The organism is Isoptericola sp. NPDC056578 (genome assembly GCF_042793275.1).
In the GTDB taxonomy this organism is placed as follows: Bacteria; Actinomycetota; Actinomycetes; order Actinomycetales; family Cellulomonadaceae; genus Isoptericola.
Genome location: NZ_JBHTVC010000001.1, coordinates 57,672 through 111,565 on the forward strand (window position 1 = coordinate 57,672; position 53,894 = coordinate 111,565).

The 53,894-nt window shown below is 73.9% G+C and carries 61 protein-coding genes (2 of these 61 cut by a window edge); 27 read left to right on the forward strand and 34 right to left on the reverse strand.

Annotation, left to right across the window (positions count from 1 at the left end):
* Positions 1–35, forward strand: partial view of an SDR family NAD(P)-dependent oxidoreductase gene (locus ACFQ80_RS00225; RefSeq protein WP_430562109.1) — the 3' portion only. The gene continues 724 nt to the left of window position 1, outside the view; 35 of the gene's 759 nt are visible here — the last part of the coding sequence; the start codon falls outside the window, past its left edge; the stop codon is at positions 33–35.
* 253 nt (positions 36–288) lie between these two features.
* A complete protein-coding gene (locus ACFQ80_RS00230) occupies positions 289–993 on the forward strand; it encodes a DUF6518 family protein (protein WP_430562110.1) in 705 nt (234 codons plus the stop codon).
* 98 nt (positions 994–1,091) lie between these two features.
* Here ACFQ80_RS00230 and ACFQ80_RS00235 read toward each other — a convergent pair whose 3' ends face one another.
* The 3 genes from ACFQ80_RS00235 to ACFQ80_RS00245 all read right to left on the reverse strand — a co-directional run bounded on the left by ACFQ80_RS00235 (position 1,092) and on the right by ACFQ80_RS00245 (position 3,265).
* Positions 1,092–1,229: a hypothetical protein gene (locus tag ACFQ80_RS00235; RefSeq protein ID WP_430562111.1), complete on the reverse strand. Its 138-nt coding sequence runs from the start codon at positions 1,227–1,229 to the stop codon at positions 1,092–1,094.
* A gap of 240 nt (positions 1,230–1,469) precedes the next feature.
* Positions 1,470–2,573: a Gfo/Idh/MocA family protein gene (locus tag ACFQ80_RS00240; RefSeq protein WP_430562112.1), complete on the reverse strand. Its 1,104-nt coding sequence runs from the start codon at positions 2,571–2,573 to the stop codon at positions 1,470–1,472.
* On the reverse strand, positions 2,558–3,265 hold the full coding sequence (locus tag ACFQ80_RS00245) for a ThuA domain-containing protein (protein ID WP_430562113.1): 708 nt from the start codon (positions 3,263–3,265) through the stop codon (positions 2,558–2,560). Before ACFQ80_RS00245 ends, ACFQ80_RS00240 begins: the two co-directional genes overlap by 16 nt.
* A gap of 151 nt (positions 3,266–3,416) precedes the next feature.
* On the opposite strand from ACFQ80_RS00245, the gene ACFQ80_RS00250 reads away from it, so the two are divergent.
* Positions 3,417–4,454: a LacI family DNA-binding transcriptional regulator gene (locus tag ACFQ80_RS00250; RefSeq protein ID WP_430562114.1), complete on the forward strand. Its 1,038-nt coding sequence runs from the start codon at positions 3,417–3,419 to the stop codon at positions 4,452–4,454.
* A 1-nt stretch (position 4,455) separates the two neighbouring features.
* Here ACFQ80_RS00250 and ACFQ80_RS00255 read toward each other — a convergent pair whose 3' ends face one another.
* The 8 genes from ACFQ80_RS00255 to ACFQ80_RS00290 all read right to left on the reverse strand — a co-directional run bounded on the left by ACFQ80_RS00255 (position 4,456) and on the right by ACFQ80_RS00290 (position 13,085).
* On the reverse strand, positions 4,456–5,310 hold the full coding sequence (locus ACFQ80_RS00255) for a sugar phosphate isomerase/epimerase family protein (RefSeq protein ID WP_430562115.1): 855 nt from the start codon (positions 5,308–5,310) through the stop codon (positions 4,456–4,458).
* Positions 5,307–6,212, reverse strand: a complete 906-nt coding sequence (locus ACFQ80_RS00260) for a hypothetical protein (RefSeq protein ID WP_430562116.1) — start codon at positions 6,210–6,212, stop codon at positions 5,307–5,309. The genes ACFQ80_RS00255 and ACFQ80_RS00260 overlap by 4 nt, the downstream gene beginning before the upstream one ends.
* Positions 6,213–6,232: 20 nt before the next feature.
* Positions 6,233–7,525: an ROK family protein gene (locus ACFQ80_RS00265; RefSeq protein ID WP_430562117.1), complete on the reverse strand. Its 1,293-nt coding sequence runs from the start codon at positions 7,523–7,525 to the stop codon at positions 6,233–6,235.
* On the reverse strand, positions 7,522–8,790 hold the full coding sequence (locus ACFQ80_RS00270; RefSeq protein WP_430562118.1) for an enolase C-terminal domain-like protein: 1,269 nt from the start codon (positions 8,788–8,790) through the stop codon (positions 7,522–7,524). Before ACFQ80_RS00270 ends, ACFQ80_RS00265 begins: the two co-directional genes overlap by 4 nt.
* Before the next feature lie 8 nt (positions 8,791–8,798).
* Positions 8,799–9,719: an NAD-dependent epimerase/dehydratase family protein gene (locus ACFQ80_RS00275; RefSeq protein ID WP_430562119.1), complete on the reverse strand. Its 921-nt coding sequence runs from the start codon at positions 9,717–9,719 to the stop codon at positions 8,799–8,801.
* Positions 9,716–10,705, reverse strand: a complete 990-nt coding sequence (locus tag ACFQ80_RS00280; RefSeq protein WP_430562120.1) for a carbohydrate ABC transporter permease — start codon at positions 10,703–10,705, stop codon at positions 9,716–9,718. Before ACFQ80_RS00280 ends, ACFQ80_RS00275 begins: the two co-directional genes overlap by 4 nt.
* Positions 10,702–11,637 carry a carbohydrate ABC transporter permease gene (locus tag ACFQ80_RS00285; RefSeq protein ID WP_430549373.1) on the reverse strand — a complete coding sequence of 312 codons (936 nt, stop codon included), beginning with the start codon at positions 11,635–11,637 and terminating at the stop codon, positions 10,702–10,704. The genes ACFQ80_RS00280 and ACFQ80_RS00285 overlap by 4 nt, the downstream gene beginning before the upstream one ends.
* Positions 11,638–11,699: 62 nt before the next feature.
* Positions 11,700–13,085, reverse strand: a complete 1,386-nt coding sequence (locus ACFQ80_RS00290; RefSeq protein ID WP_430549372.1) for an extracellular solute-binding protein — start codon at positions 13,083–13,085, stop codon at positions 11,700–11,702.
* A gap of 124 nt (positions 13,086–13,209) precedes the next feature.
* Here ACFQ80_RS00290 and ACFQ80_RS00295 point away from each other — a divergent pair, with 124 nt between their 5' ends.
* The 4 genes from ACFQ80_RS00295 to ACFQ80_RS00310 all read left to right on the forward strand — a co-directional run bounded on the left by ACFQ80_RS00295 (position 13,210) and on the right by ACFQ80_RS00310 (position 16,003).
* Positions 13,210–14,373, forward strand: coding sequence for a Gfo/Idh/MocA family protein (locus tag ACFQ80_RS00295; RefSeq protein WP_430562121.1), 1,164 nt, complete (start codon positions 13,210–13,212; stop codon positions 14,371–14,373).
* A gap of 133 nt (positions 14,374–14,506) precedes the next feature.
* On the forward strand, positions 14,507–14,818 hold the full coding sequence (locus tag ACFQ80_RS00300) for a dihydrofolate reductase family protein (protein WP_430562122.1): 312 nt from the start codon (positions 14,507–14,509) through the stop codon (positions 14,816–14,818).
* A 53-nt stretch (positions 14,819–14,871) separates the two neighbouring features.
* Complete coding sequence (locus ACFQ80_RS00305) at positions 14,872–15,204, forward strand: hypothetical protein (RefSeq protein WP_430549369.1); 333 nt, start codon at positions 14,872–14,874, stop codon at positions 15,202–15,204.
* A gap of 52 nt (positions 15,205–15,256) precedes the next feature.
* The gene (locus tag ACFQ80_RS00310) at positions 15,257–16,003 is read left to right on the forward strand and encodes a sulfite exporter TauE/SafE family protein (RefSeq protein WP_430549368.1); all 747 of its coding nucleotides are present in this window, start codon (positions 15,257–15,259) and stop codon (positions 16,001–16,003) included.
* A 12-nt stretch (positions 16,004–16,015) separates the two neighbouring features.
* On the opposite strand, the gene ACFQ80_RS00315 is transcribed toward ACFQ80_RS00310, so the two are convergent.
* The 6 genes from ACFQ80_RS00315 to ACFQ80_RS00340 form a co-directional block, all read right to left on the reverse strand.
* Complete coding sequence (locus tag ACFQ80_RS00315; RefSeq protein ID WP_430562123.1) at positions 16,016–17,383, reverse strand: threonine/serine exporter ThrE family protein; 1,368 nt, start codon at positions 17,381–17,383, stop codon at positions 16,016–16,018.
* Positions 17,384–17,478: 95 nt separating this feature from the next.
* Positions 17,479–17,601, reverse strand: a complete 123-nt coding sequence (locus tag ACFQ80_RS00320) for a hypothetical protein (protein WP_430549366.1) — start codon at positions 17,599–17,601, stop codon at positions 17,479–17,481.
* Positions 17,598–18,620: an alpha/beta hydrolase gene (locus ACFQ80_RS00325; protein ID WP_430562124.1), complete on the reverse strand. Its 1,023-nt coding sequence runs from the start codon at positions 18,618–18,620 to the stop codon at positions 17,598–17,600. The genes ACFQ80_RS00320 and ACFQ80_RS00325 overlap by 4 nt, the downstream gene beginning before the upstream one ends.
* A 5-nt stretch (positions 18,621–18,625) precedes the next feature.
* On the reverse strand, positions 18,626–19,081 hold the full coding sequence (locus ACFQ80_RS00330; RefSeq protein ID WP_430562125.1) for a nitroreductase/quinone reductase family protein: 456 nt from the start codon (positions 19,079–19,081) through the stop codon (positions 18,626–18,628).
* A complete protein-coding gene (locus ACFQ80_RS00335) occupies positions 19,078–20,523 on the reverse strand; it encodes an MATE family efflux transporter (protein ID WP_430562126.1) in 1,446 nt (481 codons plus the stop codon). Before ACFQ80_RS00335 ends, ACFQ80_RS00330 begins: the two co-directional genes overlap by 4 nt.
* A gap of 2 nt (positions 20,524–20,525) precedes the next feature.
* Positions 20,526–21,512, reverse strand: a complete 987-nt coding sequence (locus ACFQ80_RS00340; RefSeq protein WP_430562127.1) for a phosphotransferase family protein — start codon at positions 21,510–21,512, stop codon at positions 20,526–20,528.
* A 155-nt stretch (positions 21,513–21,667) separates the two neighbouring features.
* Between ACFQ80_RS00340 and ACFQ80_RS00345 the strand changes: the two genes are divergently transcribed.
* Both ACFQ80_RS00345 and ACFQ80_RS00350 read left to right on the forward strand, forming a co-directional pair.
* A complete protein-coding gene (locus ACFQ80_RS00345) occupies positions 21,668–22,918 on the forward strand; it encodes an MFS transporter (protein ID WP_430562128.1) in 1,251 nt (416 codons plus the stop codon).
* The gene (locus ACFQ80_RS00350; RefSeq protein ID WP_430549360.1) at positions 22,915–23,499 is read left to right on the forward strand and encodes a TetR/AcrR family transcriptional regulator; all 585 of its coding nucleotides are present in this window, start codon (positions 22,915–22,917) and stop codon (positions 23,497–23,499) included. Before ACFQ80_RS00345 ends, ACFQ80_RS00350 begins: the two co-directional genes overlap by 4 nt.
* Here ACFQ80_RS00350 and ACFQ80_RS00355 read toward each other — a convergent pair.
* The 3 genes from ACFQ80_RS00355 to ACFQ80_RS00365 all read right to left on the reverse strand — a co-directional run bounded on the left by ACFQ80_RS00355 (position 23,493) and on the right by ACFQ80_RS00365 (position 26,039).
* The gene (locus ACFQ80_RS00355) at positions 23,493–24,665 is read right to left on the reverse strand and encodes a D-alanyl-D-alanine carboxypeptidase family protein (RefSeq protein ID WP_430562129.1); all 1,173 of its coding nucleotides are present in this window, start codon (positions 24,663–24,665) and stop codon (positions 23,493–23,495) included. The two genes, ACFQ80_RS00350 and ACFQ80_RS00355, sit on opposite strands and share 7 nt — an antisense overlap.
* A 208-nt stretch (positions 24,666–24,873) precedes the next feature.
* A complete protein-coding gene (locus tag ACFQ80_RS00360; protein ID WP_430562130.1) occupies positions 24,874–25,518 on the reverse strand; it encodes a DUF305 domain-containing protein in 645 nt (214 codons plus the stop codon).
* An 80-nt stretch (positions 25,519–25,598) separates the two neighbouring features.
* Positions 25,599–26,039 carry a hypothetical protein gene (locus tag ACFQ80_RS00365; protein ID WP_430562131.1) on the reverse strand — a complete coding sequence of 147 codons (441 nt, stop codon included), beginning with the start codon at positions 26,037–26,039 and terminating at the stop codon, positions 25,599–25,601.
* Between the two features lie 115 nt (positions 26,040–26,154).
* On the opposite strand from ACFQ80_RS00365, the gene ACFQ80_RS00370 reads away from it, so the two are divergent.
* Entirely contained in the window at positions 26,155–26,472 is a 318-nt protein-coding gene (locus tag ACFQ80_RS00370) for a DUF4235 domain-containing protein (RefSeq protein WP_430549356.1), read from the forward strand.
* A 4-nt stretch (positions 26,473–26,476) separates the two neighbouring features.
* Positions 26,477–27,394, forward strand: coding sequence for a hypothetical protein (locus ACFQ80_RS00375; RefSeq protein WP_430562132.1), 918 nt, complete (start codon positions 26,477–26,479; stop codon positions 27,392–27,394).
* Between the two features lie 19 nt (positions 27,395–27,413).
* On the opposite strand, the gene ACFQ80_RS00380 is transcribed toward ACFQ80_RS00375, so the two are convergent.
* Both ACFQ80_RS00380 and ACFQ80_RS00385 read right to left on the reverse strand, forming a co-directional pair.
* Positions 27,414–27,707, reverse strand: coding sequence for a DUF4287 domain-containing protein (locus tag ACFQ80_RS00380; RefSeq protein ID WP_430562133.1), 294 nt, complete (start codon positions 27,705–27,707; stop codon positions 27,414–27,416).
* Complete coding sequence (locus tag ACFQ80_RS00385; RefSeq protein WP_430562134.1) at positions 27,707–28,057, reverse strand: cupin domain-containing protein; 351 nt, start codon at positions 28,055–28,057, stop codon at positions 27,707–27,709. The genes ACFQ80_RS00380 and ACFQ80_RS00385 overlap by 1 nt, the downstream gene beginning before the upstream one ends.
* A gap of 188 nt (positions 28,058–28,245) precedes the next feature.
* Between ACFQ80_RS00385 and ACFQ80_RS00390 the strand changes: the two genes are divergently transcribed.
* From ACFQ80_RS00390 to ACFQ80_RS00415, 6 genes are all read left to right on the forward strand, one after another.
* A complete protein-coding gene (locus tag ACFQ80_RS00390) occupies positions 28,246–29,421 on the forward strand; it encodes an ROK family protein (protein WP_430562135.1) in 1,176 nt (391 codons plus the stop codon).
* 25 nt (positions 29,422–29,446) lie between these two features.
* Positions 29,447–30,694: a Gfo/Idh/MocA family protein gene (locus tag ACFQ80_RS00395; RefSeq protein ID WP_430549351.1), complete on the forward strand. Its 1,248-nt coding sequence runs from the start codon at positions 29,447–29,449 to the stop codon at positions 30,692–30,694.
* A 101-nt stretch (positions 30,695–30,795) separates the two neighbouring features.
* Positions 30,796–31,716 (forward strand): carbohydrate ABC transporter permease, encoded by a 921-nt coding sequence (locus ACFQ80_RS00400; protein WP_430549350.1) that lies wholly within the window; start codon positions 30,796–30,798, stop codon positions 31,714–31,716.
* Positions 31,717–31,728: 12 nt separating this feature from the next.
* Complete coding sequence (locus ACFQ80_RS00405) at positions 31,729–32,688, forward strand: carbohydrate ABC transporter permease (protein ID WP_430549349.1); 960 nt, start codon at positions 31,729–31,731, stop codon at positions 32,686–32,688.
* Between the two features lie 11 nt (positions 32,689–32,699).
* Positions 32,700–34,055: an ABC transporter substrate-binding protein gene (locus ACFQ80_RS00410; RefSeq protein WP_430562136.1), complete on the forward strand. Its 1,356-nt coding sequence runs from the start codon at positions 32,700–32,702 to the stop codon at positions 34,053–34,055.
* Positions 34,056–34,087: 32 nt separating this feature from the next.
* Entirely contained in the window at positions 34,088–35,080 is a 993-nt protein-coding gene (locus tag ACFQ80_RS00415; protein ID WP_430562137.1) for a DUF5937 family protein, read from the forward strand.
* A 12-nt stretch (positions 35,081–35,092) separates the two neighbouring features.
* Here the strand turns inward: ACFQ80_RS00415 and ACFQ80_RS00420 are convergent, their stop codons facing one another.
* Both ACFQ80_RS00420 and vapB read right to left on the reverse strand, forming a co-directional pair.
* A complete protein-coding gene (locus ACFQ80_RS00420; protein ID WP_430562138.1) occupies positions 35,093–35,506 on the reverse strand; it encodes a type II toxin-antitoxin system VapC family toxin in 414 nt (137 codons plus the stop codon).
* Positions 35,503–35,733 carry a type II toxin-antitoxin system VapB family antitoxin gene (gene vapB, locus ACFQ80_RS00425; RefSeq protein WP_430549345.1) on the reverse strand — a complete coding sequence of 77 codons (231 nt, stop codon included), beginning with the start codon at positions 35,731–35,733 and terminating at the stop codon, positions 35,503–35,505. Before vapB ends, ACFQ80_RS00420 begins: the two co-directional genes overlap by 4 nt.
* A 64-nt stretch (positions 35,734–35,797) precedes the next feature.
* Between vapB and ACFQ80_RS00430 the strand changes: the two genes are divergently transcribed.
* The 7 genes from ACFQ80_RS00430 (at position 35,798) to manD (ending at position 42,784) form a co-directional block, all read left to right on the forward strand.
* The gene (locus ACFQ80_RS00430; RefSeq protein ID WP_430562139.1) at positions 35,798–36,985 is read left to right on the forward strand and encodes an MFS transporter; all 1,188 of its coding nucleotides are present in this window, start codon (positions 35,798–35,800) and stop codon (positions 36,983–36,985) included.
* A 63-nt stretch (positions 36,986–37,048) separates the two neighbouring features.
* Positions 37,049–37,393 carry a DUF5808 domain-containing protein gene (locus tag ACFQ80_RS00435; protein ID WP_430562140.1) on the forward strand — a complete coding sequence of 115 codons (345 nt, stop codon included), beginning with the start codon at positions 37,049–37,051 and terminating at the stop codon, positions 37,391–37,393.
* Between the two features lie 41 nt (positions 37,394–37,434).
* Positions 37,435–38,232, forward strand: coding sequence for a FadR/GntR family transcriptional regulator (locus ACFQ80_RS00440; protein WP_430549342.1), 798 nt, complete (start codon positions 37,435–37,437; stop codon positions 38,230–38,232).
* 246 nt (positions 38,233–38,478) lie between these two features.
* A complete protein-coding gene (locus ACFQ80_RS00445) occupies positions 38,479–39,651 on the forward strand; it encodes an ABC transporter substrate-binding protein (RefSeq protein WP_430562141.1) in 1,173 nt (390 codons plus the stop codon).
* Positions 39,651–40,628, forward strand: a complete 978-nt coding sequence (locus tag ACFQ80_RS00450; protein WP_430549340.1) for a carbohydrate ABC transporter permease — start codon at positions 39,651–39,653, stop codon at positions 40,626–40,628. Before ACFQ80_RS00445 ends, ACFQ80_RS00450 begins: the two co-directional genes overlap by 1 nt.
* Positions 40,625–41,506, forward strand: coding sequence for a carbohydrate ABC transporter permease (locus ACFQ80_RS00455; RefSeq protein ID WP_430549339.1), 882 nt, complete (start codon positions 40,625–40,627; stop codon positions 41,504–41,506). Before ACFQ80_RS00450 ends, ACFQ80_RS00455 begins: the two co-directional genes overlap by 4 nt.
* Before the next feature lie 51 nt (positions 41,507–41,557).
* The gene (gene manD / locus ACFQ80_RS00460; RefSeq protein ID WP_430562142.1) at positions 41,558–42,784 is read left to right on the forward strand and encodes a D-mannonate dehydratase ManD; all 1,227 of its coding nucleotides are present in this window, start codon (positions 41,558–41,560) and stop codon (positions 42,782–42,784) included.
* Between the two features lie 46 nt (positions 42,785–42,830).
* Here the strand turns inward: manD and ACFQ80_RS00465 are convergent, their stop codons facing one another.
* The 3 genes from ACFQ80_RS00465 to ACFQ80_RS00475 all read right to left on the reverse strand — a co-directional run bounded on the left by ACFQ80_RS00465 (position 42,831) and on the right by ACFQ80_RS00475 (position 45,312).
* Positions 42,831–43,610, reverse strand: coding sequence for a thioesterase family protein (locus ACFQ80_RS00465; protein WP_430562143.1), 780 nt, complete (start codon positions 43,608–43,610; stop codon positions 42,831–42,833).
* A 62-nt stretch (positions 43,611–43,672) separates the two neighbouring features.
* Positions 43,673–44,371 carry a hypothetical protein gene (locus ACFQ80_RS00470; protein ID WP_430562144.1) on the reverse strand — a complete coding sequence of 233 codons (699 nt, stop codon included), beginning with the start codon at positions 44,369–44,371 and terminating at the stop codon, positions 43,673–43,675.
* A 53-nt stretch (positions 44,372–44,424) separates the two neighbouring features.
* Positions 44,425–45,312 carry a helix-turn-helix domain-containing protein gene (locus tag ACFQ80_RS00475; RefSeq protein ID WP_430562145.1) on the reverse strand — a complete coding sequence of 296 codons (888 nt, stop codon included), beginning with the start codon at positions 45,310–45,312 and terminating at the stop codon, positions 44,425–44,427.
* 113 nt (positions 45,313–45,425) lie between these two features.
* Between ACFQ80_RS00475 and ACFQ80_RS00480 the strand changes: the two genes are divergently transcribed.
* The gene (locus ACFQ80_RS00480; protein WP_430562146.1) at positions 45,426–46,655 is read left to right on the forward strand and encodes a multidrug effflux MFS transporter; all 1,230 of its coding nucleotides are present in this window, start codon (positions 45,426–45,428) and stop codon (positions 46,653–46,655) included.
* Between the two features lie 25 nt (positions 46,656–46,680).
* Entirely contained in the window at positions 46,681–47,700 is a 1,020-nt protein-coding gene (locus tag ACFQ80_RS00485) for a zinc-dependent alcohol dehydrogenase family protein (protein WP_430562147.1), read from the forward strand.
* A gap of 12 nt (positions 47,701–47,712) precedes the next feature.
* Here ACFQ80_RS00485 and ACFQ80_RS00490 read toward each other — a convergent pair whose 3' ends face one another.
* From ACFQ80_RS00490 to ACFQ80_RS00515, 6 genes are all read right to left on the reverse strand, one after another.
* Positions 47,713–48,354 (reverse strand): LysE family translocator, encoded by a 642-nt coding sequence (locus ACFQ80_RS00490; protein WP_430562148.1) that lies wholly within the window; start codon positions 48,352–48,354, stop codon positions 47,713–47,715.
* Between the two features lie 62 nt (positions 48,355–48,416).
* On the reverse strand, positions 48,417–49,187 hold the full coding sequence (locus ACFQ80_RS00495) for a hypothetical protein (RefSeq protein WP_430562149.1): 771 nt from the start codon (positions 49,185–49,187) through the stop codon (positions 48,417–48,419).
* Positions 49,188–49,228: 41 nt separating this feature from the next.
* The gene (locus ACFQ80_RS00500) at positions 49,229–50,404 is read right to left on the reverse strand and encodes an FAD-dependent oxidoreductase (RefSeq protein ID WP_430562150.1); all 1,176 of its coding nucleotides are present in this window, start codon (positions 50,402–50,404) and stop codon (positions 49,229–49,231) included.
* Complete coding sequence (locus tag ACFQ80_RS00505; protein ID WP_430549329.1) at positions 50,394–50,627, reverse strand: helix-turn-helix domain-containing protein; 234 nt, start codon at positions 50,625–50,627, stop codon at positions 50,394–50,396. Before ACFQ80_RS00505 ends, ACFQ80_RS00500 begins: the two co-directional genes overlap by 11 nt.
* Positions 50,627–51,106 (reverse strand): DUF2975 domain-containing protein, encoded by a 480-nt coding sequence (locus ACFQ80_RS00510; RefSeq protein WP_430562151.1) that lies wholly within the window; start codon positions 51,104–51,106, stop codon positions 50,627–50,629. The genes ACFQ80_RS00505 and ACFQ80_RS00510 overlap by 1 nt, the downstream gene beginning before the upstream one ends.
* Before the next feature lie 86 nt (positions 51,107–51,192).
* On the reverse strand, positions 51,193–51,855 hold the full coding sequence (locus ACFQ80_RS00515; protein WP_430562152.1) for a hypothetical protein: 663 nt from the start codon (positions 51,853–51,855) through the stop codon (positions 51,193–51,195).
* A 57-nt stretch (positions 51,856–51,912) separates the two neighbouring features.
* On the opposite strand from ACFQ80_RS00515, the gene ACFQ80_RS00520 reads away from it, so the two are divergent.
* Positions 51,913–53,145, forward strand: a complete 1,233-nt coding sequence (locus ACFQ80_RS00520; protein WP_430562153.1) for a low temperature requirement protein A — start codon at positions 51,913–51,915, stop codon at positions 53,143–53,145.
* On the opposite strand, the gene ACFQ80_RS00525 is transcribed toward ACFQ80_RS00520, so the two are convergent.
* Positions 53,084–53,894: the 3' portion of an alpha/beta fold hydrolase gene (locus tag ACFQ80_RS00525; protein WP_430562154.1), read on the reverse strand. 38 nt of this gene lie beyond the right edge of the window; only the last 811 of its 849 coding nucleotides appear in the window; its start codon lies beyond the right edge, outside the window; it ends in the stop codon at positions 53,084–53,086. The two genes, ACFQ80_RS00520 and ACFQ80_RS00525, sit on opposite strands and share 62 nt — an antisense overlap.

Here is a 53,894-nt window from a genome sequence, read left to right on the forward strand (position 1 = left end):
GCGCCGACGGAGGCGTCCTCACGACGACGCTCTGACGGACCGCTCGGTCCGCCGGGGCTGCGGTCGGCTCCCGCACGACCAGCCGGGTGGCGAGCTGGACGGGGTGAGAGTCCGGCCGTTCCCCGCGCGCCTGCTGCAGCACGGTGCGCAGGCGACGTGCACCGTCGCGGGGACGTCGGCGGCACTCCGGCCTTCGGACCGTCGTCGTGCCGGAGGGGGACGACCGGCGCACGGGCGTCCGACCACGGGCGGACGCCCGTGCCTCGGCACCACCCCTAGGTTCAGGACGTGCCCGACACGACACCGTCCCGCGACCGTGCGGTCGCCCCGTCGTCACCCCGCCCCGCCGGCCCTGCGTCGACGCCTGCGTCGACGCCTGCGCCGTGGGGACGGCCGTGGACGCGCGGCGCCGTCGTGCTCGTGGCGAGCCTGCTCCTCGGCGGCCTGACGTCGTTCGCGCAGGGCGTCCTGCCGGCTGCGGTCGTCCCGGTCGCGAACTCGGCGAGCGGCTGGACCCTGGTCTCCGCGGCCCTGGTCTTCTGGTGGGCGGCGGCGACGGGGGCCCGCACGTGGCAGGCCGCGGTCCTGGGGGCCGCGAGCTTCGTCCTCCTCGTCCTGGGCTACACGTTCGCGGCGGACCTGCGCGGCCTCGTGTACCGGCCGTTGCTGTTCAGCGTGGTGGGGGTGGTCGTCGGCCCGTTCGTCGGGGTCGCCGCCGCATGGCTCCGCCGCCCGGGGACCCGCGCCGCGCTCGGCACGGCGCTGCTCGCGGGCGTCGGCGTCGGCGACGGGGTCTACGGCCTCACCACCGTCGCGGACACGACGGGCGCGACGTACTGGGTGGCGATCGGTGTCGTCGCGGTCGTCCTGCTCGCGAGCATGCTCGCGCGCAGCCTCCGCGGCGCGCTCGCCGTCGCGACGGCCGTCGCCGGCACCGCCGTGGTCGCGGCGCTGTTCGTCGTCGCCTTCCGCGCGCTCGGTGGGGCCGCCTGAGCCGCGACGGCTCCGGAAGCGGACTCTGCGCCCATGACACCGTGGCGGAGGCGGCGAGTCCCGACCGGGCGAACTCCGCAGGGGCGCCGTCGCCCCGCCTACTCCTGCCAGGAGTTGCCCGTCTGGACCACGGCGAACGTCTCCGGGGAGTCGTTGCGGAGCGGGACCTGGCCGGCACGCAGCCCGTCGAGGCGGGTGCGGGTGATCCGGGCGGTCCCGGCGACCTCGCTCCGCACGGTGACGCCGTCGCCCGCGGGTCCCTCGATGGTGTTGCCGCGGAAGGTCAGGTCGTGGTGGTACCGGTCGACGAGGACGCCGGGCCCGAGCGAGCCGATCTGCCCCCCGGCCCGGGAGCCGTTCCACCCGGCCCCGCCGGTGTTGAGAGGTCGCCCAGAGGGTGTCCCACGAGGTGGACGCCGCCCGGGGCGGGCGTGAGGACCCGGTCCCGGGCGGCGTCCGTGCTGGTCGGGCGTCCGTCAGGTGCGCGGGGCGTCGGACAGGGGCACGGCCGCGGGTCGCTCGCAGACGCTGGCGACGGAGACGGACGTCCCCTTCTCGACGGCGGTGAGCAGCGACGTCATGACGTCGAGCACGTGGTACGCCAGGTCGCCGTTCGCCCGGGCGGTGGCGCCGGGCGGGGTGGCGGCCAGGTCGGCCAGGCCGTAGCCGCGGCCGGCGTCGCGGTACCCGGCGCTCACGGGGAGGTCCTCCCACGCGCCGCCGAGCCGGTGCAGCTCGACGGTGCCGTCGAAGCCGTTGGGGTCCGGCACGACGAGCGAGCCCTGGTCCCCGTGCACCTCGATGCGCGACGCGTGCGTCGCGACGGCGTCGAAGCTCATGACGAGCGTCGACAGCGCGCCGGACTCGTGGCGCAGCACGCCGGAGACGTGGGTGTCGACGTCGACGGGCACCTGCTCGCCCGCGCGCGGCCCGGAGCCGATGGTGCGGGTCGCCCGCGCGCGGCCGGCGCTGCCGACCACGGACTCCACCGGGCCGAGGAGCGTGACCAGCGCGGTCACGTAGTACGGGCCCATGTCCAGCAGCGGGCCGCCGCCGGGCTGGTAGTAGAAGTCCGGGTTCGGGTGCCAGCGCTCGTGGCCGGGGGTCACCATCGTTGCCGTCGCGGCGACGGGCGTGCCGACCAGGCCGTCGTCGACCGCCTTGCGCGCCGTCTGCACCCCCGTGCCCAGCACGGTGTCCGGCGCGCAGCCCACGCGCACGCCGGCGGCGCGGGCGGCGTCGACGATGGCGCGCGCGTCGTCGGTCGTGGCGGCGAGCGGCTTCTCGCCGTACACGTCCTTGCCCGCCGCGATCGCCTTGAGGGCGACCTCGGCGTGCGCGGCGGGGATCGTCAGGTTGAGCACGGCGTCGACCTCGGGGTCGGTGACGAGCTCGTCGACGGTGAGGGCCCGCACGCCCTGTTCGGCGGCGACGGCGGCCGCGCGATCGGCGTCGAGGTCCGCGACGGCGACGAGCCGCACCGCCCCGCTCCCCAGCGTCCCGAGCCGCTCGAACGTGCTCAGGTACTGGCCGGAGATCGCCCCGACGCCCACGATGCCGATCCTCAGCGGCTGGCCCACAGGATGCCCCTCTCGATGATGGTGCGGACGTTCGGGTCGTTCACGACGTCCAGGTTGTGCCCGGGCGTCGAGACGAAGACTCGGCCGTCGCCCCACTGCCGGGTCCACACGGCCGGGCAGGTCACGGGCCGGTGCCACGGGTGGTAGTCGGGCGCGGCGATCGTGGTGGTCGCCAGGACGTCGTTGTACTCGTCGCTGAGCACCCAGTACTGCTCGGTGGTGAGCTCGAAGTCGGCGATCCCGGCGACGATCGGGTGGTCGGCCTTCTCCGGCACGACGTCGACCGTGTACCGCACGAAGCAGTCCGTGCCGTCGCCCGGCAGCTCCTCGCGCGGTGCCTTGGCCGGGTGGGTGGCGAACTGCCCGCCGATCAGGTGCAGGTAGTCCGAGCTGTTGCGGTACGAGTCGGCGATCCCGCCGTGCCAGCCCGCGAGGCCGGTGCCCGCCCGGACCGCGGCGGTGAGGCCGCGCAGCTCGTCGTCGGCGATCGTGCTCATCGTGACGGTCTGCACCACGACGTCCACACCGGCCATGTAGTCGGCGTCGGCATAGACGGTGGTCTCGTCCTCGACGTGCACCTCGTAGCCCTGCCCGGTGAGGAACGGGACGAACGAGTCGGTGGTCTCCACCGGCTGGTGCCCGTCCCACCCGCCCCTCACGACCAGCGCTCGTCGCTGTCTGCGGTCTGTCATCTGCAACTCCCGTTGTTGCGCAACTACATGGTGGCTCTCGACTGTGCCCGACGAGTCTTCCATGGGAGAAGTTCGCCCTTCAAGGGGTGAGAGACGATCCATCTGGGCCAAATAGTTGCGCAACTTCTGTGGGCGTCGCTAGAGTCCGGACGTGCCCGCCGACCGCCCCACCACGCTCGCCGACGTCGCCGCCGCCGCCGGGACCACCGTCCCCACGGTCTCCAAGGTGCTGCGCGGCCGCTCCGACGTCTCCGCCGCGACGCGCGCCCGCGTGATGGCCGCGGTCGACGACCTCGGCTACCGGGGCCGGGCGGGCCGGGGCGTCGCTCCGCGGGGGGAGCGGCCGCCGCTGGTGGACCTCGTGCTCAGCGGCGTCGACGGGACCTGGGCCAACCGTGCCCTGAGCGGCGTGGAGCAGGCGGCCACCGCGGCCGGCCTCGACATCGTCGTCTCGGTGGCCCGACCTCCGGACGACGCGTGGCTCACGCGGCTGCTCGCGCGGCACTCGCGCGGTGCCGTCGTCGCGCTCGTCGACACGACGCGCGAGCAGCTGGCCACGCTCACCGCGGCGCGCGTCCCCGTCGTCCTGCTCGACCCGGTGACCCAGCCGCCGCGGACCGTCGCGAGCGTCGGCGCCACCAACTGGGCCGGCGGCCGGGCGGCCGCCGAGCACCTGCTGGGCCTGGGCCACCGGCGGCTCGCGGTCCTCGCGGGCCGTCGCCGGCACCTGTACAGCCAGGCCCGCGTGGACGGCTTCCGCTCCGCGGCCGCCGAGGCGGGCGCCGAGCTGCCCGACGACCGCGTCGTGCACGGCGACTGGACGCGGGCCGGCAGCGCTGCGCTCGCGGGCGGGTTGCTCGCCGGCCGCGGCCGCCCGACCGCCGTCTTCGCCTGCTCGGACACGATGGCGCTCGGGGTGTACGACGCCGCGTCCGCCGCCGGTCTCCGGGTGCCGGAGGACCTCGCCGTCGTCGGCTTCGACGACCTGCCCGAGGGGGAGTGGGTCCACCCCGGCCTGACGACCGTGCGCCAGCCCATCGCGCAGATGGGCGCCGCCGCGCTGCGGATGCTGCTGCGCCTCGGCGACGAGCCCTCCGCGCAGCCGACGACGGACGCGCCGCGCGAGGAGCTCGCCACCACGCTCGTCGTACGCGGCTCGACGTCGACCCCGGACCGGTCGGCCGGGTAGGTCAGAACAGGCCGCCGTACCCCATCGCGACGAGGTTGTCGTGGGAGGTGCGCAGGCACTCCAGCGCGGTGCGGCCGTAGAACTCGTCCTGCTCCACGAGCAGGTACTCGGCCCCGACGTCCAGGCCCGTCTCGACGATCGACGGGAAGTCGAGGTTCCCCTCGCCCACCTCGGCGAACTGCACGATCTGCCGCAGCTCCTCCTGCCACGGGCCCTGGTCGCCGGCGTCGATCGCCTCGTACACGGCGGGGGAGAGGTGCCCGATCCGGTAGTCCTTGAGGTGCACCATCGCGATCCGGCCCGCGTACCGGCGCAGCGTGCGCACAGGGTCCAGGCCGCCGCGCTGCACCCAGTGCACGTCGATCTCGAAGCCGACGAGCGGCGAGCGCTCGGCGACGACGTCGAGCAGGTGCCGCCCGTCGTACCTCGCGAAGTCGACGTGGTGGTTGTGGTAGTAGAGCCGGATGCCGTGCTCGGCCAGCGCGGCCGCGACGTCGTTGCACCGGTCGGCGAACTCCTCGACCCGCGCCGTCGTCGCCATCGCCGCAGCGGGGAGCATGCCGATGCGGATCATCCGGGCGCCGAGCATCTGCGCGTCGGCCACGAACGTGTCGAGGTCCCTGCTCAGAGACGGCGCGCCCGGCGGGGCCGTGAGCCCGCCGGAGATCGACGCGATCTCCACGCCGAGGTCGTCGCGGACCTTGGCGAGCTCGGCGACGTTCTGCGGGCTCATCTCGACCGCGGAGATCTCCGCGGCCCGGTACCCGAGGTCGCGCACCTCGCGGAAGGTCTCGAGGATGCCGCGCTTCGCGAACTCGTCGCGCAGCATCATCGTCTGGACGCCGATCCTGGTCACCGGGGCTCCTTCGCCATGGGGTGGGGGGTGGGGTGGGGGGTGGGGTGGGTGCCGCGCACCGTGGCCGCGATCTCGAACCGGGCGGCGAGCTCTGCGCCGCCCGCGAGCACGAGCGGCCCGAGCGCGTCGTCGTCGGGGTCGTAGGGGCGGCACGCGGGCTCGAGCGCGACGGCGTCGACCGCGCCCCACCAGGGGAAGCCGGCGGTTGCGCGGTGCTCCTGCCACACGTGCACGTGGGGGAACAGGTCGGGGTCGAAGCGGAGCACGACGGCGACCCCGGCGGCGTCGTTGCGCAGCTCGACGTCGCCGCGCCCCTTGGCCCGCAGGGACTGGAAGCCGCCCGAGGGCTCACCGTCGCGCGGGAACGCGGCCTCGACCGGGTCGCCGCCGAGGGTCACGGTCGAGCCGGGCCCCGCGAGGGCGCCGCCGAACGCCGGGTGCTCCGTCCAGGTGAAGGCGACGGGCCGAGGCGCGTGGTTGGCGACGCGCTGCTCCACCTCGAGGCCGGCCGCGGTGGCGCGCACCGTGCGCCGCACGGTCAGCGGGACGGTGCGCAGCACGACCTCGAGCGTGCAGGAGCCGGCGTCGTGCGCCAGCACCCGCCACCGCCGCCACGCGGCCTCGCCGTGGAACGGGTGCTGCACCCCGTCGACGGTGCGGGCGTCGCCCGCGTGCGGCACGAGCGTGTGCCAACCGCCCGCGTACCGGCGGTGCCACTCCTCGTTCGAGCTCGCCGACGGGAACGCGCCCGACCAGTCCTCGTCCTCCCAGGGCAGCCGCAGCAGCAGCTCCGTGCCGGTGGGCGTGTGCACGAGGGACGCGACGCGCGCCCCGGTCGGGTCGACCTCGACGGCGTGCTCGCCGCCGGGGGAGCGCAGCCGCAGGCGTCCCGCTGACGTCATGGCAGTCGTGGCGGCCGCCGTCACGAGATCGAGTACTGCCGCGTGCGCCGCACGGAAGGCGCGAACGAGGCGTGGAAGATCGTCGAGGCGGCGCCCACGGCGCCCGCCTCGTCCTGGACGAGGGACCGCTCGACGACGACGTGCCGCGCGTGGTGCGCCGTCGGGAGGCTGTTCACGGCGCGGTCGATGGTGTCCACGAGGAACGGCTGCAGCTCGGGCGCGAACGCCGGGCCGCCCACCACCAGCAGCGGCAGGTCGAGCAGGTCGATGAGCGCCACGGCGCCGAGGGCGATGACGTCCGCGATCTGCTGCGCGGCCGCGACGGCGGCGGGGTCGCCCGCGCCGACCTCCGCGCACATCTCCCGGAAGCTGCGCGCCGTGCCCGCGTACCCGAGCTCGCGGGCGATCTCGGGCAGCGCGACGGTCGGGTTGCACTCCCGGACGAGCTGCGGGCCGCCGTCCTCGTCGACGAGCCCGAGCCGGATCGCGCACAGCTGGCCGAACTCGCCGGCGTTCGCGCTGCCGCCCCGATAGGTCTCGCCGTTGAGGACGAGACCCGAGCCCATGCCGGTGCCCACGTAGAGGTAGACGAAGTCGCCGGCGCGCTCCGTCCGGCCGATCCACCGCTCGCCCACGGCGGCCGCCGCGCCGTCCTTCTCGAGGACGACGGGGCAGTCGAGCCGCTCCGCGAGCATGCTGCGCAGCGGCACGTTGCGCCAGGCGTGCGACAGGGGCAGGTCGAGCAGCTGGCCGTCGATCGTGATCGGCCCGGGCGCGGCGACGCCGACACCGAGGAACGTCGCGGCGTCGATCCCGGACGCGACCACGACGTCGTCGACGGCGTCCGCGACGATCTCCACGAGCGCCTCGGGCGCGACCTCGGCGTCCAACGGGACCGTGCGACGCTCGAGCACCGCCCCGTCCAGGTCGGTCAGCACGACCGACACCAGCTCCGGGTCGACGAGCACGCCCGCCGCGTGCGCTGCCTCGGCCCGCAGCCGCACGGGGGTGCGCGGCTTGCCGAGCCGCTCGGTCCGCTCGGCGGCGCCCTCGGCGAGCAGGCCGCGCTCCAGCAGCCCGCGCAGGATCCGGGACACGGACTGCTGCGTGAGGCCGGTCTGCTGCGCGATCTCCGTCCGCGAGATGGTGCCCGCGATCCGGATGGTCTCGATGATCGTCGCCTCGTTGAAGGACCCGAGGTCGTACTGGTTGGCGCCCGGCTGGCTCCGGTCGCCCGCCGGCCGCGGGCGGCGCGAGGCGTAGGGCCGGACGTCGCCCTGGCGCTGCCTCGAACGGTCGGTCAGCTCGGTCACGGCGCCTCCAGCGCTCCGTCGGGTCGGCGGACGCCCGCGGCCCAGGCGTCGTGTCCGGAGAGCTCGGCGGGAAAACGGGCCGCCGCCTCCTCGTCGACGTCGATTCCCCAGCCCGGCGCGTCGTTCGGGACCAGCCAGCCGTCCTGGATACGCAGGGTCCCCGGGAAGACCTCGTGGGTCGCCTCATTGTAGAGGTGGCCCTCCTGGATGCCGAAGGCCGCGGAGGTCACGTCGAGGGCCACGTTGGCGGCCGCGCCGATCGGCGACGTGTCGCCCGGGCCGTGCCACGCCGTCTTCACCCCGCAGAGCTCGGCGAGGTCCGCGAGCTTGCGCGCCGGCGTCAGGCCGCCGATGTCGGAGACGTGCGAGCGGATGAAGTCCACCCCGCCGTCGCGCACGAGCCTGACGGCGTCCGGCAGGGACGTCGTGAGCTCGCCGACCGCGATCGGCACCGGGCTGGCGGCCCGCACCTCGGGCAGCCGGTCCCAGTGCTCGGGCGGCAGCACGTCCTCGAGGAAGTACGGGCGGAACGGCTCGACGGCGCGCGCCAGCCAGACGGCGTCCTTCGGGGTGAGGCGCGAGTGCACGTCGTGCAGCAGCTCGACGCGGTCGGGCAGAGCCTCGCGCACCGCCTCGAACAGGCCGGGCACGCGCCGCAGGTAGTCCCGCGCGCTCCAGCCGTTCGGGTACGGGGCGTCCGGGTACTCGGTCGGCACCGCGGGCGCGCCGTACCCGCCACCGCCCGGCGTCGAGAGCTGGATGCGCACGTGCCGCCACCCGGCCTCCACGAAGCCCTGCGCCTGCTCGACGACCTCCGCCGCCGTGCGCCCCGCCGCGTGGATGTAGGTGTCGGCCGCCGCGCGGACCTTCCCGCCCAGCAGCTCGTGCACCGGCATGCCCGCCCGCTTGCCGGCGATGTCCCACAGGGCCTGGTCGACGCCGGAGATCGCGTTGTTCGTCACCGGGCCGCCGCGCCAGTAGCCGGAGAACGCGGCGAGCCGGGTGAGGTCGCCGATGTCGCCGGGGTAGCGGCCCACGAGCAGCCGCGCCAGGTGCTCGTCGACGAACGTGCGCACCGCCTTCCAGCGCTGCGTGAACGTGGCGCAACCCAGGCCGTACAGGCCGGGCACGTTCGTGTCGATCCGCACCACGACCAGCGCCGTGCCCTCGGGGGCGGTCGTGATGGCGCGGACGGACGTGATCCGGATGTCCTCCCGGGGCGGCCAGGGGTTGGCGAAGGTGTCGAGCGGCAGGTCGTGCGGCATGGCGGGGATCAGTGCTCCTTGCTGGCGATGGTGCCGGAGGTCGTGCGAGGGGCGGTGCCGGGCAGGTCGAGCGTGGGGAGGTCGATCTCCTGCTCCGCGCGGAAGCCGATGAGCTCGCGAGCAGGGGTGAGGTCGATCGGCACCTCGCGCCCGACGAACCGGCGGGTGCGGGGGACCTGGGGCGCGTACGCGTCGAGCAGGTCCTCCGTCCGGTACGGCGCGAGGGTGCGGTTGGCGGCGAGGAAGAACGCGTGCGCGCCGGTGGTGGCCGCCGTGAGGGACAGCTCGACCGCGCGCGCGGCGTCGTCGGTGGTGAGGTACGACCAGCCCTCGAGCACGCCGGGGCGCGGGTCGTCGGTGAGCTGGCGGGCCTGGGCGCGAAGCGCCTCCGCGGAGTTCACGTGCGGGAAGCGCAGCGTGACGACGTCGATGCCCCAGTGCCGCCACGCCATCCGGGCCGTGCTCTCGTCCTGGTGCTTGGACAGCGAGTACCAGTCGGCGATGTCGACGGGCAGGTGGGTGTCGTACGGGACGTACGCCGGCCACACCTCGTGCACGTTCTGCGGCAGCCCGCACGCGTTGATGCTGCCGGCGACGACGGCCCGGGAGATACCGAGCGCCCCCGCCTGGGCGAGCACGTTGAACGTGGAGACCACGTTCGTCGAGTAGACGTCGTACGGCGGGGCGATGTCCCGGTGCGCGAGGGCGGCGAGGTGCACCACCGCGGAGACGCCGTCGAGCGCGTCTGCGACGTCGTCCTGCGACGTGGTGTCGCCGACCAGGACCCGGTCCGCCTCGAGCGACGGCGCGTCGTCGATGGACAGCGCCGTCACCCACGCCCCGGCGGCCCGCAGCCGCCGGGTGACGACGCTGCCGATCCGCCCCGACGCACCGGTGACGAGGATCTTCGTGCCTTCGACCGTGCTCATCCCTTGATCCCTCCAGCCGTGCCGACCCCGCGCAGGAACTGCTTCTGGAAGATCACGAACAGCACGACGGGGATGATGATCGTGAGGAAGACGGCCGCCATCTGCACCGACAGGGGCGCCGTCCCGGCGGCCAGCTTCGGCAGCATCACCGACACCGGCTGCAGGTCGGGGTTGGACAGCACCAGCATCGGCCACAGGAACTCCTTCCACGCGCCGACGACGGACAGCAGCGCGACCACGCCGATGATCGGCCGCGACAGCGGCAGGATGACCATGGACAGGATCCGCAGCGGTCCGGCGCCGTCGATCTTGGCGGCCTCGAGGTACTCCCGGGGGATCGAGTCGAAGAACCGCTTGAGCACGATGACGTTGAAGGCGCTCGCGGCGGACGGCAGCCACACGGCCCAGAACGTGTCCTGGAGCCGGATGTGCAGCAGCGGCATGTCGAGCACGGTGAGGTACAGCGGCACGAGCGAGATGACGCCGGGCAGGAACAGCGTGGCCAGGATGGCGCCGGTGAGCCACGGGCCCCACTTCGGTCGCAGCACGCTGAGCAGGAACGCGGCCGCGACGCTGACGACCAGGGTCGCGACGGTCGAGCCCACCGCGAGCATCACGGTGTTGCCGAGGGACTGCCCGATCTGGGCGCCCTTCCAGGCGAGGGCGAGGTTGCCCCACTCGTTCGGCGTGAACCAGATCCCCATCGGGTCGGACACGATCGCCTGGCTGCTGGAGACGGACGCCTTGGCGGACCACAGGAGGGGGCCGAGGCAGGCGACGATCAGGCCGACCAGCAGCACGCCCTGGATGAGCGTGAGCCAGAACCGGACGCTGCGGCGCTTGCGGTCGCCGGCAGAGATGAGGCCGCGGGTCTTGGGCTCCTCCGAGGCGCGCCGTCGGCGGCGGGATGCCCGGGGCGGGGGCGCGGCCGCGGGATCGGGGGCGGGCACGGTGGTCGTGGCCCGCGAGGCGTCGACGACGCTCATGACTGGCTCCACCTCTTGGTCGCGTAGTAGTAGACGACGGAGAGCAGGCCGAGGAAGGCGGCCAGGAGCACGCTCAGGGCCGTCGCGGCGCCGAAGTCCCCGTTGACGAAGGCGTAGTTGTAGATCTTCAGCAGGATGGTCTGGGTGGCGTTGTTGGGTCCCCCGCCGGTGAACAGGAACGGCTCCGTGAAGATCTGGAAGGTGCCGATGAGCTGCAGCAGGAGCATCACGAGGATGACGCCGCGCAGCTGGGGGATCGTGATGTGCCAGACGCGGCGCCAGATACCGGCACCGTCGATCTCGGCGGCCTCGTACAGCTCGGTCTGCACGGTGGCCAGCGCGGCGATGTAGATGATCGCCGTCGAGCCGGCGCCCGCCCAGGTGGCGTAGAGGACGATCGACGGCATGGCCATCGCCTCGGAGTTCAGCCAGGGGTACGGGCCCAGTCCGATCCACCCGAGCATGGTGTTGAACATGCCGGCGGACGACGGGTCGAAGAAGAACTTCCACAGCAGGATCGCGGCCACGGGCGGCACGATGGCGGGCAGATATGCCAGCGCGTTGTACAGGCCGTCGTGCTTGCGCAGCTCGTTGATCATCACGGCGAGAAAGATCGGGATCGGGAAGCCGATCACCATCGCGAGCAGCGCGAAGTAGGCCGTGTTGAGCGCGGCCTGCGCCAACCCGGGGTCGGACAGCACGTACTCGAAGTTGCTGAGCCCCACCCACTGGGCGGGGGCGATGAGGTTGGTCTTCTGCAGGCTCAGCACCAGGCCCTGGATGACCGGGCCCCAGCTGAAGTACGCGAAGACGAGGACGACAGGGATCGCGAACAGCACGGCGTGCAGACCGCCGCCCCGGTACCAGCGGGTGATGCCGGGGCGCGGTCGCACGCGCGGCACGGCGGCCGGCGCCGCGAGGGTCTTGGACAAGGCGATGCCTCCCTTCGGGGGACCGGCCGGGCGCGTCGCGCGCCCGGCCGGTCGACGTTCGGCTAGCGCGCGGCCTGCGCGATGATGCCGTCGACGGTCTTGTTCGCCTCGTCGACGGTGGAGCCGATGTCGGCGTTCTTGTCGGTGAGCACCTTCTGCACGACCGGGTCGAGCGCGGCGTACGTCTGCTGGGTGCCCGTCGGCGGCTCGGGGACGAGCTGGAGCCCGGAGTCGGTGTAGCCCGAGAAGTTCTCCAGCGGCACGTTGATGTAGGGCTCGATCCAGCCGAGATACCGGTCGTAGACCTCCTGGGACACGGGCGGCAGCCCGGGCAGGCCGACGGGCTTGTCCTCGCCGGCGTTGGTCTTGGCCTCGTCGACGGCGACGTCCTCGTCGTAGTACTTGTCGAACTCGTAGTACTTGACCCACTTGGCGGCGGCGAGCAGCTCGTTCGGGGTGGCCTTGGCGTTGAACAGCTTGAGGGAGCCGCCGGTGAGCGTGCCGTGGTCGCCGCCGGTCTGCGGCAGCGCCGTGATGCCGAAGGCCTCGGGGTCGAAGCCGTACGTCTTCACGACCGTGTCGTACGCGTCCGGCGCCTGGAGCACCATGCCGATCTTCCCGGCCGCGAACGCCTGGCGGACGGACTCCTGGTCGTAGAGGAACTCCTTGCCCATCGAGTCGTCCTCCCAGCGCATGTCGTGCAGCGCCTGGAGCGAGTCGGCGGTGGCGTCGCCCATGGTGGCCTTCGTGCCGCCGGCGTCCTGGACCTCGCCGCCCTTGCTGTAGGTCATCGTGGTGAGCATCCAGCCGCCGGTGTTGTTGGTCGTCATCTGGGCGTAGCCGGCGACCCCGGGCACCTTCTCGGCGATGGTCTTGGCGTACTCGCGCACCTCGTCCCAGTCGGCCGGCGGCTTGTCGGGGTCGAGGCCCGCCTGCTCGAAGACGTCGCGGTTGTAGGCCAGGCCCACGGAGAACAGGCCGGTGGGGATCGTGTAGATGTGCCCCTCGTCGTCCTTGACCTTGTCGAGCGCGAGCGGGTTCAGGTCGTCGACCATGTCGAGCTCTTCGAGGTACGGAGTCATGTCGGGCAGCTGCCCGTTCGCGATCAGCTCGTGGCTGTAGGTGAGCGAGACACCCATCACGGTGGGCAGCGTCCCACCCGCGAGCTTGGCCTGGAACGTCTGCGCGTCCCACACCTCCGTGGTGGGCTCGATGGTGATGTTCGGGTTCTCCGACTCGAACTCGTCGATCCGCTTCTGGAAGGCGGCCTGCTCCTCGGGCTTGTCCGCCGTGGGCTGGTCCCCCACGGAGATGGTCACGTCGGCCTCGGGGTCGAGCGCGGCGTCCTGGCCACCGGCGGTTCCGCCGCCGTTGGAGCACGCCGTCAGCGCGACGAGGGCTCCGGTCGTTCCGACTGCGACGGCGAGCCGCAGCGACAGTTTCCTCATTGAAACTCCTCGGGTCGGGGCTCGGGTGGTGGGACCGAGCCTGCGGTCGAGACATTAAAACCATGAGTGTTAATTAGTCAAGACCCCTGTTCACCTGGGCGATCACGTGCCTACCATCGCCGCCATGACCAACAGCACCGGCGCACCGCTGCGCCTCGCCATCGTCGGCTGCGGCGTCATCGGCCGCCTGCACGCGGAGGTTGCGGCCGCGAGCCCCGACCTCGCCGTCGTCGCCCTCGTCGACCCGCGCACCGACCGTGCGGCGGTCGTGTCCGAGCAGCTCGTGACCGCGGGCCGGTCCGCGCCCGAGGTGTACGCCGCCCTCGGGGAAGCCCTCGCCGTAGGCGGCATCGACGTCGTGAGCGTCTGCACGCCCAGCGGCGAGCACGCCGACCTCGCGGTCCAGGCCCTGGAGGCCGGGACGCACGTGGTCGTCGAGAAGCCGCTCGACGTCGCGATCGAGCCCGCGCGCCGGTTGCGGGACGCCGCGGCGGCGCGCCCGGACCAGGTCGTCGCCGTCATCTCCCAGCACCGGCACGACGAGTCGGCGCTCGGCGTACGCCACGCGCTCGACGCGGGCCGCCTCGGCCGTGTGACCTCCGCCGTCGCGAACGTCGACTGGTACCGCACGCAGGAGTACTACGACTCCGGAGCGTGGCGCGGCACCTGGGCCCTCGACGGGGGCGGTGCTCTGATGAACCAGGGTGTGCACACCCTCGACCTGCTGCTCTGGTACCTCGGCGAGCCGGTCGAGGTCGTCGCCTACACCGCGCGCCTCGGCCACGAGCGGATCGAGGTGGAGGACGTCGCCGTCGCGATCGTCCGCTTCGCCTCCGGCGCGCTCGCCACCGTGCACGCCACCACCACGGCGTACCCCGACCTCGGGGTGCGGCTGCAGGTCCACGGCACGGACGGGTCGGCGGTCATCGAGGCCGACGAGCTCACGTACTTCCACGCCCGGGACGCGGAGGGCGGCGAGTGGTCGGCGAACCAGGTCGAGGCCGCGTCCGGCGGAGCCCGCGGCGCCCTCGACCCGCAGGAGTCGCACGTCGCGCAGTACGGCAGCTCGCACGGCGCCCAGTGGGCCGACGTCGTCGCTGCCGTCCGCGAGGGCCGAACGCCCTGGGTGACGCTGGACGACGGCCTGCGGGCGCTGGCGACCGTCCGGGCGGTCTATCTGTCCGCGACTCTCGGCGAGCCCGTGCGGGTCGCGGACGTCGTGGAGGGCCGGTACGACGGCGTCAAGACGCGGACCGGCGAGCCCGAGCGCGTGGCCGCGGGGGCCTGAGCGCCGGGGGGCCTGAGCACCGCGGTCGGCGTCGTCGCCGCGGGCGGATGTCGAGAACCCGCCCGCGGCTCCGTCCCCGGGGTGCGTGCCGACGGACGGCACGCCACGAGACCGACGGAGACAGGAGAAGGTGGTGCTCTCGCGCACCCTCACCACGGCGTCGTGGCCGGGGACCCGCGTGGTGAACGCCCCCGCGAGCGACGTCGTGCGCAGCCTCCGGGGCTCCGGCGCGGGAGAGATCCTCGTCAACAGCAGCGCGAGCGTCATCAAGGCGCTGCTCGCCGCGGGCCTGGTCGACCGCCTGTACCTGCTGATCGTCCCCGTGGTCGTCGGCGGCGGGCCGCGACTGTTCGACGACGGCTCGCCGGGCTCCACCTGGACGCTGTCCTCGCAGGTCGTGGGCGCGCAGGGGGAGGTTGCCGCGGTCTACGACCGGGTACGGTGACGGCACGACCGGCGCCGCCGGGCGCCGTCCCGGACTCGAAGGAGAGCACCGCCATGGGCACCACCAGGAAGATCCTCACTGCCGCCGCCGGTCTCGGGCTCGCCGCCGGGCTCGTGGCCTCCGCGTCGTCCGCGGTGGCCGCGGAGCCGGCCGGCGACGTCACCTTCTGGGCGAGCGAGTGGTTCACGGGGGAGTCGGCCACGCTCCCGGTCACGGACGACTGCACCACGCTCCCGTTCGTCGCCCACGCCGAGTACAACGCGGGCTCGGTGGGCATCGACGTCTACGCCACCCCCGACTGCAGCGGGCACGCGCTGCACTTCCCGGCCAACGACATCCACAGCTTCGTGGACTTCGACGGCCTGAGCTTCCGCGCCTCGCGCTGACACCTGACGGACCCGCACGCGACGACGGCCCGCCCGCCACTACGCTGCCCCGGTGCTCGAACCCGCCCCGCTGATCGCCGGACTGCCGTGGACCGGGTGGGCCGTCGTCGTCCTCGTCGCGCTGCTCGTGGGCTTCTCCAAGACGGCGCTGGGCGGGCTGGGGATGATCGCCGCGGCGCTGATGGCGCTCGTCGTCCCGGCCAAGGAGTCGACCGGCGCGGTGCTGCTGCTCCTGATCACGGGCGACCTGGTCGCCATCTGGGCCTACCGCAGGTACGCGGACTTCCGGGTGATCGGGCGCCTGCTCGCACCGGTGCTCGCGGGCGTGGCGCTCGGCGCGGCCTTCCTCACCGTCGTCAGCGACGACGTCATGCGCCGCACGATCGGCGGCATCCTGCTGGCGCTGCTGGTGCTGAACCTCTGGCGCGACCGGCTGCGCGTGGACACGCGCGCCGCGACGCTCGGATACGGCGGCCTGGCCGGCTTCACGACGATGGTCGCGAACGCCGGCGGTCCGCCGATGAGCCTCTACCTGCTCGCGGCGCGCTACGAGAAGTGGCGGTTCCTCGGCACGACGGCGTGGTTCTTCTTCACGGTGAACGTCATCAAGCTGCCGGTCGCCGTCGGCGTCGGTATCGTCGGCGCCGACACGGTCGGGCTGTGGGCCGTCCTCGCGCCGGTCGTGCTGGTCGGGACCTGGATCGGCCGGCGCGTCATCGGGCACGTGGACCAGCAGCTCTTCGAGCGACTCGTCACCGTGCTCGTGGCGCTCGCGGCCCTCAACCTCCTGCTGCTCTGACGCGCCGGCGCGTCACGTCGGGCGCAGGCCCCAGCGTGCGGGCGCCATCGTGTAGATCTGCCGGTACAGCGCGGTGCCGACGAGGACGCCGAGCGCGATGGCGACGATCGACCCCGCGATGGTCGGCAGGTTCGTGGAGCTGACGGCGTCGCCGCTGGCGGTCTGGGTGAGCCCGATCAGCCCGGTCGCGCCCGGCACGAGCAGCCAGAACGCGGGCAGGAAGCACACGACGGCGGGCGGGGCGCCCCGGACGGTCTGCACGAGGTACGCGCACAGCGTCAGTGCCGCGGCGCCGAGGAAGCCGCTGTAGATGCCGCTGGTGACGGTCGCTCCGACGACCTGACCGCCGTAGGCCACCAGCAGGACGACCGTGAGGAAGAAGAGCGACCGGGGCGGCCCGCAGTGGTACAGGAAGATGCCGAGCGAGAAGAGGAGCACGCCGATCCACGGCTGGAACGCGCCGAGCGTCGTGGGGGAGGAGGCCAGCGCGTCGGCGCTGGGCACGGCGGTGATCGCCAGGGCCGCGAGGATCCCGAACGCGAGGAACAGCAGCTGCGCCATGCCGGACACGAGCCGGCTGGCCCCGGCGACCATGTCGCCGGCGGCGAGCTCCTGCACGCCGGTGGTCAGCGCGGCCCCCGGCAGCAGCGTGACCAGCGGGGGTACCAGCACCTGCAGCGGCTCGCTCACGACGGCGGTGTCCGCGAGCCCGAAGACGAGCAGCGCCAGCACGAACGCGGTGACGACGGGCAGCAGGGTCGCGGCGTACGTGCCGGGCCGCACGGTCAGCTTGACGGCGCCCACCAGCACGCCGAGCACGAACGCGTACAGCAGGCTGAGGGGGTTGCCGCCGAGCAGCACGAGCCCGAGGCCCGCCGCCGCCAGCCCGTGGCCAGCCGTGCGCACCCAGACCGGGAACCGCGGGTGCGCGTCCCGGACCTCCCGCAGCCGCTCGACCCCCTCGGACGCGTCGACCCGGCCCGCGACGGCGTCGTCGACGATGGCGTAGACCTGCGCGGCGCGGTCGAAGCGGACCTCGCCGCCGGCCGACTCCGCGACGTCGAACCGCGTCTCCGTGTCGCCGGGCATCCGGATGAGGATCAGCGTCGGGAACACGAACAGCGTGGTCTGCGGCGACCCGAGCGCGACGGCCACCCGCTTGAGCGTGTGCTGGATGTCGGTGGCGGCCGTGCCGACGGTGAGCAGCGCGCCGCCGAGCAGCACCAGGAACTCCTGCAGCCGCTCGGACGCCTCGTCCACCACCGGCTCCGCCTCGAGCGACCGGCGCCGCAGGGAGAACCGGCCCAGGTGCAGGTGCCGGGGCCACCGTCGCGCCGGCGGGGCCGCCCGCGGTGCCTCGTCGCCGCCGTCACCGGTCACCGTGCCTCGCCCTCTCCCGACGGGTGCTGGATCGCGCTCGCCACCCTAGGGCCGGTCCGGGAGACCGACCACCGCGACGCCCGGCGTCGCGGCGATCAGCGCCCGAGCAGGACGAGGACGGCGTAGGCGACCACGGCCGACGCCGCCGTCAGCAGGGCCAGGGCGGTCCAGCCCACGGCGCGTCGGGCGCGCCCGGGGCGGGGCGCGTGCGCCGTCATCCGGTCCGGTCCTCGAGGAAGTCGAGCGTGGCGTCGAAGGACCGGGCGGCCTGCGGGCGGTCGAAGTGGAACTGGTACTCGTGGGGCAGGTCGTCGCCGTCCCAGAACAGCGTCTCTGTAGGGACGCCGCGCTCCTCGAGCGCCGCCGCCAGCTCCCGGCTCTGGCTCTCGAACGGGTCCGCGTCGCCGACGGTGAGGTACGTCGGCGGGTAGTCCGCCGTCACCTGCTCGGTCGTGGAGAGCTCGTCGGCGAACGGGGCGTCCGCCCAGTCGCGGTGGCCGGTGTACGCCCAGAGGAACGTCTGCAGGCCCGGGAACCCGGTCGCGGCCAGGGTGTCCAGGTCGTACGCGCCGCAGTACAGGACGACGGCGCGCAGGCGGTCCGCCGGGACGCCCGGCGTGAGGCCGTGATCGTCCGCGAGCCGCGGGTTCGTCTGGACGGCGGCGAGCTGGCTCGCGATCTGCGCCCCGGCGGAGTCGCCGCCCAGGACGATGCGCGCGGGGTCGCCGCCGAGCTCCGCGATCCGCTCCTGGACGACGGCGAGCGCGGCGTTGCCCTGCCGCACCGGCACGGGGTACCGGGCCTCCGGGGCCAGGGTGTAGTCCAGGCTGACGACCGTGTAGCCGCGGCTCGCGAGCAGGAAGGAGAAGTCCTCGACGGTGGCCGGGGAGCCCGAGACGAAGCCGCCGCCGTGCACCCACAGCACCACCGGGTGCGGCCCCTCGGACCGCGGCATGTACACGACGGCGCTCGCGTCGGGGGCGTCCGGGGTCGGGACCGGCACGGTCCGCGGGGCCGCGACCGCCTCCCGCGCGGCCTCGACGTCCGGCGGTGCCGTGACGCCGGGACCGGAGTCGAACAGCGCCCGCAGCATCGCCGCGCCCGGCTGCACGGAGACCTGGTACCAGCCCAGCGCGAGGAGCGCGCCGACCACGACGGCCGTGACCGCGCGTCCCGTGCGTCGCAGCCACGGCCGACCGGCGCGTGCCGGCGGGCCGGGCCCCTCGGCGGCGGGCACGACGGTCAGCGCCGGGTCAGGCGGATGACCGGGAGCTCGCGGTCCGTCCGCTCCCCGTACCGCGCGAACCCGGGCGCGGTGGCGGTGATGGTCCGCCACACCTCGGCCCGCTCGTCGCCGTGCAGCTCGGTGGCGGAGACGGGGATCTTCTCGCCGCCCGTCTCGACGGTCGCGCGGTCGGGCGCGGCGGCCAGGTTCAGGTACCAGGCCGGGTTCTTCGCCGCGCCGGCGGCGGAGGCGACGACGTACCAGGACCCGTCGCCGACCGGGAACGACGCGACCGGCACCGGCCGCTCCTCGCCGCTCCTGCGGCCGAGCGTGGTCAGCACGATCGTGTCCCCCGCCCCGGCCCGGCCGCGCCTACGACGGATCCGGTGCGCCATCCGGCGGTTCATCCACGCGAGGAGCGGGCCGCGCGGCTGCCGCGCCCCGCGCGTGCCCTGGGGGTGCGTGAAGGTCATGGGTTCCTCCATCGTCGTCGACGTCGTCGCTGGCCGGGACGGTCCCGGCCGACTGTACGCCCGGGTGCGGGCTCGGCCCGGCCGGCACGGTGCAGCACCACGAAGGCGCAGGCGGCCGAGAGGACCTCGCCGGCAGCGAGGGCGACCCAGGTGCCCGTCGGTCCCTGCGGCCCGAGGGCGAGCACCAGCGGCACCTTGAGCACGAGCAGCGTGCCGACGGAGAGCACGTAGGACGGCCGCGCCCGGCCCAGGGCCTGGAAGTACGCCGAGACCAGGGGCGTCACGCCGGCCAGGGCGACGCCGACCGCGATGATGCGCAGCGCGTCGGTGGCGGTCCGCACGACGTCCGGCTCGTCGACGAAGAGGCGCACGAGCGGCTCCGCGAGCAGCGCGACCACGGCCGCGGCCCCGATCCCGTACGCGACGGTGGCGCGCAGCGCGAGGGTCCGGGCGCGGGCCACGCGCTCGTCGAGCCGCGCCCCGGCGTTGTACCCGACGATCGGCTGGAGGCCCTGGCTGATGCCGGTCTGGGGCATGGTGACGAACGTCTGGACGCGGACGCAGATGGCGTAGGCGGCGAGGGCGACGGCCCCGCCGGCCGCGGCTCCGGCGCCCGCGGCGTCGTCGCGCGCGAGGGACAGGTTGACGAGCACGGCGAGCACGGTGGTGCCGAGCCCCGCGAGGAACGACGGCGCGCCGATCCCGATCAGGGCGCCGACCGTCCGCGCGCGCGGCCGCAGGTCGGCCCAGCCGATGCGGTAGGGCCGGCGGCGCTGCACGAAGAAGAACCAGATGCTCATGGCGGCCGACACGGCCTGCCCGCCGACGGTGCCGAGCGCCGCGCCGCGCACGCCCAGGTCGAGACCGAAGATGAGGATCGGGTCGAGCGTGATCTGCACCAGGACCGGCACGAGCCAGAGCATCGTGGAGAAGAGCATCCGGCCCTCGGCGCGCACGAGCGCCGAGAAGCCGGTGGACACCAGCGCGCCCGCCAGGATGACCACGGCGTAGTCGCGGGCGTACCCGAGCGTCTCGCCGGTGGCGCCGAGCGCCGTCAGGAGCGGCCCGAGGAACACCAGCCCGACCACCGTGGTGACGCCGGCGGCCGCCCAGAACACGACGAACGCGTTCCCGGCCGCGCGGGCTGCCCGCGCCGGGTCGCCGGTGCCGAGGCTGCGGGACACCAGCGACGCCCCGCCCACGCCGACCGTGGTGGACACGGCGCCCAGGCCGAGCAGCACCGGCGCGACGAGGTTGACGCCCGCCATCGCCGTCGGCCCGACGCCGCGCGCGACGAACCAGGCGTTGGTCAGGGCGTAGATGCCGTACACCCCGACGGACAGGGTGGTCTGGGAGCAGGTGTGCCACAGCAGCCGCCCGACCGGGCGGGAGCCGAGCCGGTCCGCCTGCGCCGTGGTGTCGGGCGCCGTCCTCCGGGCCACGGTCACCTCGTGCGGCCGAGCAGGCCCATCGCGACGTCGAGCTGCTCGCACGCCCACCGGTACTGCTCGGCCGTCTGCCCGCGGTAGGTGGTCTCGACGAGCATCGTCACGGCGAGCCAGAGCGTGTACAGGCGCCGGCGCGTGCGCGGGGAGGCCGTGAGCTCGCCCAGCCCGAAGCCGCGCAGGAACGGCGCGGGGTCGGGGAAGACGGTCAGGTCCAGGCCGGTGAGACCGGCCTCCATGAGCGGGTCGCCGTACATCGCCCGCTCGTGGTCGATGACGGCGACGATGCGGCCGTCGCGGAGCATCGAGTTCTTGGCCCACAGGTCCACCTCGACGAACCGGGGCTCGGTGACCTCGTCGAGCACGCCGGCGTGCGCGGCCCAGGCCTCCCGGACGTCGTCGTACTTCCAGCCCAGGTCGACGGCGGCCCGCTCGCCGTCGGCGAGGACGTCCTCGAACCACGTGGTCGCGGCGTCGCGCCAGGTGGCGAACCCGGGACCCTGGAGCGGGCCGAAGTGCGGGCCGACGATCTCGGTGAGCCGCCGGTTCGCGGCGCCGAGGGCCTCGAACCCGACCTCGACCTCCTCGGGGGTGAGCTCGCCCGCCTCGGCGGCGATGCCGAAGCACGGGGCGTCGACGTACTCCATGACGAACCAGTCGGCGTCGATCAGCCCGCCCGTCAGGTCGACGAAGTCGAGCCGCGGGACGGGCACGTCCGAGCGCTCGCGGACCAGCTCCATGGCGGCGAGCTCGTTGCGCATCATCCCGTGCTCGCGGGCCATCAGGGCCACGTCCGCCGGCGGCGCGATCTTGAGCACGACCTGCTGCCCGTCGCGCAGCCGGAGCCGGTACAGGGCGTTGAAGAACCCGTACGACAGCTCGGTCGCGAAGTCCTCACCGTCCGGCACCTGCTGCGGCCCGTAGGCCCGCTCGATCATCGCCCGCAGCGTCGCCGTCGACTGCCGGTTCTTGGTGATGCTCTCCACGCGTCGTCGCTCCTCGGGTCCCGCTGGTCCGTCGTCATCGGTCGGTCCGCCCGTGGGAACGCTCCCACGCGGCTTGCCCAGGAGGCTAGCCGAGTCCTCGACAAATGACTACCACTCGGTAGGCAATCGGCCGATCTCTATGTACGATCGTACGCATGCCCCGTCCCGACCTCGGCCCCGCCCTCGCCGACCGCCGTGCCCGCGCCGCCGTCGCGGCGCTGTTCCTCACCAACGGGGCGCTGTTCGCCAACCTCATCCCGCGCTACCCGGAGATCAAGGCCGACCTGCAGATCAGCAACGCGACCTACGGCCTCGCCGTCGCCGCGTTCCCCGCGGGCGCCATCGCCGCGGGCCTGGCCGCCGGGCTCCTGGTCCGGCGGTTCGGCTCCGCGCGCGTGGCCGTGGCCGGCACCGTCCTCACGAGCCTGGGGGTGCTCGCGGCCGGCGTCGCGCCCGGCCTCGGGCTGCTCGTCGCGGCCCTCTTCCTCGGCGGCGCGATGGACGCCTGCACCGACGTGGCCCAGAACGCGCACGGCCTGCGGGTGCAGCGCCGGTACGGGCGCTCGATCCTCAACTCGTTCCACGCGGTGTGGTCGATCGGCGCCATGCTCGGCGGCTCGATGGCCGCCGTGGCGATCGCGCTCGACGTGCCGCGCGGCGTCCACCTGGGGGTGTCGGCCGTCCTGTTCTCCGCCGTCGCGCTCGTCGCGCTGCGGTTCTGCCTGCCCGGGCTCGACGGCGCCGTGCAGGACGGCGACCCCGCACCCGCCGCGGACGCCGGCGCCGCCCCGCGGTCGCGGGGCCGCACCGTGCTGGTGCTCGCGGCCCTGGTGCTGGTCGCGTTCGCGGGCACCCTCGTGGAGGACGCCGGGAACTCCTGGGCCGCCGTGTACCTGTCGGGCAGCCTGGGCGCGGCCGCGGCCGTGGCGGCGACCGGCTACATCGCGCTCACCGGGGCGCAGTTCGTCGGGCGGATGCTCGGCGACCGGTTCGTGGACCGGTTCGGCCAGCGGGCGGTGGCGCGTGCGGGCGGCCTGCTCGTCGCGGTGGGCACCGGCCTCGCGCTGGCGTTCCCGTCGGTCCCGGGGACGATCGCCGGGTTCGCCTGCGCCGGCTTCGGCGTCGCGACGCTCGTGCCCGCCGCGATGCACGAGGCCGACGAGCTGCCGGGCCTGCGGGCCGGCACCGGGCTCACCGTCGTGTCGTGGCTGATGCGCCTCGGGTTCCTGCTCTCGCCCCCGGTCGTCGGGCTGGTCGCCGACGCCACAAGCCTGCGCACCGGTCTCCTGGTGCTGCCGCTCGCCGGCGTGGTCGTCGTGCTCGCCGCGGGAGTCCTCTCAGGTCGCCGCCCGGCCCGGGCCGCGACGGCCGCCGCGCGGCCCGCGGACGCCATCATGGGGTCATGACCGACGGCACCCGACCGCGCCGCTACGACCCCGAGCGCCGCGACCGCATCATCGACGCCTGCCTCGACGTCGTCGCCGCCCACGGCGTCGCGGGCACCTCGCAGCGCCGCGTCGCCGCGGCCGCGGACGTGCCGCTGGGCTCCATGACCTACCACTTCGCCGGGCGGGACGAGCTGCTGCGGGAGGCGTTCGGACGCTTCACCCGTCAGGCGTCCGCGCAGTTCGACCGGCGCATGGCCGAGGCGCCGGACCGTGACGCCGCGCTGCGCGCCGTCGTCCGGCTCATCACGCTCGACGTCTTCGCCACCCAGCGCGACCTCGTGCTGTCCCACGAGCTCTACACGCTCGCCGCGCGCGACCCCGCGTTCCGCGACCTGACGAACGACTGGATGCGCCGCAGCCGCGCGGCCCTCGGCCGGCACTTCGACCCGGCGACCTGCCGCGTGCTCGACGCGTTCGTGGAGGGCATGACCATCCACCGCGCCCTCGACACCGAACCGCCGGACGGGGTGGACGTGCTCGACGCGGTGCGCCGGCTCGCGGGCCCGGGCTCAGGTGCGGAGGCCGGGACCGGTCAGTAGCCGCCCATCTGCGTGACGCCCGCGGTGTACTCCCAGTGCCACGGCTCGTACTTGGAGCCGCCGGGCCGGGCCCAGTCGGGGTTGTCCCAGCCGTAGGCCGGGGCGTTCGCGGCGAGCCAGGCCCACCGGGAACCGGAGTACGTGTCGGGGCAGATGTCGACGGCGAGGCCCCAGCCGTGGTTCGACGTGCCGGGCACGGCCGCGAGGTACCCCTTGGCGGCCTTGGTCGCGACCTGCTGCGCGTAGCTGCGGAAGCCGTCGGTGATGCACATCGACTCGCCCCACGCGGCCTTGTACGCCTCGTTGAGCTCGGCGAGCTTCACGGCCGCGTCGGCGCGGACCTGCGTGCGCCCGTCCCACAGCGTGCACAGCTCGCTCGACGGGATCTGCCCGTTGGACCCGCTCCCGGAGGCGAACCCCTCGCACCCGGGGAGCACCGGCGGCGCGGCCTCGATCTCGCCCCGGTCGAGCGTCTCGACCGACATCTTCGCCTTGTTCGACACCGTGACGGTCGCGCCGCCCGCGGTCTGCTTCACGGCCGAGGCCTGCGCGACCCCCGCCCGGGCGCCGCTGCGCGAGGCACCGCCGGCGCGGTCGTCGACGGCGGCGGCGGCCGCGGCCGTGATCGACTCGAGCGAGCCGGTCGTCGGCTGGTCGTCGGGCTCCGGTGCCGCGGCCTGGGGCGCGATGGCGGTGAGCGTCGTGGTGGTGGCGACGGCGACGGTCAGCCCGACGCCCAGTCCCGCCAGGCGGCCGGGGACGCGCTTGCGTGCCGACTTGCGCACCGGACGGCGCTCGGAGCGGGTCGTCTCGGAGCGGGTCGTCCCGGGGCGGGCGGTCTCGGAGCGGGGCTTCTGGCTGCGGGGCGTCTCGTGCCCGGCGGCCGGGCGGACGGGGTCGAACGCGTGCACGTGCACGACGGCGGGCGCCGCAGGCGCCGGAGCGTGGACGTGCACGGGAGCCGCGGGTGCGGCCGGCGTCGGAGCGTGGACGTGCACGGGAGCCGCGGGTGCGGCCGGCGCCGCGTCGGCCTGGTGGACGGGCTCGTGGACGGGCTCCGGGACGTGCCGCACGGCGGTGGCGGAACGGCTGCGCCCGCCGCGGCCGGGGTCGCGTCGGCTCGGGTAGGTGCGGGTGGGGGCCGGTGCGGGCTGCGTCTGCGTCATCGGGCGGCCAGCGCCGAGGCGTCGGGCAGAGCGGATGCGCCGCGGTGCGCGGTGCTCCTGTGAACGTGCGTTGTCATGCGACCTCTCCTGCTGCCTGAACCACCGGCCCGGAGGAACGTACCGCACCGGCGGGTGGAATGTCACGAAACGATCACGAGGTGGTATGGCGGCGGCGACCCGGGCCGCGGGGACCCGGGTCACCGGAGCGTCACCGGGACGCCAGGAGGTCCCGCATCTGCTGGATCTCGGCCGTCTGGGAGTCGACGACGGACCGCGCCATCTCGACGGCGCCGGCGTGCTCGCCGGCGGACACCTCGGCCTGCGCCATCTCGACCGCGCCCTCGTGGTGCGCGACCATCTGCTCGAGGAACAACCGCTCGGCATCCGTCCCGGTCGCGTCCTCGAGGGCCTGGAGGTCCTCGGCCGACATCATGCCGGCCATGCCGTCGCCGTGATCGCCGTGGCCCGCGTCGGCTCCGGCCCCGGCGTCGGCGCCCCAGTCGTCCAGCCAGCCGGTGAGGGTGTCGATCTCGGGCCCCTGGGCGGCCTTGACCTGCTCCGCCAGGTCGACGAGCTCGGGGCTGACGCCGTCCTTGGCGAGCAGGGCGTCCGACATCTCGATCGCCTGCTCGTGGTGGGGGAGCATCATCTGCGCGAACATCACGTCGGCGGCGTTGAACGGGGCGTCGGTCGCGGTGCCCGACGGTGCGTCGGACGACGGCGAGGAGCCGCCCGTGCCGGTCGTGCCGTCCATGTCGTGGCCGGCGTCGTCCGCGGCGCACGCGGCGAGCGCGAGGCCGACGGCGAGGGCGAGCGCGGGCACGCGGGCGCGCGTCAGGAATCGGTGCGTCATGAGGATGGGGCCTTTCTCGAGGTTCTCGGTGGGATCCGCGGCGGGCCGGCGCCCCCGGACGGGGGCGGGCCCGGGCGGTCCTACGTCCGAGAGATCCCGAGGGCGTGCAGGCGGGGACCGGCCGCCGGGCGGGCGGCGACCGGGAGCGGGAGCCACGCCGCGACGCGCGGGCCCTCGGCCCGCAGCAGGGCGCGTGCCCCCGGCCCGGCGAGCGAGAGCAGCACCGCGAGGATCATGAGGCACATCGCCGTGACCATCTCGTGGCCGCCGCAGCCGTCGGCGCCACAGCCGGAGGGGGTGCCGGCGTCGTGGACGACCGGGGCGTCGGCGTGCGACGTCGTGCCCGGGTCGCTCTGCGCCTGGGCCACGACGGCGACGGGGGCGTGGTGCTCGGCGTGCCGGGTCGCGGAGCCGCTCATGGCGTGCATGAGGACGACGCCCACAACGACCGCGAGCACGAGCAGCACCCCGGCCAGGCGCCCGCGACGGCCCGTCAGCAGGGGGCGCACGGTGCGGATCATGCGTCCTCCTTCGGGGGTGTTCGCTGCGGGTGCCGGCGGGCGACCCTGGCACTGTAACCACCGCGCGGGCGCGGTGCCCCGTGCGGGACGCCCGGGCCCGGCCTAGCGTCGGGGGATGAGCGAGGACAACGACGTGGACCGGACCGAGAAGTCGGGCGGCAAGGCCGCGAAGATCCTGTACCGGCCGGTGGGGATCGTCAGCTCGATCGTCGGCGGCATCGTGGCGGGGCAGGTCTTCAAGCAGGTCTACAAGCGGGTCGCGCCCGGGCACCCGGACGACGCGCCCACGCCCCTGCAGTCCGAGTACCGGATGCGGGAGATCCTGCTCGCGTCGCTGCTGCAGGGCGCGATCTTCGCCGTCGTGAAGGCGGCCATCGACCGTGGCGGCGCCCGGGCGTTCGAGCGCTGGACGGGGGAGTGGCCGGGCGACTGACCCGATGACCACCGACGGGTCCCGCCCCGCCGACCGGGTGTGGCGGCGGCTGCCCCACGAGGCGAGGCCGCTGCTCGAGACCGGCCTGCCCGGGGCCGACCTGCGCACCCTGCTGCTCGACGTCGCGGCCGCGCGCGCCGCCGCGACGCGGCCCGCCGACGTCCTCGCGCAGTGGCGTCGTGACCGCATGGTGCGGCCGACGGACGTCGACCCGCGGCGCCTCTGGCCGCTGGAGGCGCGCCTGTGGGCGGAGCTGCCGGAAGAGTTCGCCGCCGTCGAGCCCGCGCCCGTCGCGCCGCTCGCCACGGCCGCGGCGCTCGGCGGGGTGAGCCAGCAGCGCGTCGTCACGACGACGCGGCTCACCGAGGTGGTGAGCGACTCCAGCAACGTGCTCGCCGTCGAGGCGGCGGACCGCCGTTCGTCCCGCCCCCGCGACGAGCCCGTGCACGTCGCCGCGGTCCAGCGCCAGCTGCGGGCCCAGGTGTTCGGCCCGGGTGCGGCCGCGCACTTCCGCCTCCTCGTGCTGGTGTCGAGCGCCCGAGCGACCGGCTCCGGGCGGACCGAGGCGGGCCTGCTGGTCACCCACGTGCGCGCGTGGCAGCGTCTGCTGGGCGCCACGGTCCCGCACCGGCGGCCACGGGTCGCGCTGACGGTGTGGGACGACGGCGGGGTGGCCGAGCGCGTCGCGGACACGGTGCTGCCCGCGGTCCGGGACGACGTCGTGCCCGTGGTGGTGGACCAGGCCCGGGAGCGCGGCCGGTCGTACTACGAGGGCGTCGCCCTGCGCCTCACCACCGACGACGCGGCCGAGCTCGGCGACGGCGGCCTCACCCCCTGGACCGCGCGGCTGCTCGGCGACCGCAAGGAACGGTGCCTCGTGTCGTGCGTCGCCACGGAACGTCTCCTGGAGCCCGACGGCTGACCTGCGCCCGGCCCGCCTCTCACCAGTCCGCGGGCCGGGAGTCCTTGCCGTCGAGCCACAGCCGGTCGCTGGAGTCGCGGTGCGTGCCGGTCGTGCCGACGTGCTTGGTGCTGATCCGGTCGCCCTTGACGATCACATGCGCCACCGCCTGGGCGTGCCCGTGGCCGATCCCGTACGTCTCCCTGAGCCACGCGACGACGGGCGTGGTCCTGCTCTCGGGGCCGAAGCCCTGCTCCGCGGCGGCGGCGACGATCTGGCGGGGCGTGAGCCCGGTCTTCGTCTCGACGGTGTCGAGGTAGGCCTGGAACGACATCAGCGGTGCTCCTCGCTCTTGTTCTCCTGGATCATCGTGGCGGAGGCGTGGATGCACATCATGCGCAGCACGCCGGTGCCGGTGTTGGTGAACCCGTGCCAGACGTCGGGCCCGACGACCGCGGTGTCCCCGGCACGGGCGACGACGGTCTCGGCGCCGACGCGGATCGTCGCCTCGCCCTCCAGCACCGACCAGGTCTCCGTGTAGGGGTGACGGTGCAGGTCCGGGCCCTGGCCGGGGTCGTTCGTGACGAGGAAGAACGACACGCCGGAGCCGTGGTGGTGGCCCTCGAAGCGCAGCGTGCGCGAGCCGGGGAGGCGGAGGGTGTCGGCGGGGACGACGGCGGCCATGGTGGCTCCTTCGTGAGGTCGGGGCGTCGTCGGACCCGGTGCCGGCGACGTGTCCCCAGCCTGGGGCGCCGCTTCCGGGTCCACGAGGGTTTCGGTCCTGGTCGAAAGGTGGTCGCGCAGCGCCGACGGCCCGACGAGTTTCGCGTCTTTCGTTGACACGCTGAAGGAAAGGGGATCAGAGTGTCGGGGTGCAACGACGCGCAGACGTTCCCCGCCTCGGTTCGCTCGGGCCCTCCGCCCGAGCGGTGGTCCGCACGCTGCTGCTCGCGGGGCCGCTGTCCCGGGCGGAGCTCGCCCGGCGCCTGGAGCGCTCGCCGGCGAGCATCACCAAGACCACCCAGCCCCTGGTCACCTCCGGCCTGATCAGGGAAGATGTGGCCCAGTCGGCCGAGAGCCGGGGTCGTCCCGGCGCCCCGCTCGTGCTGCAGGCGGCCCTGCACCGGTTCATCGGGGTCAAGGTCACCGCCGACGAGGTCTACGCGGTCCGGACGGACGCCGCCGGACAGGTGGAGGCCGCCGGGCACCGGCGCCTGCCCGACGTCGAGGAGTCGACCGTCGTCGCGCAGATCCTTGAACTGGTGAATGAACTACGGGGCGCAGGCGAGATCCAGGCGCTCGGCGTCGGCCTGGCCGGGCGGATGTCCCGCTTCGACGACACCGTGCGCGCCAACCCGTTCCTCGGCTGGGACCAGGTCCCCCTGGCACGGGTGCTGGAGCAGGCGACCGGCATCCCCACCGTCCTCAGCGAGGACGCCCGCGCGCTGACCGCCGGGGTGCAGTGGTCCGGTCCCGGCCGCGGCATGAGCGACCTCGCGGTGCTGACGGTCGGCGTCGGCGTCGGGCTGGGCATCGTCATCGAGGACCGGGTGCTCGCCGGCCCGTCGGGCCGGGTCGGCCGGATCGGGCACATGCGGGTCGCGGACTCCGGCCCGGCGTGCGAGCGCGGGCACCGCGGCTGCGCGTCGGCGTTCCTCACCACGGCGGCCATCACCCAGGGCATCGGGGTGCCGCGCGGGCGGGCCGACCTGGACCTGGACGCCGCCCTCGCGCTGGCCGCCGACGGCGACGCGGTCGCGCTGCGCGTGTTCGCCGACGCCGGCCACGCCCTGGGCGTGCTGATCGCCCAGCTCGCGAACACGCTCGGCCTGCCCGCCGTGATCCTCGCCGGCGACGGCCTCGGCATGCTCGCCCACGGGCGGCCGGCGCTCGACGCCGCGCTCGCCGACCACCTCGACCCCCACGCCACCCGGCCCACCGTGGTGGCGTTCTCCTCCGGCTTCGACGAGTGGGCGCGCGGCGCGGCGGTCGTCGCGTGCCAGTGGATGCTCGTCGACCCGCCGCCGCACCGCACCGACCCGGCCTGACCCGACACACCCGCAGGAGGCACCGTTGTCCGCACTTCCCCTCGACCCGACCGCCCCGCTCGCCGAGGACGCCGGCTCGATCAGCGTCGGCATCGTCGGCGCAGGCCAGTTCTCGCGCAGCTTCGCGACGCTCTGGGACCGGCACCCGAACGTCGACCGGCTCACGATCACCGACCTCGTCCCGGAGCGCGCCAAGGCGCTGGCGGACCGTTACGACCGGGCCACCGTTGTCGACAGCTTCGAGGAGATGCTCGACTCGGACGTCGACGCCGTCGCGATCTTCACCCAGCGGTGGACCCACGCGCCGCTGGTGCTGGCGGCGCTGGAGGCCGGCAAGCACGTGTACTCGGCGGTGCCGATGGCCACCGAGCTCACCGACATCGAGGAGATCATCGCCGCCGTCCGGCGCACCGGGCTTACCTACATGATGGGCGAGACGAGCTACTACAACCCGGCCACCGTCTTCGTCCGCGAGAAGGTCCGTGAGGGCGCGCTCGGCCAGGTCTTCTACGCCGAGGGCGACTACGTGCACGACATGGACCTCGGCTTCTACGCCGCGTACCAGTACAGCGGCGGGGAGAACTGGAAGGCCACGGCGAGCTACCCGCCCATGCTCTACCCGACGCACGCGATCGGGGGCGTGCTCGGCGCGCTGCCGACCCGGGCGGTGAGCGTGAGCTGCCTCGGCGTGGAGGACCGGCGCGGCGACGGCGTCTTCGACCGGGAGGTCAGCCAGTTCGGTAACAGCTTCTCGAACGCGACGGCGCTGTTCGAGCTGGCCGACGGCGGCGCGATGCGCACCAACGAGATGCGCCGGGTGGGCTACCCCTCGCACATCCGCGAGTCGCGGTTCCGCTTCTTTGGCACCGAGGCCAGCTTCGAGCAGCTCGCCCACCAGAGCGTGTGGAACGACAAGGAGACGTCCACGGACGTCTCCGCCGACTTCGTCCCGGTCCGGGGCGGGGGCGACGACGCCGACCTCGCCGACGTCGACCCGGCGCTGCGCGAGGCGTTCACGTCCGGCTCGGCGCCGGTCCACGACCGGACGCGGCTGCCCGCCACCTACGCCGACGCGCCGAACGGGCACGAGGGCTCCCACCACTTCCTCGCCGACGACTTCGTGCGCGCCGTGGTCACGGGCGAGCACGCGCCCGTGGACGCCTGGCTCTCCGCGAAGTTCACCGCGCCCGGCATCGTGGCGCACGCCTCGGCGCTGGCCGGCGGCGAGCGGCTGCCGATCCCGGACTTCGGGAGCCGGCCCGCGCACGACTGAGCACCACCGCCCGCGCACGCGGCCCGGCGTCGTCCACGACGCCGGGCCGCACCGCGCCGCACTGTCCGAGCACTGCTTGCAACGACGCAAGGAGGAACCTGATGGCTGCACCGACCGCTCCACCCGTACCGACCGTCCGTGGACGACGGTCGGGCCGCCGGGACGACACCCGGCTCGCCCTGCTCTTCATCCTGCCGGCCAGCATCGGGCTGGTCGTCTTCTACTTCTGGCCGCTGGTCCGCGGCATCTGGCTGAGCTTCACGTCCTGGGACCTGCTCAGCCCGGCGCAGTTCGTGGGCCTCGACAACTACCGCGCGATGGTGGCCGACCCGGTGTTCTGGAACGCCGTCCGGGTCACGCTGCTCTACGTCGTGATCAACATCGGCCTGCAGACCGTCGTGGCCCTGGTGATCGCGGTGCTGATGCAGCGGCTCAGCCGGTCGACGCTGCTGCGCTCGCTGGTGCTCGCCCCGTACCTCGTCTCGAACGTGGTCGCGGCCCTGGTGTTCCTGTGGATCCTCGACTTCCAGCTGGGGATCGGGAACCAGGTGCTGGAGTGGGTCGGCCTGGAACGGATCGGGTTCTTCACCTCCGAGGCCTGGGCCATCCCCACCATCGCGATGGTCAACGTCTGGCGGCACATGGGCTACACGGCGCTGCTGATCTTCGCGGGCCTGCAGGCCATCCCGCCCACCACGTACGAGGCGGCGCGGGTCGACGGCGCGTCCGAGGTGCGCACGTTCTTCGGCATCACGCTGCCGCTGCTGCGCCCCATCCTCGGCCTCGTGCTGATCATCTCGGTGATCGGCTCGTTCCAGGTGTTCGACACCGTCGCGGTCACCACGAACGGCGGCCCCGTGGACGCCAGCCGCGTGCTGCAGCTCTACATCTACGACAAGGCGTTCGGGCAGTTCGACTTCGGCTACGCGTCGGCGCTGAGCGTGGCCATGCTGCTGATCCTGGTGGTCGTCACCTTCTTCCAGTACCGCATGACGCGGGCCGGCCAGACGGACCTGAACTAGGAGGAGGCGACCATGATCGAGACCACGACGGCACCTGCCGCACCCACGACCGCCCCCGCCCCTGACGCGCACCGCGCGGCGCCCCCGCGTCGTCGACGACGGGTCACCCCCGGCCGCGTGCTGGCCTGGGCGGTGATGATCCTCGTCCTGCTCGTCACGCTGTTCCCCTTCTACTGGATGCTGCGCACGGCGCTGTCCAGCAACGGGGCCCTCTACGCCAACTCGACGTCCCTGCTGCCGGTCGACTTCAGCTGGGGCGGGTTCGAGCGCGTCTTCGGGCTGCAGTCCACGGAGGAGGCCATCGCCCAGGGCGGCTCCGGGGCCTCCATCGACTTCTGGCTCTACCTGCGCAACTCCGTGGTGGTGGCCACGGTCGTCACGGCGTGCCAGGTGTTCTTCTCCGCGATGGCCGCATACGCGTTCTCGCGGCTGCGCTGGCGGTGGCGCAACGCCGTGTTCGCCGTCTTCCTGCTGTCGCTGATGGTGCCGGTGATCTTCACGCTGCTGCCGAACTTCGTGCTGGTCCGGGAGCTCGGGCTGATCGACACGCTGCTCGGCATCATGCTGCCGGGGCTGTTCATGACACCGTTCGCGATCTTCTTCCTGCGGCAGTTCTTCATGAACGTCTCCACCGAGGTGGAGGAGGCCGCGCTGATCGACGGCGCCAGCAAGGTCCGGGTGTTCTTCTCGATCATCATCCCGATGTCGGTGGGGCCGATCGCGACGATCTCGATCCTCACGTACATCGGGTCGTGGAACGACTACTTCTGGCCGTTGATGGTGTCCTACACCGACGACTCGCGGGTGCTCACCGTGGCGCTGGGGAACTTCAACGCGCAGACGCCGCAGACGGGGCCGGACTGGGCGGGGCTGATGGCCGCGACCCTGGTGGCCGCGCTGCCGATGATCCTGCTCTTCGTCGTCTTCGCGAGGCGGATCGTCAACTCCATCGGCTTCAGCGGGATCAAGTGAGGAGGCGGACCGTGCACCACGCACGTCGTACGACAGCGACCCTCGCCGCGGCCGTGGCCGCCGGCACCCTCGCCCTGGCGGGCTGCGCCGGGCCGGGCACCGCGGCGGCGGACGACTCCGTCGTCCTGGACTACTGGCTCTGGGACGCGAACCAGCTGCCCGCGTACCAGCGCTGCGCGGACGAGTTCGAGCGGCAGAACCCCGACCTGCAGGTGCGCGTCAGCCAGTACGGCTGGGGCGACTACTGGCGCAAGCTCACCGCCGGGTTCGTGGCGGGCGCCGGGCCGGACGTGTTCACCGACCACCTCACCCAGTACCCCGGCTTCGCGCAGCGGGGCCTGCTGCTGGACCTGAACGACCTCGAGGCGACGGCCGACGTCGACTACGGCGGGTTCCAGGAGGGCCTGGCGGACCTGTGGGTGGGCCAGGAGGGCGCCCAGTACGGCATGCCCAAGGACTTCGACACCGTCGCGCTGTTCTACGACCAGAACATGGTCGCCGAGGCCGGCCTGACCCCGGAGGACCTCGCGGACCTCGACTGGAACCCGGACGACGGCGGCAGCTTCGAGGAGGCGATCGCGCACCTCACCGTGGACGAGAACGGCGTCCGCGGCGACGAGGACGGCTTCGACCCCGAGAACGTGGCCGTCTACGGCCTGGCGTCGAACGGCTCGGGCGGCATGTCCGGCCAGACGACGTGGTCCTGGCTGGCGGGGACGACCGGCTGGACGTTCACCGACAAGGACGTGTGGGGCACGGAGTACCACTTCGACGACCCGCGGGTGCAGGACACCCTGGACTGGCTGTTCGGCCTCGTCGACAAGGGCTACATGGCCCCGTACGAGGAGGTCGGCACCGAGCCGAACCCGCAGCAGGCCCTCGGCTCGGGTCGCGCGGCGCTCTCGGCGAACGGTTCCTGGATGCTCGGCACCTACGCCAACCTGGCGGGCGTGGACCTGGGCATCGCACCCCCGCCCAGCGGGCCCGTCGGGCACCCGGTGTCGATGTACAACGGCCTCGCGGACTCGATCAGCGCGCAGTCCCCGGACCCGGAGGAGGCGGCCCGGTGGGTCGAGTTCCTCGGGTCGGACGACTGCCAGCGCATCGTGGGCGAGGCCGGCGTGGTCTTCCCGGCCCGGCCCGCGGGCACGGAGGCGGCGGTCGAGGCCTTCGGCGACCGCGGCCTGGACGCCTCCGTCTTCACGGACATGGTGGAGAAGAAGCAGACCCTCTTCTTCCCGGTGACCGAGGAGTTCGGCGCGATCGACGCCCTCATGACGCCGATGATGGACGAGATCTACATCGGCGACCGGGACGCGTCCACGCTCACGGAGGTGAACGACCGGATCAACGGCCTGCTGAAGTAAGGGGCGGCGGGGCACGCGGCTACCGTGACGTCGTGCCCCGCCCCCGCCGTGACCGCACCGTGGAGTTCCGCCTCGCCCCCGACGACGTCTCGGCGATCCGGTTCGGCGTCTCGCCGGGCCACGAGCTGGCGCACGCGGTGCGCGTGCTCGCCCAGCCGGCGTACCACCCGCTGCAGTGGGGGTGGCTCCGCACGGCGCGGGGCCGCGCTCCGGCGCGTCCCCTCGCGCTGCTGACCCTGCTGGTCGGCGCGGACGGGTACCTCCCGGACTTCCTCACCTCCACGCCCGGCTGGGACCTCGGGCCGGACGAGGAGCTCGAGCGCCTGCGGGAGGCGGACCTCGGCCCGCTGCGGGTCGACCTGCTCAAGCGGGTGGACCGCACCGCCGGCGCCGACCGGCGGCTGCTGCAGGCCCTCGCCGACGACCCGGCGCACGCCCGCGACCTCGCCGTCGACGCATGGCGGCAGGTGTGGGACGCGGTGCTCGCGCCGTCGTGGCCGCAGCTCGAGCGGATCCTGCGTGCCGACATCGGGGCCCGCTCCCGCCGCGTCACGACGCACGGCCTGGGCACGATGGTCGAGACCCTGCACGAGGCCGTGGCCTGGGCCCCCGACGCGGTGCACGTGCGACTGCGGCTGCACGGCGAGGTGCTCGACTGCGCGGGCAGCGGCCTGGTGCTGGTGCCGTCCGTGATGGCGCCGCGCTGCTCGGTGGTGACCGAGCCGCCCGCGCAGCCCACGCTCTTCTACCCGGCGCTGGGGATCTCCGAGCGCTGGGCCGACGACGTCCCCGACACGTCCGGGGCGCTCGCGGACCTGCTCGGGGCGGGACGGGCGGGCGTGCTGCTCGCGCTGCGCGGGCCGCTGTCCACGAGCGAGGTCGCCGCGGCGGGCGGGCTCGCCGTGTCGACGGCGTCGCACCACCTGGCGCTGCTGCGCGCGTCGCGGCTCGTCGACTCGCGCCGCGACGGCCCGCGCGTGCTGCACGAGCGCACGCCGCTGGGCGAGGCGCTGGTCGGGGGCTGACGGCGCCCGAGGTCAGTGGGTCGTGGAGAGCCAGTCTTCGACCTCCAGGCCCGGCACGCGGGCGAACTCGCGCACGTTGTGGGTGACGACGACCATCCCGAGGGAGCGGGCGTGGCCCGCGATGAGGGCGTCGTGGGGGCCGATGGGCGTGCCTCGGCCGGCGAGCACGGCGCGGATCCGGCCGGCGTGCATGGCAGCGGTGGTCTCGAAGGGTACGACCTCGACGAGGGACAGGAGCTCGTCGACGGCCTGACGGTTGCGTCCGGGATCCCGGGACCGCTCGATCCCGTACTCCAGCTCCATCTCGCTGATCATCGACACGGCGATGCGCCCCTCGGCGTCCCGAAGTCGCGGCCGTGCCGTGTCGCCCTCGTCGCGGAGCAACGCGATGAGGATGTTCGTGTCGAGCATGTAGAGGCTGCTCACAGGCTCTTCCGCTCGTCGGCGACACCCTGGTCGCGCTCCTCCAGGAAGTCCGGCTCGGCGCGCAACCCGTGCTCGAACCAGGTGTCCCACCCCGACCCGACCGGCTCGATCACGCGCGCGCGCCCGACGACCCGGATGGTGACCTCGTGGACGTCGTCCGGGAGCGCGACCGCCTTCGGGAGCCGGACGGCCTGCGTGCGGTTGTTGCGGAAGACGGTCGTGCGCATGCGTGCCTCCTTGTATATATCGCCAGGATATCCCAGGAGGGCCAAGGCGCGATAGGTTCGCACGATGCGTCGTCCCGCTCCCCAGCCCCCGTCGTCCCTCGCGCGCGTGCCGGGGTTCCGGCCGCTGCTGGCGATGTCGGCGCTGGGCTTCTCGGGGTACGCGCTGCTGCTGCCGGCGGCGCCCCTGTGGGCCGTGCACGGCGGCGCGAGCGAGGGCGGCGCCGGGCTCGTCAACGCGGTGCTCATGCTCGCCACCGTGCTCACGCAGACCACCGTGCCGTGGCTGCTGCGCCGGGTGGGCTGGCGGCTCACGATGACGGTGGGCGTGGTGCTGCTCGGCGTGCCGTCGCTGCTGTTCATGGCCACGGACCAGCTCGGGTGGCTGCTCGCGCTCTCGGCGGTGCGAGGCATGGGGTTCGCCGTGCTGACCGTGTGCGGGTCGAGCGCCGTGGCCGCCCTCGTGGACGGGCCGCGGCACGGCCGCGCGATCGGGCTGTACGGGCTGTCGATCGCGTTCCCGCAGCTGGTGCTGGTCCCCAGCGCCGCGTGGATCGCCGAGACGCTCGACTTCCGCGTGGTCTTCGTGCTCGGCGCGCTGCCCGTGCTCGCGGTGCCGTTCGCCGTCCTGCTCGGCCGGTGCCTCGACGCCGTCGACGACCGCGCCGGACAGCCCGTCGATGCCGGCGGGCCGGGGCGCGGTCGCGTCCTGCTCGCGCTGGCGATGCCGTCGCTCGTGCTGCTGGCGGTGACGACGCCGGGCGGCGCGCTGCTGACGTTCGCGCCGCAGTTCGCCGGGGGAGCAGGCGCGGCGGTGGCGGGGCTGCTCGGCTTCACGGCCGCGACGGCGCTGTCCCGGTGGGGCGTGGGCGGTCTCGCCGACCGGTTCGGGCCGCGCGTCTTCCTCGCTCCGCTGCTCGCGTTCTGCGCCGCCGGCCTGGCGGTGTGCGCCGGGGCGATCGCCGACGGCGGCCCCCGGCCCGCGCTCCTCGTGCTGGGGATGACGATGGTCGGCGTCTCCTACGGCAGCCTGCAGAACCTCACGCTCGTCGCCGCGTTCGCGGCCGTGCCCGCGCGGCAGCACAGCACCGCCAGCGCGGTGTGGAACATCGGGTTCGACGCCGGCACCGGGCTCGGGTCGCTCGTCGTTGGGTTCATCGCCGCGGGCACGTCGTTCTCCGTGGGGCTGCTGACCACGGCCGTCGTGTGCGTGGTCGCGGCGGCCGCCGTCCTGGTCACCCGACCCTCCCGCTGACCTGGGGCGCGCACCTGGTGCACGATGGGTGAGGACACCGACACCCGACGAGCGGAGGCCGAGATGGGCACGAAGCGGGAGATCCAGTACGGGAAGGCGAGCGGCGGCCGGAAGCGGGGGCCGGGCCTGTTCCAGCTGATCATGGTGGGCCTGGTCGTCGCGGCCGTCACCAAGGAGCTGCAGAAGGACAAGGAGGACCGCACCTGGCACGGCACCGTCGCCGGGTTCGTCCCCTACGAGTTCCGCATCCCGACCGTCGAGCGCGTCCGCGAGCGCGTCTGGGACCCGGAGGGCGCGCACCTGCTGAGCCCGCACGTCTTCGGCGTGGGCTGGACGGTCAACGTCGGGCGCATCGTCGAGCTCGTGCGGCGCAAGGTCGACGACGCCCGCGAGGACGCCCCGGCCTGACGGGGCGACGTCGGGGAGGTGCGTGCTCGTATCCTCGTGGCATGTCTGCTGCGACCTCCGACGCCCAGCCCGGCACACCCCCGGAGGGCCGGGCGCGCCCGGCGGTGCGCGGGCTCCTGACGGAACGGCTCGCACGCCAGCTCGAGGGCGACATCCGCAAGGGGGCGCTCGCCGTCGGCGCCAAGCTGCCTTCCGAGCGCGAGCTCGCCCAGCAGTTCGGTGCGAGCCGCAACGTGGTCCGGGAGGTGCTGCGGCGCCTGGAGGCGCAGGATCTCATCGACGTCGAGCCGGGGCGTGGGTCGTTCGTCAGCGAGCGCTCGTCCGGGAGCGTGCGCGGCTACGACGCCGTCTATCGCGCGGGCCGGCCGACCGTGCGCCAGCTCATCGAGGCGCGCATGTCCCTCGAGGTCGAGATCGCGGGGCTGGCGGCCGAGCGTGCGGACGACACGGAGCTTGCCGTGATCGAGCACGCGCACGTCCGGGTGCTCGAGGCGCCCGACGTCGTGGTCAAGGCTCGGGCCGACCTCGACTTCCACGACGCCATCGCCGCGGCCAGCGGCAACCCCGTGCTGCGCGTCATGCTCTCGTCCATCGGCGGGATGATGTTCGAGATGATGCTGCGCTCGAACTCCGACCCGGCGATCGGCGAGCCCGGCGTCCCGCACCACGCCGAGATCCTCGAGGCGCTCCAGCAGCACGACGTCGAGCTGGCGCGCTCGCGGATGCGTGAGCACCTCGCGCTCGGCCTGCGCACCTACGGCGCCGACCTGGACGAGCGGCTGGACGTCATGGCGACGCGCCATCTCGACACCCTCCTGCGCCAGTCCGTGGCCGGCTAGAAGCATTTGGTCCCGCCATCTCCGCCTGCTACGGTCCAACTGGTCCTACCAGTTGGACCAGCGCGGCGTCGCGACCATGGAGGCACGAAGACGATGAAGTCCGGCGGATCACGGGCCAGGGAAGGGCTGACGAGGCGTGCCTTCGGCGGCCTCCTGGCGGCAGGAGCAGGCGCGGCCGTCCTCGCGGCGTGCTCGCCACGCAGCACGGGGACCAGCAGCGCGAGCGCACCGTTGCGGGTGGCCGCCGTGAACCACGTCTGGTCGCAGGCGGTGCGTGAGCGGATCGGGGAGTTCGAGGACCTGATCGGCCGCCGGGTGGCGATGCAGCTCCTGACGTCGGACCAGCTGTCGAACAGCTACAACGTCAAGCTCAACGCCTCCTCCTCGGACGTGGACGTGATGATGGTCCGCGCGCTGCAGGAGCAGCTGCTCTTCGCGCGCAACGACTGGCTGGCCGACCTGAGCGGCCTCGTCGAGGACCCGGAGTTCGCCTGGGCGGACTTCCAGGACGCGCCCCGCGAGCGGTCCGTGACACACGGCCGCGTGCTGAGCGTCCCGGTCGTCACCGAGCGCCCCGCGCTCTACTACCGCAAGGACCTGGTCGAGGACCACGGCGGCGCACCGCGCACGCTCGACGACCTGTACGCGGTCGCGCAGGAGCTGACCGACGCGTCGGCGGGCCGCTTCGGCTACGTCGGACGAGGGCAGCGCAACGGGGCCGTCAGCCAGTGGTCGAGCTTCCTCTACTCCTTCGGCGGCGACTTCACGACGCCCGAGGGCGGGTCCGGGATCGGGACGCCCGAGGCCGTCGCGGCGTACGAGTACTACGGGAAGCTGCTGGACCGCACCGGTCCGCCCGGCGTGACGAACATGAGCCTCGAGCAGGCGATGCCGATCTTCGCGCAGGGCAAGGCGGCGTTCTACATCGACGCCGACGCCATCTACTCGAACTTCCTCGACCCCTCGATCTCGACGGTGCAGGACACCGTGGGCTTCGCTCCGTTCCCCGCGGGGCCGGCGGGGTCCCGGCCGCACAACATCCCGTCGTGGAGCGTGGGGATCAACAAGTTCTCGCGGCTGCAGGACGACGCCTGGGCCTTCATCCGCTGGGTGTCCGGCACCGAGATGGTGACGCAGCTCCAGGCCGACGGGATCCCCGGCGCGCGTACCTCCGCGTGGGAGGACCCGACGACGCTCGCCGCCTTCCCGGAGGACCTGGCGGAAGCGATGCGCGTGAACGCGGAGAACGGCCTGGGCCACGACCGGCCGGAGGTGATCCAGGTGGGGAGGGCGCGCGACATCGTCGGGCGCCCGCTCGTGGCGGGGATCCTCGGGCAGCCTGTGCCCCCGGTCGCGCAGGACGCGCATGCCGAGTTCACCGACTTCCTCGTCCGCGACAACCGCCAGCAGGAGTTCTGATGACGCGCACGGACGCACCCCCGGTCGCCGTCCCGGCCGGGCGGCAGGCCCACGGTTCCCCGGCCCGCCGCCCGCGGCCCGGGGCGAAGCAGCTGACGTTCGAGCAGTCGAACCGCCGCCTGCGCTGGATGATGCTCGCGCCCGCGCTCGGCTTCGTCGGCCTGATGATCGTGTTCCCGCTGCTGTTCACGGTGAACCTGTCCTTCACGGACGCGTTCGGCGCCGTCAACGCGGGCCACCAGTACAACGGCGGTCAGAACTACCTCGACGCCGTCACCGACACCCGGCGCTTCTGGCCGGCGGTCTGGCGCACCGTGTACTTCACCGTCGGCGCCGTCGTCCTCGAGACCGTCCTCGGGCTCGCGATCGCGATGCTCCTGCGCCAGGCCTTCCGCGGGATGCGCGTCGTGCGGTCGATCCTCATGGTCCCGCTGCTGGCGACGCCGGTCGCCATCGGCATCCTGTGGCTGCTCATCCTCGACCCGACGAACGGCATCGCCAACCACCTGCTGGGCATGGTCGGGATCCCGCCGCAGGAGTTCCTGGGCTCCGTCTCGCAGTCGCTGCCGCTCCTCATGCTGATCGATGTGTGGCAGTGGACGCCGATGATGACCCTGCTGCTCCTGGCCGGCCTGTCGACGCTGCCGGAGGAGCCGGAGGAGGCGGCCCGGGTCGACGGCGCCAACGCGTGGCAGCGATTCCGGCACATCGTCCTGCCGATGCTGGCCACGACGATCCTCACCGCCCTGGTGCTCCGCGCCGTCGACGCCCTCAAGACGTTCGACATCCTCTACGCCACCAAGGGCCCGGGCGGGGGGTCCGACTTCGAGGTGGAAACGCTGAACGTCTACGCCTACGGGCTCACCTTCGACTACCAGGAGTACGGCCTCGCGTCCGCCGTCCTCGTCCTGTTCACCCTGTTCATCATCGGCGTCGTCGTGCTGCTGCGGCGCCGTTCGGGAAGGAACTCCGCATGAGCCTCACCACCGCGGCGGGCCCAGGGGTCCGGCCCTCGCCCCGGCCCCCTGCCGTCCGGCGGCGGCCTCGTCGGTCGGGCTGGGCCTGGCTGCGAGCGCTCGCCATCGTCGTGGTCTGCCTCGTCATCGCGATGCCGGTGGTGTGGATGATCGCCGCCGCGTTCAAGACCAACGTGCAGGTGACCGACCCGACCGTCGGGCTGATCTTCTCGCCGACGCTCGAGAACTTCCGCAACGTGCTCGCGGACGGCGAGATCGTGCGCTCACTGGGCAACTCGGCCTACGTGGGTGTCGTGTCGACGATCCTGTCAGCGGTCATCGCCGTGCCGGCGGCGTGGGCCGTGGGCCGGTTCCGGATGCACCGCACCGGGTCGCTCGTGCTGGTGGCGCGCATCGTGCCGGCGATCTCGCTCCTCGTGCCCTGGTACTACCTCTTCGCGCAGCTCGGCCTCGTCGGGTCGTACACCGTGCTCGTCCTGAGCCACATGTTCGTCTCGGTGCCGCTGATCCTGTGGATCATGATCGGCTTCTTCGAGGGGCTGCCCGTCGAGCTCGAGGAGGCGGCCCGGACCGACGGCCTGAGCGCCTTCGGCGCGTTCCGCAAGATCGCGCTCCCGCTCGCGGCGCCCGGCACCGCGACGGCGTGCGTGCTGGCATTCATCTTCAGCTGGAACAACTTCATGTTCGCGCTGATCCTCTCGGACGAGTCGACCAAGACGATGCCGGTCACGCTGTTCAACTTCATCTCTTACGCGAGCACCGACTGGGGCGGGCTCATGGCCGCCGCCACGCTCATGACGATCCCGGTGCTCCTCGCCGCCGTGCTGGGGCAGAAGTACCTGGTCGCCGGGCTCACCGCGGGCGCGACCAAGGGCTGACCTCTCGACACCCTCCGCCCGCACGGTACGCACCACCTACAGGAAGCAGACATGAAGATCATCGACGCCCAGGTCATCGTGACCAGCCCGGGCCGCAACTTCGTCACGCTCAAGCTCACCACCGACGAGGGCGTGACCGGCCTCGGCGACGCGACGCTGAACGGTCGGGAGCTCGCCGTCGTGTCCTACCTGCGCGACCACGTCGCGCCGCTGCTGCTCGGCAGCGACCCGCACCGGATCGAGGACACCTGGCAGTCGCTGTACCGCGGCGCCTACTGGCGGCGCGGGCCCGTCACGATGGCGGCGATCGCCGCGGTCGACGTCGCGCTGTGGGACATCAAGGCCAAGGTGGCCGGGCTGCCGTTGTACCAGCTCCTCGGCGGGGCGTCCCGCGACCGCGTCCGCACCTACGGGCACGCCAACGGGCGCGACATCCCGGAGCTGCTGGACTCCGTGCGCGCCCGGCTCGACGAGGGCTACAAGAGCGTCCGCGTGCAGACGGGCGTCCCGGGCCTGCAAGCCGTGTACGGCGTGCACGCCGGCACGGCGATCGCTCCGGACGCCGCGGGCACGCGGCTCGACCAGCGCACCCTCCCGGTCGTCGAGGACTGGGACACGGGCGCCTACCTGAGGCATCTGCCGAAGGTGCTCGAGGCCGTGCGCAACGAGTTCGGTCCGGACCTGCCGCTCCTCCACGACGCCCACCACCGGCTCACGCCCCAGCAGGCGGCCCGGCTCGGGCGGGAGATCGAGCAGTACGACCTCTTCTGGCTCGAGGACTGCACCCCGGCGGAGAACCAGCAGGGCCTGCGGCTCGTGCGCGAGCACACCACGACGCCCCTGGCGATCGGCGAGGTGTTCAACACCGTCTTCGACTACCAGACGCTGATCGACGAGCAGCTCATCGACTACGTCCGCTCGGCCGTCACGCACTTCGGCGGCGTGACGCCGATGCGCAAGCTGTTCGACTATGCCGCGCAGCGCCAGATCAAGAGCGCCATCCACGGACCCGAGGACATCTCCCCGGTGGGCATGGCCGCCGCCGTGCACCTCGACCTCGCGATCCACAACTTCGGCATCCAGGAGTACTCGGGCCACACGGCGCTGACGAACGAGGTGTTCCGCCACGCGTACACCTTCGACGACGGCTACCTGCACCCGGGCGAGGCGCCCGGCATCGGGGTGGAGCTCGACGAGGACCTCGCCGCGGCGCACCCGTACGTGCCGGCCTACCTGCCCACCAACCGCCTGCACGACGGCACGGTGCACGACTGGTAGGACCCGGCTGCCGGTCGGGCCGCCGCGTCCCGCAGGTTGTCGGGGGTCACGGCACGTCGAAGGCGCGGACCACGAGCCCCTGCGCGAGCGCGCCGAACGCGCCGCGCTCGTCGTGCAGCACGCTGGAGGTGAGGCCGGCGCCGGTCGCGCCGAAGACGACGGTCGTGTCCAGGCCCAGCCACTCGCCCTGGGGCGCGCGGTGCAGGTGCGCCGAGAGGTCGACGTTGGGGAAGGCGACGCGTCGCGGGTCGGCGCGCACCGTCATCCCGTTCGCGAGGTCGAACAGCCCGACGGTGCGGGCGAGGCCGCTCACGTCCTCGTCCTCGACGAGCGGGTGGCCCGTGCGCACCCAGACGTGCCCGCGGCCCGGCCCGGCCAGGTCGCGGCGGACGTCGATCGACTCGACGAACCCGCCCGGCCAGTCCGCCACGGGGTCCCAGGCCGGGGTCGCGTCGGGCCCGGGCAGCGGCGTGGGCGCGCCGCCCGCGAGCGGGCGCGTGTCGCCGACGGCGGTGAGCCAGGCGCGCAGCGTCACCACCGTGCGGTCGGCGCAGGCCACGGACGCCTCGACCAGCTCGACGCCGCGCCCGGGCCGCAGCACGCGGACGTCGGCGGTCATCTCCTCCAGGCGGTAGGGGCCCCAGATGTCGAACGTCAGCCGTGTGGCGGCCAGGTCCTCGCGGCCCCGCTTCTCGCGGTCCTGCTCCACCAGGTGGGTGAGCAGTCCGAGCGTGGGGGCCACGTGCTGCTCGTCGGTCTTCCAGGCGCCGCCGACGTGCTCGGTGGGCTGGAACGTCGTCGCGCCGGTGCGGCGGAAGTAGGCCATCGGATGTCCGTCCTTCGTGGGGAGTGCCGGCCATCCTGCCAGGCCACGCGGGCGGGGACGCGTCAGTGTGCGGGCGCGGCCCCCACGAGCATCAGGGGCCGGCTCGGCAGCGGCTCGAGGCCGAAGCGCCGGTAGACCGCGGCGTGCCGGGTCGTGGCGGCCAGGGTCCGCACCGTCTCGTGCGGGCCGACCACCTCGCCGACGTGCCGGGAGATCAGCGCGAGCGCGCCGCCGCGCTCCCGCGACGCGACGGAGTCGACCGTCCAGTCCGCCGCCCGGAACCTCGCGACGTCGGCGCGGCGCTGCTCCCGCGACGCGGCCCTCAGGGCGGTGCGCTGGGCGCGGGCCACGGCGAGCCCCGTGCGGGCCGCCGCGACCGCGAGGAGCAGGACCGCCGCGGCGCACCACCCGTGGATCACCACGGCGACACCGACGGACGCGACGGTCGGCGCGAACGACGCCTGACCCGCGGTCGTGCCGAGCACGGCGCCCACCAGGAGGGCCGACCCCGTCCCGCGGGCGAACATCCCCGTCGCCGGCCACGGGTTCGTGCGCGTCAGGCGCACCACGACCGTGCCGTCGTGGTGCACGAACCCGTCGAGGACCACGACGATCGCCACCCACAGCGGCCACGTCACCGCCGCCCCGGCCCTGCGGGCCCGGGCGGGAGCGTTCGTCCAGGCCAGCGTCCACGCGACGGGGGCCACCGCACGCCCCCGCACGGGTTCCATCACCGGCGACCAGACGGCATTCATGCGCATGGCGGGAAGGTATCCCGCACCGTCGCCGTCACCACGGGCGGGGCCGGGTGAACTCAGCCCGCCCGGCCCGCCGCGACGCCGCGGGCGTCCTCGTCGGCGCCCCACGACGCCAGCAGCCGCAGCCGCTCGGCCGACGGCGAACCGGGCTCGGCGGTGTACACGAGCAGCACCTGCCCGGGCTCGGCGGTGATGGCGAGCTCCTCGTAGGCGAGGGTCAGGTCGCCGACCACGGGGTGGCGGAAGTGCTTGGTGCCGGTGCCGTGGATGCGGACGTCGTGCGCGGCCCAGAGCGTGCGGAAGGGCTCGCTGCGGGTGGACAGCTCGCCCACCAGGTCCTGGAAGGCCTTGTCATGAGGGTTGCGCCCTGCCTCGGCGCGCATCACGCCCACGCACATCTCCGCCATGACGTCCCACTCGGGGTAGAAGTCCCGGGCCGCCGGGTCGAGGAACTGGAAGCGCGCGAGGTTGGGGGTGCGACCGCCGTCGCCGATGACGGGGGCGTAGAACGCGCGGCCCAGCGCGTTGGTCGCGAGCAGGTTCTGCCGCGGGTCACGGACGAACGCGACGGCGTCGGTGACCGCCTCCAGCGCCCACTGCAGGCTCGGGCGCGGCTCCGCGGGCCGGGCGGCGCGGCCGCGCGAGCGCCCCGACGTGGGGATGCCGTCGGCCGCCCGTGCGAGGTCGAGGAGGTGCGAGCGCTCGGCGTCGTCCAGCCGGAGGGCGCGGGACACGGCGTCGAGCACCGACGCGCTCGCGCCGGCGATCGCGCCCCGCTCGAGCTTCGCGTAGTACTCGACGCTCACCCCGGCCAGCATCGCGACCTCGCTGCGCCGCAGGCCGGGCACCCGGCGGTTCGACCCCCCGGGCAGACCGGCCTCGTCGGGGGTGACCTTGGCGCGTCGCGACATGAGGAACTCGCGCACCTCGGCTCGGTTGTCCATGCCGTCCAGGCTAGGCACGGCACCGACGCGGCGGCGCCCGCGAGGGGTGTACTGGCGGTACACGGTTCGTCAGGGACTCCCGCCGCGCGGCCGCGGGACGGACGCTGGATGACATGCCCGCCCCTGCCCTGCCCGCCACGGACGTTCCCGCGTCGCACCGGTTCGCCCGGCTGCTGCCGGCGCTGCTGCTCCTGCTCACCGTGTTCGGCCCGATCTCGATGGACCTGTACCTCCCGGCGCTGCCCGCGCTCACCGCGGACCTCGGGGCGGCGACGTCGGTCGCGCAGCTCACCGTCACGGCCTGCCTCGTGGGGCTCGCCGTCGGGCAGCTGGTCGCGGGCCCGCTGTCCGACCGGTACGGGCGGCGCGGCGTCCTGCTGGTCGGCGTCGTGGCCTACGTCGCGACGTCGGCCCTGTGCGCGGTCAGCCCCACCGTGGAGCTGCTGGTCGGCGCCCGCTTCGTGCAGGGCCTCGCGGGCGGCGTCGGCATCGTCATCGCGCAGGCCGCGGGGCGTGACGTCTACGACGGCGGCGCCCTGATCCGCTTCTACGGCCGCCTCACCGTGGTCGGCGGGCTCGCGGCGATCGTCGGGCCGCTGCTCGGCGGGCAGCTGAGCGCGGTCACCGACTGGCGCGGCCTCTTCGTCTTCCTCGCGGCCGCGGGCGCGGCCATCCTCGTCGCCGCGCTCGTCGCGTTCCCCGAGACGCTGCCCGCCGACCGCCGCACCGCCGGCGGCTTCGCCCAGACGGGTCGCGACCTCCGCGTGCTCCTGTCCGACCGGGTCTTCGTCGGCGCGATCCTGCACCAGGGGTTCATGTACGCCGCGCTGTTCGCGTACCTGTCCGGCGCGACGTTCGTGCTCCAGGGCGTCTACGGCCTGTCCCCGCAGGGGTACGCGCTCGCCTTCGGCCTGAACTCCGCCGGCTTCATGGTCTGCGGGTTCCTCGCCGGCCGGGCCGCGGAGCGCTGGAGCGTGCCCGGCACCCTCGCCGTCGGCACCGGCCTCGCGGGGCTGGGTGCCGTCGGGCTGCTGGTGTCCGGGCTGGCGACGACGCCGCTGTGGGTCGTCGTCGTGTCGCTGCTGGCCCTGGCGAGCGGCGTGGCCACGACGTCCCCGCCCGCGACGACGCTCGCCCTCGTCGGCTACCCGCGGCTCGCGGGCACGGCGTCGTCCCTGCTCGGCATGGTCCGCTTCGGCTTCGGCGGCGTGTCCGCGCCGCTGGTCGGCCTCGCCGGCGCGGCGACGATCCTGCCCCTGGGCCTCGTCACGGTCGTCGCCGTCGCGCTCGCCGCGGCCGTCGCCGCCACCGCCGTCCGTCGGCGCACCCCGATCCGCTACTGAGAACACCAACGAACGGAGCACCACCATGCGTGGAGTCGTCCTGCACGCCCCCGGCGACGTGCGCGTCATCGAGCGCGAGGACCCCCGGATCATCCAGCCCACCGACGCGATCATCCGGGTCACCGCCACCTGCATCTGCGGGTCCGACCTCTGGCCGTACCGCGGCGTCGAGGACGTCCACGACGCCGTCATGGGCCACGAGTACGTGGGCGTCGTCGAGGAGATCGGCGCCGACGTGCGGACCGTCAAGGTCGGCGACTTCGTCGTCGGCTCGTTCTGGGCGTCGGACAACACCTGCGAGATCTGCGCGTCCGGCTACCAGGCCTACTGCGTGCACCGGGTGCTCATGGGCACCCTCGGCACCCAGTCGGAGCGGGCGCGCATCCCGCTGGCCGACGGCACGCTCGTCGCGACGCCCGGCATGCCCGACGACGACCTCGTGCCGTCGCTGCTCGCCGCCTCGGACGTCCTGGGCACCGGCTGGTTCGCCGCCGTCGCCGCCGAGGCGGGCCCCGGCAAGACGGTCGCCGTGGTGGGCGACGGCGCGGTCGGGCTGCTCGGGGTCCTCGCCGCGAAGCAGCTCGGCGCCGAGCGCATCATCGCGATGTCCCGGCACGCCGACCGGCAGGCGCTGGCCCGCCGGTTCGGCGCCACCGACATCGTCGAGGAGCGGGGCGACGCGGGCGTGGCCCGCATCAAGGAGCTGACCGGCGGGCTCGGCGCGCACTCGGTGATCGAGGCCGTCGGCACGCAGGAGTCGATGATGCAGGCCGTGCACTCCGCCCGGCCCGGCGGCCACGTGGGCTTCGTCGGCGTCTCGCACGACGTCGCCCTGCCCGGCGACGACCTGTTCATGGCCGGCATCCACCTGCACGGCGGCCCCGCCCCCGTGCGCCGCTTCCTGCCGGAGCTGATCCGGCTCGTCTGGGACCGGGAGATCGACCCGGGCCAGGTCTTCGACCTCACGCTGCCCCTCGAGAAGGCGGCGGAGGGCTACCGGGCGATGGACGAGCGACGCGCCACCAAGGTGCTGCTCACCGTCTGAGCCGGCCGGCGCTCAGGCCTTCGCGGGCGTGAGCACCAGCGTGCCGGCGAGGCCGAGCATCATCCCGCCGCCGGTGGCGCGGACGGCGGACAGCCGGCGCGGCGACCGCGCGAACCACGCGCGCGCCGTGCCGGCCAGGACGGCCCAGGTGCCGTCGAGCACCAGCGCGATGAGCGTGAACACGAGTCCCAGCACGAACATCTGCAGCGGCACGGCGCCGGCGTGGAAGTCGACGAACTGGGGGAGCGCGGCGACGAAGAACACGATCGTCTTGGGGTTCGTCGCGCCGACGACGAAGCCCTGCCGCAGCGTGGTCCACGACGACGCGGGGCGCGCCCGCGGGTCGGCGGGGACGTCGGTGCCCTCGCGGCGGTGCCGGATCGCCTGGATCCCGAGATAGCCCAGGTAGGCGGCGCCGAGCAGCTTGACCACGGTGAACACGGCGACCGACTGCGCCACGAGGGAGCCGACGCCGAGGGCCACCAGGGTGATCGGCACCAGGGACCCGAGCTCGTTGCCGACGACGCTCAGCAGCCCGCCCCGCCGACCGAGCGACAGCGAACGGCCGACGACGAACAGCACGCTCGGCCCCGGGATCGCGATGAGCACGACCGAGGCGAGGGCGAAGGCGAGGAGCGAGTCCACTGGCGGCACAGGGGAAATCTAGCCCTGCACCGGGGCGCCGAGAACCCCTGCCTGCCGTACCCGGTCGGGTGTCACGCGCAGGGCACGGCGCTGTCCACCCTGCCGCGCCCGTCGTCGAACCTGATGCGGACGGCCGTGGACGAGGCCTCGACCGCGTACTCCCCGGCGCGGACGGGAAAGCTCTCCTCCAGGGGGAACTGCGCACCGGCACGGACGAGCAGGGGCCCGTCACCACCCTGACCGGTGAAGACGGTGACCGAGCCGGCAAAGAAGAACTGTTCCTCGTGCAGGAGGACCACGCAGCCCGCCGACGTGCGCACGACGACGTCGGTCGCCTCGGCGAGGACGCCTGCCGCGACGACGCTCACGAGCGCGACGACGGTGACGACCGCCGCGAGACCGGACGTCAGCCGGGCACAGGCCCGGCGGAGCCGCTCGCTGCGACCACGGGTCGATCCCCGGTGGGCCGATACCGCCACGGCACCGAGGAGGAGCAGCGCCACCAGCGCGGACGGTGAGGCCGCCACGGCGCGCTGCACGCCGGCGACGGCCAGGACGGCGACGAACGCGAAGGGGGCGAGCAGGGCGCCCAGGACCGGGGTCAGCAGCAGGCCCACGAGGACACCCCGCTCGGCCGCGACCGGCCTGGTCCGGCGACGTCGTACCACCCAGCCCGCGGCGGCGACGGCCGCCGAGAGGGGCAGCACGACCCACAACGCCGGCCGGCGGCTCAGGACGACGTCGCCCAGCACCACCAGCGTGCGCGGTGCGGCGGAGGCGAGTGCGAGCGCCGCGGCTCCCGCGACGAGGCCCACGAGGAGAAGCCCCGTGCCGGCGACCACGCGCGGAGTGGCTGGCGGCGCTGGGGCCGGCTCGTCGGCAGTCACACGAACGTCGCGGCCGGGCGCGGTCGGTCGCGGCTCGAGGAGTTGCCGGGTCGGGGGTCCGGGAACGACCCGTGCCCGAAGAGGATGCGCCGGGCGGCGGCACGACCGGGCGGCGTGCGCAGCGCGGCGACGCCGGCGGCCGCCATGGCGGGCGTGCGCACCAGCGACAGGCCGCGGCGCAGGGCGAGCCGCCCGCGGAACCGGGCCCGCAGGGCCGCGCCGTCGTACCGGGCGAGCTCGCGCCGGTCGCCCGCGCGCAGGGCGCGGTCGAGGACGTCGGCCGCGTGCGCGGACAGCCGCAGGCACGGGTCGAGCCCGCCCGCGGTGAGGGGCGAGACGGCGCCGGCGGCGTCGCCCACGAGCAGGCCGCGCGGCCCGGCGACGCGGCGCAGCAGCCCGCCGACGGGGATGGGGCCGGCGCGCCTCTCGACGGCGTCCGGCACGGGCACGCCCGCGAGGCCGGGCGCGGTGGCGGCGAACCGCCGCAGCGCGTCGCGCAGGCCGTGCGGGTACCGGTCGGGGTACCCGGCGACGCCCACGTGCGCGTGCTGCCCGTCGTCGAGCACCCAGGCCAGGTAGCCGGGCGCGAGGCGCGGGTCGAGCACGCAGTGGAAGGCCGGCACGGCGTCGGGCCGGCTGTCGCGCCGCGGCACCTCGAACACCTCCTCGGCGCCGACCAGGAGCTCGCGGTTCCGGTCGAGGCCCAGCTCCCGTGCGACGGCGGACCGGGCGCCGTCGGCCCCGACGACGAAGGTCGCGCGCGCCTCGACCGGGCCCCCGGGACCGTGCAGCTGGTGCACGCCGCCACGCGAGCCGAGGTAGCGGGTGCCGAGCTCGAGCCGCACGCCCGCGGTCTTGGCGCGCGTGGCCAGCTCGAGGTACAGCGCGGCCATGTCGCCCACGCGGAACTCGTCGTGCCTGCTGTCGAGCGTGACCGGGTCCCGGTGCGACGGCGGGTACAGCACCATCCGCCGGATCGGCGGGCCGAGGTGCTCCGGCGGCAGGTCGAAGTCCTCCAGCGTGCGCCGCACGAAGATGCCGGTGGTGCGCACGGTGGTGTCGAGGCTGGAGCGCCGGTCCGCGAGGACGACGTCGTGCCCGCGCCACGCGAGCTCCGTCGCCGTCCACAGCCCGGCGAGGCCGGCACCGACGACGAGCACGTCAGCCCTCATCGCCGGCACTCCCGTCGGCGTCGTCGACCCACTCCAGCAGGTCGCCGGGCTGGCAGCCGAGCACGCGGCACATGGCTTCGAGGGTCGCGAAGCGCACGGCCTTGGCCCGGCCGTTCTTGAGGACGGCGACGTTGGCGGGCGTGAGCCCCACGCGCTCGGCGAACTCGCCGACGCTCATCTTGCGCCGGGCGAGCTCCACGTCGAGGCGGACGACGATCGGCATCAGATCACCCCGTCGAGGTCGGTGCGCAGCTCCGTGGCCTGCCGCAGGAGCGCCCGCAGCACCACCATCAGCAGCCCGACGGCGGCCCCCACGAGCAGGACCAGCAGGAGCAGCGCGGCCAGCCCGACGAGCCCTTCGGCGGCGACGAGCAGCACGAACGCGACGAGCACGAGCAGCCACGCGCCCGCGACGGCGGCCACGATGCCGTTGACCCACACGAGGGCGTGGTCGGAGAAGATCCGGTCGTCGCGCACCATCGTCAGCAGCCGCCAGGTGCACACGATGACCGCCTCGACGCAGACCAGGCCGACGACGGCGAGCACGAGGAGCGGCCAGCGCAGCGGTGCCAGGTCGGGGGACTCGTCGGCCATCCGCGCGAACGCGGCGGGCAGCACGGCGGCCTGGGTGGCGACGAGGGCGGCGAAGACGGCGACGAGCAGGCCGCGGAGCGGTCCGACGAGGCGCTGGGTGCGGGACATGGCGACGAGCGTGGCGCGATCACCTATCGAAAGTCAATAGATATCGATCGCTTCGCAGCGCCTTCGCAGAACCTCCGCGCGGGCCGCTACTCCTCGCCCTCGAACAGGCCGCCGTCGAGCAGCCAGTGGTAGCGCAGGCGCAGCGCGCGCTCGGTGCTGGCCAGCGCGGCGGCGACGACGAGGGCGACGTTGAGGCCCGCGGGCAGCCGGACCGGTGACGTGAACGTGCCGAGGTGCTCGGCGACGGGCGGGATCTGGGAGATCTGCTCGACGATCTGCGGGGCGCCGAGCACCAGCGCGACGGCGAGCACGACCCAGGAGACCGCCCCGATCCCGCGGCTCAGGCCGGGGCGCTCACGCTCCAGCCGGGCGCGGCGCCCCTCGGCGGACGCGGGGTCGGGCTCGAGCTGGCGTTCGTGCCCGTCCGGGGTGACGTAGTGGCAGCGGCGCAGCCCGTAGCTGCTGGTGGCCACCTGGACGGCGCCGCCGGTGACGGGGAGCTCGGCCGGGAGCTTCGACGTCGCGACGTGCACGCCGTCGTGGTAGAGCCGCGCTCGCACGTCGCCGTCGTCGGAGTCGCCCCAGAGCCGCACGTCGACCGACCACCGCTCAGGTGCGCCGCCGTGCACGAGGTCCAGGTGGAACAGTGCCCGCGACAGGGGCTGCCACCACCGGAAGCGCTGGAGGGCGTGCCCGTCCCCGGGCCTGATCCGTCGCGCGGCGCGCCGACGTCTACGGTCCGAGAACATCCCGGGCAGCGTAGCCGGGCCCGGGACCCGTGGCCCGTCGGGCGCGACGGGTGCACGATGACTCGCGTGAGCCCGCCCGAGAACCCCGCACGGTCGCGCCTGGTGCGCATGTCCGCACGCGACCCGCACGAGCCCGGCCGCACAGCGAGCACGCTGGAGCTGTTCTTCGACCTCGTGTTCGTGGTCGCGGTGAGCGTCGCGTCCGTGCAGCTGCACCACGCGCTCACCGAGGGGCACGTCGGGAGCGGGCTGGCGTCGTACGGCATGGTGTTCTTCGCGATCTGGTGGGCGTGGATGAACTTCACCTGGTTCGCCACGTCGTTCGACACCGACGACTGGCTCTATCGCGTGCTGACGATCGTGCAGATGTCGGGCGTGCTGGTGCTCGCGGCGGGGATCGAGTCGGTGTTCACCGAGCGCGACTTCACCGTCGTCATCGCCGGGTACGTCGTGATGCGCGCGGCGATGATCGCGCAGTGGCTCCGCGCGTCGGGCACGGCCGGACCGACGCGCGGAGCGACGCGGGCGTACGCGGCGGGCATCGCCGTCGTCCAGGTGTGCTGGCTCGCGCTCCTCGCGCTGCCCGAGTCCGTGCAGGGGGTGGCCTGGGTGGTCCTCGCCGCCGCCGAGCTGGCGGTCCCGGTGGCGGCGGAGACCCGCGGCCGCACGCCGTGGCACCCGCACCACATCACCGAGCGGTACGGCCTGTTCACGCTGATCCTGCTCGGCGAGAGCCTCCTCGCGTCGTCCAACGCCATCATCGAGGCGCTGCACGACGAGCAGGACCTCGCCTCCCTGGTCTCCGTCGCCGTGCTGACCGTCGTCGTGACCGCCGCCCTCTGGTGGGTCTACTTCTGGCCGCCCCACCATCGTGCCCTCGGCCACGAGGGTCGGCTGTCGCGCTCGCTGCGGTACGGCTACGCGCACTACTTCGTCTTCGCCGCGGCGGGCGCGTTCTCCGCCGGTATCGAGGTGGAGGTCGACGCGATCACCGGGCACACCGCGCTGTCCGACGTGGGGGCGTCGTTCACGGTCACCGTCCCGATCGCCGTCTTCGTGCTGGGCGTCTGGTGGATCGCGATCCGCGACAACGCCGACCGGGTGGTCGACACGGTGGTCCCGGTGGGCGCGCTGCTGGTGCTGCTCGACCCGGTGATCCCGGTCCCCGTCACGCTCACCGCGGTGATCATGGTGGCGGTCGTCGTGGTGCTGGTGCTGCACCCGCCGCTCAGCGAGCCGCGAGCTCCGCGAGCACGTCGGCGGCCGCGGCGGGGCGCACCAGCCAGCTGAGGTGGCTCGACGCGAGCGTGCGCACCGCGTAGGGGTTGTCGGGGGTGAGGGCGTCGCCCTCACGGATCAGCCGGTCCTGCATCGCGAGCGGCATGCTGGCGTCCTCGCTCAGCCGCACGTAGGCGCGGGGCACCGTGCCCCAGGTCGCGGCCTGCGCCCGGTCGTCCGGGGTGCCGGCGTCGAGGTTCTCGTCGGGCTGGAAGGTGTTGAGGAAGCCGCGGAACTCGTCGTCGGTGCCGTCGGCGAGGAACGCGGCCTTGAGGCCCGCGAGCACGTCCGGGTCGGCCGTTCGGAAGTTGCACCGCAGCAGGCCGACGTCGGCGGGGTTCGCCGCCGCGGCGCCCGCGACCGCGGTCGCGTCGAACGTCGCCATCTCCGGCTCGGCGTAGTAGTCGCCCACGTCGAGGTCCACCGGCGCCCACGCCGACACGTACACGAGGCGGTCGACGAGGTCGGGGCGGGCGTTCGCGACCGCGGTCACGGTGACGCCGCCGCGGCTGTGGCCGACCAGGACCACCGGCCCGTGCTCGCGCGCCCGCTCGAGGACCTCGATCACGTGCGCGGCGTTGTCCGCGAGGGTCACGCCCTTGATCGCCCCGGGTGCCGACGCGAGCCCGGCGAGGTCCTGCGGCGCCTGGTACTCCACCGGGAACGTGGCCGCGAACCCGTGGCCGGGAAGGTCGACGGCGAGGGACCGGTGCCCGCGCAGGGCGAGCTCGGCCTGCAGCGGCGCGAACGAGAAGGAGTTG

Coding starts and splice junctions, on each gene's coding strand:
- ACFQ80_RS00245 (WP_430562113.1), bottom strand. CDS start 3,265: ATGACAGACCGCAGACAGCGACGAGCGCTGGTCGTGAGGGGCGGGTGG.
- ACFQ80_RS00260 (WP_430562116.1), bottom strand. CDS start 6,212: ATGACGTCAGCGGGACGCCTGCGGCTGCGCTCCCCCGGCGGCGAGCAC.
- ACFQ80_RS00270 (WP_430562118.1), bottom strand. CDS start 8,790: ATGCCGCACGACCTGCCGCTCGACACCTTCGCCAACCCCTGGCCGCCC.
- ACFQ80_RS00275 (WP_430562119.1), bottom strand. CDS start 9,719: ATGAGCACGGTCGAAGGCACGAAGATCCTCGTCACCGGTGCGTCGGGG.
- ACFQ80_RS00280 (WP_430562120.1), bottom strand. CDS start 10,705: ATGAGCGTCGTCGACGCCTCGCGGGCCACGACCACCGTGCCCGCCCCC.
- ACFQ80_RS00290 (WP_430549372.1), bottom strand. CDS start 13,085: ATGAGGAAACTGTCGCTGCGGCTCGCCGTCGCAGTCGGAACGACCGGA.
- ACFQ80_RS00295 (WP_430562121.1), top strand. CDS start 13,210: ATGACCAACAGCACCGGCGCACCGCTGCGCCTCGCCATCGTCGGCTGC.
- ACFQ80_RS00305 (WP_430549369.1), top strand. CDS start 14,872: ATGGGCACCACCAGGAAGATCCTCACTGCCGCCGCCGGTCTCGGGCTC.
- ACFQ80_RS00320 (WP_430549366.1), bottom strand. CDS start 17,601: ATGACGGCGCACGCGCCCCGCCCCGGGCGCGCCCGACGCGCCGTGGGC.
- ACFQ80_RS00330 (WP_430562125.1), bottom strand. CDS start 19,081: ATGACCTTCACGCACCCCCAGGGCACGCGCGGGGCGCGGCAGCCGCGC.
- ACFQ80_RS00345 (WP_430562128.1), top strand. CDS start 21,668: ATGCCCCGTCCCGACCTCGGCCCCGCCCTCGCCGACCGCCGTGCCCGC.
- ACFQ80_RS00350 (WP_430549360.1), top strand. CDS start 22,915: ATGACCGACGGCACCCGACCGCGCCGCTACGACCCCGAGCGCCGCGAC.
- ACFQ80_RS00355 (WP_430562129.1), bottom strand. CDS start 24,665: ATGACGCAGACGCAGCCCGCACCGGCCCCCACCCGCACCTACCCGAGC.
- ACFQ80_RS00360 (WP_430562130.1), bottom strand. CDS start 25,518: ATGACGCACCGATTCCTGACGCGCGCCCGCGTGCCCGCGCTCGCCCTC.
- ACFQ80_RS00365 (WP_430562131.1), bottom strand. CDS start 26,039: ATGATCCGCACCGTGCGCCCCCTGCTGACGGGCCGTCGCGGGCGCCTG.
- ACFQ80_RS00370 (WP_430549356.1), top strand. CDS start 26,155: ATGAGCGAGGACAACGACGTGGACCGGACCGAGAAGTCGGGCGGCAAG.
- ACFQ80_RS00375 (WP_430562132.1), top strand. CDS start 26,477: ATGACCACCGACGGGTCCCGCCCCGCCGACCGGGTGTGGCGGCGGCTG.
- ACFQ80_RS00380 (WP_430562133.1), bottom strand. CDS start 27,707: ATGTCGTTCCAGGCCTACCTCGACACCGTCGAGACGAAGACCGGGCTC.
- ACFQ80_RS00385 (WP_430562134.1), bottom strand. CDS start 28,057: ATGGCCGCCGTCGTCCCCGCCGACACCCTCCGCCTCCCCGGCTCGCGC.
- ACFQ80_RS00400 (WP_430549350.1), top strand. CDS start 30,796: ATGGCTGCACCGACCGCTCCACCCGTACCGACCGTCCGTGGACGACGG.
- ACFQ80_RS00405 (WP_430549349.1), top strand. CDS start 31,729: ATGATCGAGACCACGACGGCACCTGCCGCACCCACGACCGCCCCCGCC.
- vapB (WP_430549345.1), bottom strand. CDS start 35,733: ATGCGCACGACCGTCTTCCGCAACAACCGCACGCAGGCCGTCCGGCTC.
- ACFQ80_RS00430 (WP_430562139.1), top strand. CDS start 35,798: ATGCGTCGTCCCGCTCCCCAGCCCCCGTCGTCCCTCGCGCGCGTGCCG.
- ACFQ80_RS00435 (WP_430562140.1), top strand. CDS start 37,049: ATGGGCACGAAGCGGGAGATCCAGTACGGGAAGGCGAGCGGCGGCCGG.
- ACFQ80_RS00440 (WP_430549342.1), top strand. CDS start 37,435: ATGTCTGCTGCGACCTCCGACGCCCAGCCCGGCACACCCCCGGAGGGC.
- ACFQ80_RS00450 (WP_430549340.1), top strand. CDS start 39,651: ATGACGCGCACGGACGCACCCCCGGTCGCCGTCCCGGCCGGGCGGCAG.
- ACFQ80_RS00455 (WP_430549339.1), top strand. CDS start 40,625: ATGAGCCTCACCACCGCGGCGGGCCCAGGGGTCCGGCCCTCGCCCCGG.
- manD (WP_430562142.1), top strand. CDS start 41,558: ATGAAGATCATCGACGCCCAGGTCATCGTGACCAGCCCGGGCCGCAAC.
- ACFQ80_RS00465 (WP_430562143.1), bottom strand. CDS start 43,610: ATGGCCTACTTCCGCCGCACCGGCGCGACGACGTTCCAGCCCACCGAG.
- ACFQ80_RS00470 (WP_430562144.1), bottom strand. CDS start 44,371: ATGCGCATGAATGCCGTCTGGTCGCCGGTGATGGAACCCGTGCGGGGG.
- ACFQ80_RS00475 (WP_430562145.1), bottom strand. CDS start 45,312: ATGGACAACCGAGCCGAGGTGCGCGAGTTCCTCATGTCGCGACGCGCC.
- ACFQ80_RS00480 (WP_430562146.1), top strand. CDS start 45,426: ATGCCCGCCCCTGCCCTGCCCGCCACGGACGTTCCCGCGTCGCACCGG.
- ACFQ80_RS00485 (WP_430562147.1), top strand. CDS start 46,681: ATGCGTGGAGTCGTCCTGCACGCCCCCGGCGACGTGCGCGTCATCGAG.
- ACFQ80_RS00500 (WP_430562150.1), bottom strand. CDS start 50,404: ATGAGGGCTGACGTGCTCGTCGTCGGTGCCGGCCTCGCCGGGCTGTGG.
- ACFQ80_RS00505 (WP_430549329.1), bottom strand. CDS start 50,627: ATGCCGATCGTCGTCCGCCTCGACGTGGAGCTCGCCCGGCGCAAGATG.
- ACFQ80_RS00510 (WP_430562151.1), bottom strand. CDS start 51,106: ATGTCCCGCACCCAGCGCCTCGTCGGACCGCTCCGCGGCCTGCTCGTC.
- ACFQ80_RS00515 (WP_430562152.1), bottom strand. CDS start 51,855: ATGTTCTCGGACCGTAGACGTCGGCGCGCCGCGCGACGGATCAGGCCC.
- ACFQ80_RS00520 (WP_430562153.1), top strand. CDS start 51,913: ATGACTCGCGTGAGCCCGCCCGAGAACCCCGCACGGTCGCGCCTGGTG.